Origin of the sequence: Lachnobacterium bovis DSM 14045, from assembly GCF_900107245.1 — a bacterium.
GTDB lineage: Bacteria > Bacillota > Clostridia > Lachnospirales > Lachnospiraceae > Roseburia > Roseburia bovis.
Genome location: NZ_FNPG01000011.1, coordinates 57672 through 103155, shown reverse-complemented (window position 1 = coordinate 103155; position 45484 = coordinate 57672). Strand labels below are relative to the sequence as shown.

General features: G+C 31.7%; 38 protein-coding genes, 1 tRNA gene, 1 other RNA gene and 1 riboswitch (1 of these 41 running past the window's edge). Of the genes, 35 read left to right on the top strand and 5 right to left on the bottom strand.

The window, feature by feature from the left end; all coding sequences use genetic code 11:
- The 4 genes from BLV79_RS12735 to BLV79_RS05590 form a co-directional block, all read left to right on the top strand.
- Positions 1-372 (top strand): hypothetical protein (locus BLV79_RS12735; protein WP_159429331.1); only part of this gene is annotated, 372 nt, incomplete at its 5' end.
- A gap of 116 nt (positions 373-488) precedes the next feature.
- Entirely contained in the window at positions 489-1802 is a 1314-nt protein-coding gene (locus BLV79_RS05600; protein WP_159429330.1) for a transglutaminase domain-containing protein, read from the top strand.
- Between the two features lie 118 nt (positions 1803-1920).
- Complete coding sequence (locus BLV79_RS05595; RefSeq protein WP_074716950.1) at positions 1921-2196, top strand: macro domain-containing protein; 276 nt, start codon at positions 1921-1923, stop codon at positions 2194-2196.
- A gap of 51 nt (positions 2197-2247) precedes the next feature.
- Entirely contained in the window at positions 2248-2991 is a 744-nt protein-coding gene (locus BLV79_RS05590; RefSeq protein ID WP_083354466.1) for a flavodoxin family protein, read from the top strand.
- 118 nt (positions 2992-3109) lie between these two features.
- Here the strand turns inward: BLV79_RS05590 and BLV79_RS05585 are convergent, their stop codons facing one another.
- On the bottom strand, positions 3110-3541 hold the full coding sequence (locus BLV79_RS05585) for a hypothetical protein (RefSeq protein WP_074716949.1): 432 nt from the start codon (positions 3539-3541) through the stop codon (positions 3110-3112).
- 347 nt (positions 3542-3888) lie between these two features.
- Between BLV79_RS05585 and BLV79_RS05580 the strand changes: the two genes are divergently transcribed.
- Both BLV79_RS05580 and BLV79_RS05575 read left to right on the top strand, forming a co-directional pair.
- Complete coding sequence (locus tag BLV79_RS05580; RefSeq protein WP_074716947.1) at positions 3889-4353, top strand: hypothetical protein; 465 nt, start codon at positions 3889-3891, stop codon at positions 4351-4353.
- Positions 4354-4429: 76 nt separating this feature from the next.
- Positions 4430-5434: a helix-turn-helix transcriptional regulator gene (locus BLV79_RS05575; RefSeq protein ID WP_074716945.1), complete on the top strand. Its 1005-nt coding sequence runs from the start codon at positions 4430-4432 to the stop codon at positions 5432-5434.
- Between the two features lie 197 nt (positions 5435-5631).
- Here the strand turns inward: BLV79_RS05575 and BLV79_RS05570 are convergent, their stop codons facing one another.
- Together BLV79_RS05570 and typA are read right to left on the bottom strand one after the other, a co-directional pair.
- Positions 5632-7050 carry a GGDEF domain-containing protein gene (locus BLV79_RS05570; RefSeq protein ID WP_074716943.1) on the bottom strand — a complete coding sequence of 473 codons (1419 nt, stop codon included), beginning with the start codon at positions 7048-7050 and terminating at the stop codon, positions 5632-5634.
- A gap of 184 nt (positions 7051-7234) precedes the next feature.
- Positions 7235-9061, bottom strand: a complete 1827-nt coding sequence (typA, locus tag BLV79_RS05565; protein ID WP_074716941.1) for a translational GTPase TypA — start codon at positions 9059-9061, stop codon at positions 7235-7237.
- A 343-nt stretch (positions 9062-9404) separates the two neighbouring features.
- Between typA and BLV79_RS05560 the strand changes: the two genes are divergently transcribed.
- The 14 genes from BLV79_RS05560 (at position 9405) to BLV79_RS05490 (ending at position 26150) form a co-directional block, all read left to right on the top strand.
- Positions 9405-9890: a cob(I)yrinic acid a,c-diamide adenosyltransferase gene (locus BLV79_RS05560; protein WP_074716939.1), complete on the top strand. Its 486-nt coding sequence runs from the start codon at positions 9405-9407 to the stop codon at positions 9888-9890.
- A 177-nt stretch (positions 9891-10067) separates the two neighbouring features.
- Positions 10068-11522 (top strand): polysaccharide deacetylase family protein, encoded by a 1455-nt coding sequence (locus tag BLV79_RS05555; RefSeq protein ID WP_083354465.1) that lies wholly within the window; start codon positions 10068-10070, stop codon positions 11520-11522.
- 85 nt (positions 11523-11607) lie between these two features.
- A riboswitch (Lysine riboswitch) is annotated at positions 11608-11776 on the top strand.
- Between the two features lie 120 nt (positions 11777-11896).
- Entirely contained in the window at positions 11897-12790 is an 894-nt protein-coding gene (dapA, locus tag BLV79_RS05545; RefSeq protein ID WP_074716935.1) for a 4-hydroxy-tetrahydrodipicolinate synthase, read from the top strand.
- Between the two features lie 97 nt (positions 12791-12887).
- The gene (dapB, locus tag BLV79_RS05540; protein ID WP_074716933.1) at positions 12888-13649 is read left to right on the top strand and encodes a 4-hydroxy-tetrahydrodipicolinate reductase; all 762 of its coding nucleotides are present in this window, start codon (positions 12888-12890) and stop codon (positions 13647-13649) included.
- 342 nt (positions 13650-13991) lie between these two features.
- On the top strand, positions 13992-15317 hold the full coding sequence (locus BLV79_RS05535) for a dihydroorotase (protein WP_074716931.1): 1326 nt from the start codon (positions 13992-13994) through the stop codon (positions 15315-15317).
- Between the two features lie 309 nt (positions 15318-15626).
- Positions 15627-16553, top strand: coding sequence for an orotidine-5'-phosphate decarboxylase (gene pyrF, locus BLV79_RS05530; protein WP_074716929.1), 927 nt, complete (start codon positions 15627-15629; stop codon positions 16551-16553).
- Between the two features lie 73 nt (positions 16554-16626).
- Complete coding sequence (locus BLV79_RS05525) at positions 16627-17403, top strand: dihydroorotate dehydrogenase electron transfer subunit (RefSeq protein WP_074716927.1); 777 nt, start codon at positions 16627-16629, stop codon at positions 17401-17403.
- On the top strand, positions 17403-18311 hold the full coding sequence (locus BLV79_RS05520) for a dihydroorotate dehydrogenase (protein WP_074716925.1): 909 nt from the start codon (positions 17403-17405) through the stop codon (positions 18309-18311). The genes BLV79_RS05525 and BLV79_RS05520 overlap by 1 nt, the downstream gene beginning before the upstream one ends.
- Positions 18312-18531: 220 nt before the next feature.
- A complete protein-coding gene (locus BLV79_RS05515) occupies positions 18532-19776 on the top strand; it encodes an efflux RND transporter periplasmic adaptor subunit (protein ID WP_074716923.1) in 1245 nt (414 codons plus the stop codon).
- A 12-nt stretch (positions 19777-19788) separates the two neighbouring features.
- Positions 19789-20487: an ABC transporter ATP-binding protein gene (locus tag BLV79_RS05510; RefSeq protein ID WP_074716921.1), complete on the top strand. Its 699-nt coding sequence runs from the start codon at positions 19789-19791 to the stop codon at positions 20485-20487.
- Positions 20477-21859: an HlyD family efflux transporter periplasmic adaptor subunit gene (locus BLV79_RS05505; RefSeq protein ID WP_074716919.1), complete on the top strand. Its 1383-nt coding sequence runs from the start codon at positions 20477-20479 to the stop codon at positions 21857-21859. The genes BLV79_RS05510 and BLV79_RS05505 overlap by 11 nt, the downstream gene beginning before the upstream one ends.
- Before the next feature lie 21 nt (positions 21860-21880).
- Positions 21881-23134 carry an ABC transporter permease gene (locus tag BLV79_RS05500; protein ID WP_074716917.1) on the top strand — a complete coding sequence of 418 codons (1254 nt, stop codon included), beginning with the start codon at positions 21881-21883 and terminating at the stop codon, positions 23132-23134.
- A 164-nt stretch (positions 23135-23298) separates the two neighbouring features.
- On the top strand, positions 23299-24753 hold the full coding sequence (locus BLV79_RS05495; RefSeq protein ID WP_074716915.1) for a 4Fe-4S dicluster domain-containing protein: 1455 nt from the start codon (positions 23299-23301) through the stop codon (positions 24751-24753).
- 269 nt (positions 24754-25022) lie between these two features.
- Positions 25023-26150 carry a GGDEF domain-containing protein gene (locus BLV79_RS05490; protein WP_074716912.1) on the top strand — a complete coding sequence of 376 codons (1128 nt, stop codon included), beginning with the start codon at positions 25023-25025 and terminating at the stop codon, positions 26148-26150.
- 269 nt (positions 26151-26419) lie between these two features.
- On the opposite strand, the gene BLV79_RS05485 is transcribed toward BLV79_RS05490, so the two are convergent.
- Both BLV79_RS05485 and BLV79_RS05480 read right to left on the bottom strand, forming a co-directional pair.
- A complete protein-coding gene (locus BLV79_RS05485) occupies positions 26420-26623 on the bottom strand; it encodes a cold-shock protein (protein WP_074716910.1) in 204 nt (67 codons plus the stop codon).
- A gap of 208 nt (positions 26624-26831) precedes the next feature.
- Positions 26832-27335, bottom strand: a complete 504-nt coding sequence (locus BLV79_RS05480; RefSeq protein ID WP_074716907.1) for a DUF5721 family protein — start codon at positions 27333-27335, stop codon at positions 26832-26834.
- Positions 27336-27577: 242 nt separating this feature from the next.
- Between BLV79_RS05480 and BLV79_RS05475 the strand changes: the two genes are divergently transcribed.
- The 15 genes from BLV79_RS05475 to BLV79_RS05405 all read left to right on the top strand — a co-directional run.
- Positions 27578-28879, top strand: coding sequence for a M18 family aminopeptidase (locus BLV79_RS05475; RefSeq protein WP_074716905.1), 1302 nt, complete (start codon positions 27578-27580; stop codon positions 28877-28879).
- Between the two features lie 155 nt (positions 28880-29034).
- The gene (locus BLV79_RS05470) at positions 29035-29874 is read left to right on the top strand and encodes a DegV family protein (protein ID WP_074716903.1); all 840 of its coding nucleotides are present in this window, start codon (positions 29035-29037) and stop codon (positions 29872-29874) included.
- Positions 29875-29898: 24 nt separating this feature from the next.
- Positions 29899-30426, top strand: a complete 528-nt coding sequence (locus tag BLV79_RS05465) for a nitroreductase (protein ID WP_074716901.1) — start codon at positions 29899-29901, stop codon at positions 30424-30426.
- A gap of 118 nt (positions 30427-30544) precedes the next feature.
- Positions 30545-30629, top strand: a tRNA-Leu gene (locus BLV79_RS05460).
- A 109-nt stretch (positions 30630-30738) separates the two neighbouring features.
- Positions 30739-31356, top strand: a complete 618-nt coding sequence (locus BLV79_RS05455) for an ATP-binding cassette domain-containing protein (protein ID WP_074716899.1) — start codon at positions 30739-30741, stop codon at positions 31354-31356.
- 34 nt (positions 31357-31390) lie between these two features.
- Positions 31391-33025 carry a hypothetical protein gene (locus tag BLV79_RS05450; protein WP_074716897.1) on the top strand — a complete coding sequence of 545 codons (1635 nt, stop codon included), beginning with the start codon at positions 31391-31393 and terminating at the stop codon, positions 33023-33025.
- A 63-nt stretch (positions 33026-33088) separates the two neighbouring features.
- A complete protein-coding gene (locus tag BLV79_RS05445; protein ID WP_074716895.1) occupies positions 33089-34108 on the top strand; it encodes a deoxyguanosinetriphosphate triphosphohydrolase in 1020 nt (339 codons plus the stop codon).
- Between the two features lie 105 nt (positions 34109-34213).
- Entirely contained in the window at positions 34214-35992 is a 1779-nt protein-coding gene (dnaG, locus tag BLV79_RS05440; protein ID WP_074716893.1) for a DNA primase, read from the top strand.
- Between the two features lie 47 nt (positions 35993-36039).
- Positions 36040-37320 carry an RNA polymerase sigma factor RpoD gene (gene rpoD, locus BLV79_RS05435; protein WP_074716891.1) on the top strand — a complete coding sequence of 427 codons (1281 nt, stop codon included), beginning with the start codon at positions 36040-36042 and terminating at the stop codon, positions 37318-37320.
- Position 37321: 1 nt separating this feature from the next.
- Positions 37322-38065, top strand: a complete 744-nt coding sequence (locus BLV79_RS05430; RefSeq protein ID WP_242871434.1) for a tRNA (adenine(22)-N(1))-methyltransferase — start codon at positions 37322-37324, stop codon at positions 38063-38065.
- On the top strand, positions 38052-39719 hold the full coding sequence (locus BLV79_RS05425; protein ID WP_074716889.1) for a nucleoside kinase: 1668 nt from the start codon (positions 38052-38054) through the stop codon (positions 39717-39719). The genes BLV79_RS05430 and BLV79_RS05425 overlap by 14 nt, the downstream gene beginning before the upstream one ends.
- A 123-nt stretch (positions 39720-39842) precedes the next feature.
- Positions 39843-40187: RNase P RNA component class A (gene rnpB, locus BLV79_RS05420), an RNA gene on the top strand.
- A gap of 267 nt (positions 40188-40454) precedes the next feature.
- Positions 40455-42365 carry an ATP-dependent Clp protease ATP-binding subunit ClpX gene (clpX, locus tag BLV79_RS05415; protein ID WP_242871433.1) on the top strand — a complete coding sequence of 637 codons (1911 nt, stop codon included), beginning with the start codon at positions 40455-40457 and terminating at the stop codon, positions 42363-42365.
- Positions 42366-42521: 156 nt separating this feature from the next.
- Positions 42522-43622: a metallophosphoesterase family protein gene (locus BLV79_RS05410; protein ID WP_074716887.1), complete on the top strand. Its 1101-nt coding sequence runs from the start codon at positions 42522-42524 to the stop codon at positions 43620-43622.
- On the top strand, positions 43622-45484 hold the 5' portion of the coding sequence (locus BLV79_RS05405) for an ATP-binding protein (RefSeq protein WP_074716885.1). Its footprint extends 570 nt past the window's final position; only the first 1863 of its 2433 coding nucleotides appear in the window; it begins with the start codon at positions 43622-43624; its stop codon lies beyond the right edge, outside the window. Before BLV79_RS05410 ends, BLV79_RS05405 begins: the two co-directional genes overlap by 1 nt.

Below are 45484 nucleotides of genomic sequence, written 5' to 3'. Positions count from 1 at the left end.
GCCAAATATAAAATAAATAGTGCAATAAGTGTACGAGAGAATGCTGAATCGATTTTAGTATTTATAGTTGTTGATTTGGTGTTTGCTGTCACAGCAATAGTTCTAAATATTTTGACTAAAAAATATACAATTTCGTTAATCATACAACTTGTTTTTTTTACAGGAAATTTAGGCTTACTAATTTCAAAAATAGGTTCACAGATTTCAAATCCTTTTATTAATAAAATAGTTAAAAACAATATTTTCTCAGCAGTAGATATTTGTTTTTCACAACAAAAATTTGTGTCGGATTTATGGAAATACATTTTATGCTATATAATTATGGCTGTATTTTTGGGCAATATTTTATTAAATAAAAAAGACGTTAATTAAAGAAAACTGATAGTATTATTTTTTATTTAAATTATCTTAATAATGTGTTATAGTATTGACTGACTAAATAAAAATTGACTCAAGAAAGGACTAGAAAGATGAGAAAACTTAAAAAAATGAAAAAAATTAGTTTGTCAAAATTTGTTACAGGAGGATTTATGCTATTTTGCATGTGCTTGTTATTTAGTGGCAGCAACGTCTATGCAAAAAGAGCAAATCCGGCTAAGTCTAAGACAGGATTAAAGAAAATTGAAGGACACAAATTAAAAGAGAAATTCGTAGAAAAGAGCAATAAGGGAGACTTAATTGGTGGTGAAAAAACTATCAAAAAGAGAACTTATGCAGCAAGCTATAACTGGGGAAAATATAGCGCAAGATATTATTACAATCAGTTAACTTCTGATGAAAAAGATTTATATAACAAATTATATAATAGATGTACAGAATTAATAAACAACTCTAGTATTAACTGCAATGATACAATTCAGGGAGATCACGTAATTGGCCAAATTGTTTATAATAAAAATATCAAACCACAGGATTTAGATGAAGTTTTTAATGTTTTTGAGGCAGAGAATCCACAATTCTTCTTTTTAGATGTTAAATATTGGTATGGAACTACTTCAAATTATGAACCATTTTTCACATTAACAATTTATCCAAGATATGTTTCAGGAAGTAATAGAGTTGCAGTTGCTAATCAATTGAAGAACAAAGTTGAAAACTGGATAAAAACAGTAAACCAGAAAAAAACAACTATGCAAAAAATGAGAAGTTTAGAAAATATTTTAGATAAAAACACAATTTATCAAGAAGGTGAGATTGATCAGAGTGTTGTAAGTGCAGTTTTAGAAGGAAAAACTGTTTGTGCAGGTTATTCAAAAACATATGCAATGATTTGTAATGCTCTAGGATACGAATCTGTTTGTGTTACAGGTTCAGGACATGAATGGACACGAGTTAGAATTGGAAGCAAATGGTATAACGTCGATGCTACATGGGATGATAATGATTCTGCTAATATAATGGGAGTGGATTATTTCCTTGTAAGTGATGCTAAAATAAAAGTAGATAATTCAAATCACGAATTATATGCGGTTTGGAAAGGTAGAGTAAAGGCGCCAACATCAAATGAAAACTATTTAGATCCTATTTTTAATATTAAATACTATAGAAATAATAATAGAGATTTACAAAGAGAATTAGGATATTATGATGGTTCTTATTTAGATCATTTCATGGAAACAGGAATGGAAGAAGGAAGAAGAGCAAGTTCTAATTTTGATGTCTATTTTTACATGAATAGTTATAGCGATATTAGAACAAAATTTGGAAATGATTTACCTCTATATTATCAGCATTATGTAGAGGTTGGAGTAAATGAAAATCGTCAAGGTGCAGACAATTATTATAATCGTTATGCATCATAAAATTTTAATGGATAATGAAATGCAGATATGCTACACTGTAGGCATAGTAAAAATGTAAGAAATAATAGATTATATTTATAGATTAAAATTATACATTATCTTTAAAAGAGGCGATAATATGAGTAACATCATAATAAAAAAAATTGGAATAACTAAACTTGATACAGAGGCTATAGTAAATGCAGCAAATACTGGTCTTTGGGAAGGCGGAGGAGTGTGTGGAGTTATTTCTGCTGGAATTTTTGGCTATCCAATAGATAAAGCATGGAAAATTGCGATAAGTGCATGCAATGATTTTATAAATAATAATATAGATTATGATATTGATATTGTTTTTGCAGTATTAGACAATAAAATTATGAAAATAGGTGAAGGTATATTGAATAAAGTCTAGTTTGTGAAAAGAAAAAAGGGTAGGGAGATAATTACCCCCAAATTTTAAAATATGAAAAGAGGTATAGTTATAGTGAAAATCACAGTGATTAATGGCACTTCGAAGAAGGGGACAACATACAAGATTAAAGAAATGTTATTAAATGAGTTACGAGATTATGCAGATATTACGGAATTTTATCTACCAAAAGATTGTCCTTCATTTTGCACGGGATGTTTGAATTGCGTTTTAAAAAATGAATTCTCATGCAAAGATTCTAAGTATGTTCAAATAATTGATGAATCTATGAGAAAAGCTGATCTATTAATTTTCACATGTCCTACGTATGTATATCATGTGACAGGTGCATTAAAAAACATGTTAGATCATTTTGCTTATCGTTGGATAATTCATAAACCCGCAAAAGAAATGTTCGGGAAAAGAGCTGTGATAATAACACAATGCTTGGGTGGCGGATGCGCGAAAGCAGCTAAAGATATCAAAGATAGTTTATCGTGGTGGGGCGTTAGTTCGATTATGATAAGGAAGTATAAATTGATGACTTCGGCTGGTTTTGATGAAATTTCAGAAAAAAGACACAGTAAAATTGAAAAAGATTTAAAGAAAACTGCAGAGAAAATTAAGTCGATTGATTACTCAAAACCATCGCATACGAATATCAGTGCGAAGATTAAATTTTTTATTGTAAAAAACATTCAAAAAAATATTAGTAAAACTAATCCCCAATATGCAGATTATCTTTATTGGAAAGAAAATGGTTGGATGGATGGCGTCAAACCATGGAAAAAACAATAAAAATTAAGCAATAACAAGAGTTTAAAAATTCAATAATAATTAACTAGATAAATATTAAAAAAGCATCAAAACAGAACTTTTTAAAGTCTGATTTTGATGCTTTTTTGTTGTTGGCTTTTTATGGAAGTTTGCTAATCTGTTTTTCCTCGATTTTCTCGACTTTTTTTTCGTTGACTTTTTCTCTGACCTTTTCAGTTATATTTTTTAATAACAATTTTTTTTTAAGTCTGCCATGTTGTATTTCTATCCACATAATTTCTAAAAAAATAAATAAGCAGTATAAAAATACTTGAAGTTCAATCCTTGCAAAATGTGAGATTCCAAAAAAGAAAATAAGTGAAGTGAAAAAAAATGTAATTGCAAAAATAAACCAAACTCGTCCGTGTGCATGATTCCATTCTTTTACGTCGATTAATTCCTCTTTTTTGGGTGGTGTTTCTCCCGAATTGATTGTAACAGGGTCAATTGAATGATAAGAAGCTAATCCAATCAAAAGAAAAATCAAAGTTACTAAAGTTACTATTGTTGTGTAGATTATAACGCCTGCCATAAATACTCCCTCCCTTTTTATTTGCGATGTTTATTGTAATGTTTTGTCTCTATGTGTACTATTATATCTCATTTTTTTTTATAAATCATTAGAAAATGTAAAAAAATTTACTAGAATTTCTTTATGCTTTTAATATTCTTTATAATTTCGATAAAAATTTTTTTAAAGAATTTATTATATTAACGAGATTTTTCTACAATATTTTTTCCTTTTTCAAAAAAAGTTAAAAAACAATTTAAGAAAAGTTGATTGAAATCCACTTATTTGGACATACAATAAAATATAATTAGCACAAGAAAAAGCATAAACAAGTAATAAATTAATTTTTTTTAAGGAGGTTCTATATTATGAAAACATGGAAATTAGTTAGTGGTATTTTATCAATCATTTTATTCGTAGTTGTTGCATTACAATCATGCGCAGCAGGTGTTGCAAATTCACTAGGAGATGGAAAAGATGCAGGAGGTGGAGCTGGAATTTTGGTAGCAATATTGATGTTAGCAGGAGGAATAGTATCTATTGCAACTAGAAAATCAAAAGGCAAAGGTGGCAATATTTCACTTATTGTTTTATTTGGTATAGCAACTTTTATGGCATTTATTGGAGCAACTGGAATATTCAAAGATCTTCTTATATGGGGAATTTGGTGCTTCATAAATACAATGATGGCTATAGCTTCACTTTTGAGAAACAAACATCAGCTTTCTGATAATCCAGATATGAACGTCGATTTGTTTGATGCAAAAAGAAATGAAAATTATTACAGAACAATTGATCAGAATGTAAGGCAAGATGATGACAATAATTTCTAGTAGGAGTATACTTAAAGTTGTATGAGGGGAATATTTCAAATATAGAGACTTAAGGAACTAGAAGGAGAATTGGGAAATGCCTAGAAGTGAAAACCAGAAACTTAAACTATTTAGATTACTAGAAATCTTTTGGATATATACCGATGAGAATCACGGGTTGACGACTCCAGAGATTATTTCGAAGCTTGAATCCTATGAAATACTTGTTGAGCGTAAAACAGTTTATGCTGATATTAATGAACTTAACAAGCTTGGAGGCTTTAAAATCAAAAAAAAGAAAAAAGGTGTCAATACTTATTATTATTTGACTAACAAAATACTTTCGATTTCACAACTGAAAATTCTAGTTGATGCCAGCCAGGCTTTTAAGTTCATTCCAGAAGATACTTCAGAAAAACTTATTAAGAAATTATCACTTTTTTCAAGCAAGTATGAAAGTGATGGTTTAAAACATCAGGTGCGTCTAAGAGGACGTATCAAGACGAACAATCATGTTGTGTTAGAGGTTATTGATACTTTAAATGAGGCTATTACCAAGAAAAAAATAGTTAGATTTAAGTACTATAAATGGGTGTATGAAGATAATAAAATACAACTTAAAGAAAGACATGAGAATTTTTTATATTCAATATCACCAAGAGCGTTAGTGTATAATGATGAAAATTATTATTTTATTGGTATAGATGAGACTATTAACAAAGAAAAATTTTTCAGAGTTGATAAGATGAAAGATATTGAACTCGTGGAAAATGAGAGAATGTCTAGTCCTGGCAAAACAGATACATATGACATAGTTGGTTGTGTAAATTCTAACTTTGATATGTATGCTGCAAAAAAAGAAAATGTTAAAATTGAATTTAAAAAGGATGTTTTAGGTGTCATAATTGATCGATTTGGAACAGATATTAGAATGATGGACAAAGGTGATGGATGGTATGGCACGACACTGATGAATGTTGGTGTATCTAATACATTTTTTGGTTGGTTTTTCATAATAGGCATGAGCGCAAAAATAATAAGTCCTTTACATGTTAAGGAGAAATATAAAGAATATTTGCTCGAACAATTAAAGAACTATTAGAAGGCTTAGAATAAATAAAAACACCTGAAGTTTGCTAAGTATCATATCAATTATTATTATAGTTTGAGCATTATTGATACTGTTAGTTTCAGGTGTTTTACTTATTGTGTAATTGCACTTTTTACAGATTCATCGTTTAGTGCGTTTGTGGTGTTTTTTTACATTTACATTACACTTTATATTTTACGTTATATATTTTACTCATCCACTTTTATCATAATGGATCCACGTTTTGTTTCCTTTATTTCGTACAATGCATTATCTGCTTTTTTTAAATAATCCCAAACGTTATCATTTTCAGAAGGAATTTTTACAAAGATACCTTGTGAAATAGTTAAATATTGTGAAACTTTTGAGTTATTGTTTGGAAACTTGGCTTTTTCAATTTCTTTATAAAGTGATTCTGAAATATGTTTTATTTCCTCAACTGATAAATTGTAATAAAGGATGCAGAATTCATCGCCACCATATCGAGAAACAAAAACATTGTCTTGCTGTATTTTTTTTAAACAATTCGCCAAAGTAATTAAAGCCTTATCTCCAGTTTGATGTCCATAGGTGTCGTTTAATTGCTTGAAATAATCAATGTCTAACATTTCAATTGCAAAATTTGATTTGTTCGAACAAGCTTGATTGAATATTTTAAGTGCTTCGGCATCAAGAGCACTTCTGTTTGGGAGATTTACAAGAGAATCTGTCATAGCTTCTTTTTGAAGTCTAAGATTCTCCGCAAGCATCTTCTTTTGTTCACGTCTCAGTTTATCGGCTTTTATACGAAATTTTGTGTTTTCGTATGCACTAAAAATTCCATTATTAATTTGAATATTAATTATATAGTGATATTGTATAATGTCCTTATTAAGCTGCTCATTATCATTAATACATTTATCATACATTATTTTGTTTGTTAAGAATATTATCTTACTGCTTTGATTATGACTATCTAAAATAGGCTTTTGCATCATATCCATTAATTCTTTAGCTTTTTCAATGTGCTGAGTTATTAGCAAAAAAGTTATCATTTCATTTATTTTTTGAAATTGTGATGGATCATTATAAAAAGTATTGGAAACCATAGAAAAATATTGATTTAAATATTTGGCTTCTCTGGTTTTATCATGAATACCACCATAGTATTGAATATGTGCAGCAATCACTTGAAGCTGAATGTCTTTAGTTGTTTCGAATTTAGTTATTGTGTCTAATATCTGTTTGGCATGTTCATAATCATCAATTCTAGTAAGGGAATCTAACATTAAGCATAGATTTAATACTCTATTATTGATAAAATCAACTGTACAGTTATCTGCGCAGTTAGCTTGTTGAGAATATATTTCTTCAAGTTGTTTAGTGAGCTCTATGCATTCCTTTGGATGTCCTAATATTTGAAATTGTTTTGCAATTTTATTTCTTGCTAATAGTTGAGTTAATGAATCTGTTTCGCTGCAATTAATAGCTTCGATGAAGGCATCAATTGATAAAGTAAATTCTCCACGATTTAAAGCATCTGTTCCTAAGTTGATATATGCATGTGCTCGTTCTACGTTATCTTCTATTTTAGAAATATCATTAAAATTTATAACTTCTTTTGGAATGTGATAATTTAATTCGTCCATGGATACAACCCCTTAAATCTTTTTAGTTTATATTACCGTTATTAATATTTGTATAAACAATATTAATAAAAAAGACTAGCGAAAGTTAGTTACTTAATTATTTCAATAAAAATGTAAACAACTATTCTACTAGTCTTTTTCGTATTGTTATTAAAAAAAATAATATTATTTAAAGGATAAATAATTATTTGTTATTTGCACGTTTACGAAGTCTTGGATCAAGAATTCTTTTACGGATTCTTAAGTTTTCTGGTGTTACCTCAAGTAATTCATCTGTATCAATGTAATCGATGGCTTGCTCTAAGCTTAATACACGAGGTGGAACAAGAGTTAAAGCTTCATCTGCTGAAGATGAACGAGTATTTGTTAAATGTTTCTTTTTACAAACATTAATTTCGATATCTTCTGCTCTAGAGCTTTGACCAATAATCATACCAGAGTAAACTTTTTGACCTGCTCCAATGAATAATGTACCACGATCTTGTGCAGCAAATAATCCGTAAGTTACAGATTCGCCAGATTCGAAAGCGATAAGTGAACCAGTTGCACGGTACTGGATATCACCTTTGTATTCATCGTATCCGTCGAACATAGTATTAAGGATACCGTTACCTTTAGTATCAGTCATGAAGTCACCTCTATAACCGATAAGACCTCTTGATGGAATTCTGAACTCAAGTCTAGTATATCCACCAGCGATTGAACCCATGTTTCTAAGTTCACCTTTACGTTGTTGTAATTTAGAAATAACAGCACCTGTAAATTCATCAGGAACATCTACATAAGCAATTTCCATAGGCTCAAGTTTTTTGCCGTTTTCGTCTGTTTTGTATAAAACTTCGGCTTTACTTACAGCAAATTCAAAACCTTCACGACGCATATTTTCGATAAGAACTGAAAGATGAAGTTCACCACGACCAGAAACTTTATATGTGTCAGGTGTCTCACCTTGTTCTACTCTAAGAGAAACATCTGTATTTAATTCACTATATAAACGATCTCTAATATGACGAGATGTTACGAATTTACCTTCTTGACCAGCTAATGGGCTGTCGTTAACAATAAAGTTCATAGAAATTGTTGGTTCTGAAATCTTCTGGAATGGAATAGCTTCAGGATTCTCAGGAGAACAAATAGTATCTCCAATGTGTAAATCTGAAATACCAGAAATAGCTACGATTGAGCCAATTTTAGCTTCTTCAACATCAACTTTTTGAAGACCTTCGAACTCGTATAATTTGCTGATACGAACTTTTTGTTTTTTGTCAGGATCATGGTGGTTAACTACAACTGCTTCCTGGTTAACTTTGATAGATCCGTTGTCAACTTTACCAATTCCGATACGACCAACATATTCATTGTAATCGATTGTAGAAATAAGAACCTGAGTATTTGCTTCAGGATCTCCTTCAGGAGCTGGAATGTGGTTGATGATTGTTTCAAATAATGGAATCATGTTTTCTGGTTTGTCGTCTGGGTTATACATTGCATAACCATTACGAGCTGATGCGTATAAGAATGGGCAATCAAGCTGCTCATCTGAAGCATCAAGATCCATGAATAATTCTAATACTTCGTCAACTACCTCAGCAGGTCTTGCTTCAGGACGGTCAATTTTATTTAAGCATACTACAATAGGAAGACCTAGAGCTAATGCTTTCATAACTACGAATTTAGTCTGAGGCATAACACCTTCAAATGCATCTACTACTAAAACAACACCGTTAACCATTTTAAGTACACGTTCTACTTCTCCACCAAAGTCAGCGTGTCCAGGTGTATCGATGATGTTGATTTTAACATCTTTGTATTGAACGGCTGTATTCTTTGAAAGAATTGTGATACCTCTTTCTTTTTCGATATCATTTGAGTCCATAACACGTTCTTGTACTTCTTGATTTTCACGGAATACACCACTTTGTTTTAAAAGTTGGTCAACTAAAGTAGTTTTACCATGATCTACGTGGGCGATGATGGCAATATTACGAATATCGTCTCTTGTTGTTTTCATTTATTTATCCTTCTTTCTTGGACTTTGTTTCTATTGTTACTTCTAAACTGAAAAATACTCAGCTTAACTTTAAAATCTTATCATAAAAAAAGTAAATAAACAAGGTAACGAAAATTAATTTATAAAAGATTAATAAATCTGTATAATTTTCAAAGGAAATCTTCTTTTTTTTGTTGAAAATTCCGAATTTTAATAACGATAGATGATGCTTGTTTACGGTAAAAAGTTGCAAAAAAAGTCTTAATGTGTTATTTTACCTATAATACAATATAGTGATGGCGAGATAATAAGTATTTACGAGATAATGAGTATTTAAAAAGGACGTATGAGCTAAGGAGGAAACATGGCTAACGGTGTAATAAAGATTTATTATGGAGAGGGAAGAGGGAAATCATCTTCAGCGCTAGGTAATGCGGTACTTGCAGCAGCGGAGTCTAAAGAGGCGATTATTATTCAGTTTTTAAAAGAAAAAATCTCTATGCAGGAAGAGTATTTAAAACGATTTGAACCTGAATTAAAATTATTTAGATTTGCTAAACAAGATGAGTGTTTTGAAAAATTACCAGAAGAGTTACAAGCTGAGGAAAGAAAAAATCTTAGAAATGGATTTAATTATGGGAAAAAAGTTATTTCTACGTCGGCATGTGATTTACTGGTTTTGGATGAAATACTAGGTTTGATAGACGAAAAGATAATTGAAATAGATGAAATAAAAGAGATTTTAACACGAAAACCAGAGGATATGGATATAATTTTAACTGGAAGAATTTTACCGGAGGAAATCAGAAAAATAGCAAACGAAGTTTATCATATATCTCAAGAATATTAGTAGTTTACTTAACTATTAAGTTTCTTAGTTTACTTGAAAAAATGGCTAAAATCATAAAAAACAATTTTTTTGTAAAGAATCTTAAGAAATCTTAAGATTCTTTTTTTTAGTTTCTCTTGAAAGCGTTTTTTTAGAATGATATGATAGTATGTGATAAAAGAAAAGAGGAGATTGCTAATGCTAAGAGCATATAAGAACACGAAAAAAAGTTTTACAGTTCTATTGATTGCTATCGTTGCACTTGCTTTGTTGGCTGGTGTGATAATGGCTATTTTAGGAAAAACAAAAAAGTTACGAATTGAATTAAATGGCGAACCAAAACAAGTAGTTGATTATGCCTCGGAATATAAAGATAAGGGCGCGAAAGCTACTTATGGAAACAAATTAATACCAATTGGTAAAAAAGCTATAAAAGTTAAAACAATTGGTAAGGTTGATACCAAGGAGTTTAAGACATATGAGGTGATATATGAAGCCGAGTACAAAGGTGAAAAGGCTACTGCTAAGAGAAAAGTCGAGGTAAAAGATATCTCAGGTCCAAAGATTAAATTAACTAAGGGAAATGTTGTATATGTTTTACCAGGACAGGAATACACAGAAGATGGCTTTAAGGCTGTTGATAATCTAGATGGTGATGTGACTGCCAATGTAAAAAGAACAGTTACTAAAGATAAAATTACATATGAAGTAACTGATAAAAAAGGTAACAAAACAACAGAAGTTAGAAAAATTGTTTATAAAGACAAAGTGCCTCCAGTTATCACTTTAAAAGGGGGAGAAAATGTTACTGCATATCAAAACATTGGTTGGAAAGACGAGTATACAGCAATCGATAACCTAGATGGTGATGTGACTAAAAAGGTTAAAGTAAAAGGAAAAGTTGACATGAAAAAATGTGGAACATATACTTTAACTTATACAGTTTCTGATTCTCATAACAATAAGGCTACAGTTAAACGTGTAGTTAAAGTTGAAAAAGAGGGTACATTGCCACCAACAGTTCCAGACAAAAAGGTTTGTTACTTAACATTTGATGATGGCCCTGGACCATATACTAATAGATTATTAGATATTTTAAAGAAATATAATGTTAAGGCTACTTTCTTTGTTACTAATTTAAGAAAAGATTGCCAGGCTGATATTGCAAGAGAAGTTCAAGAAGGACATTCAGTAGGTGTTCATAGTTTTACACATGATTATAAGAAGATTTATGCAAGTGAGTCAGCATATTGGGCTGATTTTGATGCAATGGAAAATGTAATTCAGCAGGAAACAGGTAAAACTACTAAACTTATGAGATTCCCAGGCGGAAGTTCTAACATGGTAAGTAAGTTTAACCCAGGAGTAATGGGAAGATTAACACAGCAGGCTACTGAAAAAGGTTATGTTTACTTCGATTGGAATGTTTCAAGTGGTGACGCAGGTGGAACAAAAGATACAAATGTTGTTAGACAAAACATTATTCAGGGAATGCAGACACACAATAAATCCGTTGTATTATGTCATGATATCAAAGAATTTACAGTTAATGCAATTGAAAGTGTGATTACCTGGGGATTACAAAATGGTTATACATTTTTACCATTAGATGAGACAAGTTTTGATGCTCATCATCCAGTTTTGAATAAATAATAAGTGTTGACTTGAGTATGTTTTAGTGATATATTTAAGTTAAGTTATTAGTGGTTTAACAAGTTAAAATGAAAAATAAAATTGTTAAAGAGATAGAGGTTGCGCAAGTTAATAGTACTTTGTTGGATGAAGCAAATCAGTTGAAGACAAAGGAAAGGGGCGAGCGCCGAAAGGATTATTTTTGCAAGATAATTCTTGGGCATGAGGTTAAGAGCTTTATGACTGTCATCGTAAGATGGAGTGCTATCATAGTTGAGATGAATTTTAAGCCAACTCTATCAGTTTTTTGATAGGTTGGCTTTTTTAGAGCTAGATGTTATGAAAGTGGTAGCAATTTGATAACTTAATAATTGTGTATGAAAAGAGGATGAAAAATGAGTATTTTTAAAGGCGCCGGAGTGGCTATCGTTACACCAATGAAAGAAAATGGAGAAGTTAATTACTCTAAACTAGAAGAGTTAATTAACATGCAGATTGATGGTGGTACAGATGCAATTATCATTACAGGAACAACAGGTGAGAGTGCAACTCTTACAATGGAAGAACATTCAGATGTAATTAAAAAAGCTGTAGAGTTTACAAAAAATAGAATTCCAGTAGTTGCAGGAACTGGATCTAACTGCACTAAGACAGCAATTCAGCTTTCTTCAGAAGCAAAAGAAGCAGGAGTAGATGGAATTTTAGTTGTATCTCCATACTACAACAAAGCAACACAACAGGGATTAATTAATCATTATGGACAGATTGCAGATGAAGTTGATATTCCGATGATCATGTATAATGTTCCGAGTAGAACAGGGTGTAACATTATGCCGGAAACAGTAGCGACATTGTTTAAAGAACATAAAAATATCGTAGGATTAAAGGATGCAACAGGAAATTTGAGCCAATCAAGCAAAACAATGTATCTTACAGATGGAAAATTAGATTTATATTCTGGTGAAGATGGATTAGTTTTACCATTACTTTCACTTGGAGCAATTGGTGTAATCTCAGTATGGAGCAATGTTGCACCACGCCAGGTTCATGATATGTGCTATAGTTTCTTTGATGGAAACATTGAAAAAGCAAGACAACTTCAACTTGAAGCATTGCCACTTGTTGATGCGTTATTCAGTGAGGTTAATCCTATCCCAGTTAAAAAAGCTCTTAATTTTATGGGACTTGAAGTTGGCGGTTTAAGACCACCACTTAGTGAAATGTCAGATGCTAAAGCACAGGTATTAAAGAAAGCAATGGCTGATTATGGAATTGCGCTTGCACAATAATTGGCTGTGGTGTAGAATTCATAAAAGAAGCAATAATTATGATATGTAGCTGCCCAAACAGCTATAATATTTAGGTATAAGAAAGAGGATAAGATATATGACAAAGGTTATTATGCATGGATGTAATGGTCACATGGGTCAGACTATTACTAAACTTTGTGAAAATGATAAAGAAATTGAAATAGTTGCAGGTGTTGATTGCTTTGATGGAATCAACAATAGCTATCCAGTTTTTAAGTCAGTAAAAGAATGTAATGTTAAAGCGGATGCAATTATTGATTTTTCAAATGCAAAAGCAGTTGATGAGTTATTAGAGTATTGTGTAGAAACACAGACACCTGTTGTTTTATGTACAACAGGCTTAAGTGATGAACAATTAGCAAAAGTAGCTGAAGCAAGTAAAAAAGTTGCAGTTTTAAGATCTGCTAATATGTCACTTGGAATCAATACAATTATGGAATTATTAAAGAAAGCTGCGTCTGTTTTTGCACCAGCAGGATTTGATATGGAAATTGTTGAGAAACATCACAATCAGAAGTTAGATGCTCCTTCAGGAACAGCTATTGCATTAGCTGATTCTCTTAACGAAGCTCTAGATAATGAATATGAATATATTTATGACAGAAGTCAAAGAAGAGAAAAAAGAGATCCAAAAGAAATCGGTATTTCAGCAGTTCGTGGTGGAAATATTGTAGGTGAGCATGAAGTTTTCTTTGCAGGAATTGATGAAGTTATTACAATTAAACATACAGCATATTCAAAAGGTGTATTTGGTAAAGGAGCAATTGAAGCAGCTAAATTTTTAGCAGGTAAAGTTGCTGGAAGCTATGATATGGCGGATGTAATTGCATCTAAATAATAGTGCTAAAATTTGTTTAATATTCAAGAAATTGATGTGTTTTTAATAAAAGTATTTAATAAAATAGTGAGCTTAGATTAAGATTTATTTCAACTATTACAGAAATGTTGGTATAACAGTTTAACTTTTTTGATAGAGTGGAGGTTTTCTTGATTTAAGCTCTTTTTTATATGAAAAAATCATCCGAAATAGACTGTAGCATTTTAAATCAAACCCTATTTAATTGCTATAAAAAAATACTTATGATATACTGAAGAGTAAGTTAATGAGGAAATAATTTATATTACATAAGGTGTATACAGCAATATTGAAATAAAAATAGGAAAATAAGGTGGGAAGTATATGAAAATACTTGTAAAAAATGGAAAGGTAATAAATCCGGCGGATAAGTTTGAACAGGAGGCGGATTTATTAATTGAAGATGGAATTATAAAAAAAATAGGTTCCAAAATAAATGACGATGATGTTGAAAAAGTGATAAATGCTAAAGGATGTTTAGTTATGCCAGGCTTTATTGACTTAGATACCCATTTGACAGATCCAGGACCAGAGGAAAATGGCACAGTTATTTCAGAAATGAAAGCGGGTGCACGAGGTGGATATACAACGATAGTTGCTATGCCAGATACAAATCCGGTTATTGACAATGCTGATGCAGTAAAATATGTAGTTAATAAGGCAAAGTCAGAGGAATGTATTAATGTTTTACAGGCAGGAGCTCTTACTAAAGGTTCAAAGGGGGAAGAACTGACAGATATTAAAGTTCTATATGAAGCAGGTGTCCCAGCACTTAGTGATGCAGGTAAAACAGTTAACGATACATATGTTTTTTTTAATGGACTTAAGATGGCAAGGGATTTGAATCTTCCTGTTTTTGCACATTGTGAAGATGCATATCTTGAACATGGTGGGGTAATAAATGATGACGAAAATGCTAAACGTTTAGATATGCCAGTTTATTCTAATGAAGTAGAAGATGTAGTGATGGCGAGAGATTTGATTTTGGCTTATAAATCGGGTGCTAGAGTTCATATTAGTAGATGCTCTACGCATGGTGCCGTAAAAATGGTTGGTTTGGCAAAAAAACTAGGTGTAAATGTAACTGCGGAAGTAACTCCACATCATTTTACTTTGAGTTCAGACGATATTAAAGAATTTATATCTGTTCCGGAAAATGGAATTATGATTCCACATGATAATGATGCAGATACTAACTATAAAGTGAAACCACCACTTAGAACACTTTCAGATATTGAAACAATTAAAGAAGGTTTGAAAGAAGATGTGATTGATGTTATAGCAACAGATCATACTCCACATACTTTTGAATCAAAAAATACATCTATGAGATATGCACCATTTGGTATAGTTGGGTTAGAGACGGCAGCAGCTATAACATATACAGAGCTTGTTCTTAATGATGTAATTACTCCTATGCAAATGGCTGAAAAGATGAGTTATAATCCTGCAAAGATTCTTGGTATTGACAAAGGAGATATTAGTGAGGGAAAAGTAGCGGATATTGTTATTTTTGACATAAAGGAACATTATAAAATCGATAAATCAACTTTTGTTTCAATGGGAAAAAATACACCATTTGACGGAAAAGAAGTTATAGGGAAAGTTAAAGCTACTATCTGCGGTGGAAATGTTGTGTACGAGGCATAATAAATCCAAATATAATGTAAAACATAACATATAAAGCAAAATATAAAATATAACGCAAAATCAATTACAAAATATAATAAAAAAGCTTCAGGCTACGCTTTTTATAAGGCGTAGCTTGTTTGAAAATTGAGCAGTTTTATGCAAAATATAGGAATAAATAAGAAAAGAAAAGTATTTAAAATTTGTTATTGACTTTTTAATGAAAACAGTGGAAAATATATTGAGGTCAAGTGAAAGACAGGTCAGTTTTGCGACTTGTGGTGTTATTTCAACGACTATTACATATTGTTTAGAGAGAGGAACTTAAAAATGATTAACAAGTTAGTTGACAAAATTAAGCAAAAAGACGCACCGATAGTTGTAGGTTTAGATCCAATGTTGGATTATGTGCCTAATTTTATTAAAGAAGAAGCTTTCAACCAGTTTGGTGAGACATTAGAAGGTGCAGGGGAAGCTATTTGGCAGTATAATAAAGCAATTATTGATGCAACGCATGATTTAATCCCAGCTGTTAAGCCTCAAATTGCTATGTATGAACAATTTGGAATTGAGGGAATTAAGGCTTTTAATAAAACAGTGGAGTATTGTCGCCAAAAAGATCTTGTAATCATTGGTGATATTAAAAGAGGTGATATTGGCTCAACATCTAAAGCTTATGCAGTTGGTCATATCGGTAGAGTTCAGGTAGGTAAAAATAGTTTTTGCCCATTCAAAGAAGATTTCGTAACTGTAAATCCGTATCTAGGTTCAGATGGTGTTAACCCATTTATTGACGTCTGTAAAGAAGAGAAAAAAGGTATTTTTGTTCTAGTTAAAACATCAAATCCATCAAGTGGAGAATTCCAGGATAGACTTATTGACAACAGACCTCTTTATGAGATTGTTGGTGAAAAAGTAAATATGTGGGGCAGCGAGTGCATGGGTGACGAATATAGTTACGTTGGTGCAGTTGTAGGAGCAACATATCCAAAAATGGGTGAGACTTTAAGAAAGATTATGCCAAAAGCAATGATTTTGGTACCAGGTTATGGTGCACAAGGTGGAAAAGCAGAAGACTTAAAATGTTTCTTTAACGAAGATGGATTAGGAGCAATTATAAATTCTTCAAGAGGCATTATCTGTGCTTATAAAAATGATAAATATAAGGATAAGGGTATAACAGAAATGAATTTTGCTGATGCTTCTAGAATGGCTGTAATCGATATGATAGAGGATATTAATTCGGCTATTAAGTAAGATTTTTGTTTAAAGATTTTTAGTGAAATTCGTATAAATAGTATTATTTATCTAAGAAGAATAAGGAGAAAATATGGCGATTTATAAAGAAGAGGCAATTGTCCTATCAAATGAAAAGCTAAGTGAAGGTGTTTATAGTATTGTTTTAAAAACAAAGGATATTGCAAAAGAGGCTATTGCAGGACAGTTTGTTTCTGTATATTGTAATGATTCGAGTAGAATTTTACCTAGACCAATAAGTCTTTGTGAAATTGATAAAAATGAGAATACAATTAGAATTGTTTTTAGAACAGTTGGAAAAGGAACAAGTGAGTTTGCTAAGTATGTTCCTGATACTAAAGTTACAGTTTTAGGACCATTAGGTAATGGTTATGATTTATCTAAACAATATGAAAACGTTCTTGTAATCGGTGGAGGAATTGGAATTCCACCAATGTTACAATTAGCAAGAAATATAAGTGGCAAAAAACAGATTGTTGTAGGTTATAGAAGTAAAAATGATATGTTTTTATATAAAGAACTACAAAAAGAAGCAGAAGTATTTGTTGCAACAGATGATGGAAGCTATCAGACAAATGGAACAGTTCTTGATGCGATTGCAGAGAATGATTTAAAAGCTGATGCAATTATGGCTTGTGGACCAATGCCAATGCTTAAGGCTTTAAAAAAATACAGTGAAGAAAAAGGAATAGATTGTTTTATTTCTTTAGAAGAACGCATGGCATGTGGAATCGGTGCTTGTTTAGGTTGTGTTACTAAAACAAAGAAAAAAGATCACCATTCAAAGGTTCATAATGCAAGAATATGTACAGAAGGACCTGTTTTTGATGCAAGGGAGGTAGATATTTAATGAATACTAGTGTTGATTTTTGTGGAATTAATTTTAAAAATCCTGTAATTACTGCATCAGGAACTTTTGGTTCAGGCCAGGAATATTCACAGTTTGTTGATTTAAATAGACTAGGCGGAGTTGTAACTAAAGGTGTAGCAAATGTTCCTTGGGAAGGAAATCCAACACCTAGAGTAGCTGAAGTTTACGGTGGGATGCTTAATGCTGTTGGACTTCAAAATCCAGGAATCGATACGTTTTGTGAGAGAGATATTCCTTTTTTACAAAAATATGATACAAATATTATTGTAAATGTATGTGGACATACAACGGAGGAATATTTAGAAGTAGTTGAAAGACTCGCTGATGAGAATGTTGATTTATTAGAAATAAATATTTCGTGTCCTAATGTTAAAGAAGGCGGAATCGCTTTTGGACAGGATCCTAAAGCAGTTCTTGATATAACACAACAAATTAAAAAGATCGCAAAACAACCAATTATTATGAAGCTTTCACCTAATGTTACGGATATAAAAGAAATGGCTAAGGCAGCAGAGGCAGGTGGAGCTAATGCCGTATCTTTGATTAATACTATAACTGGAATGAAAATTGACATTAATAAAAGAGATTTCGTTTTGGCAAATAAAACTGGTGGAATGAGTGGTCCAGCAATTCATCCTGTTGCGGTTAGAATGGTTTATGAGACAGCTTCGGCAGTAAATATTCCAATAATAGGAATGGGCGGAATCGTAAACTATGAGGATGCAATAGAAATGATTTTGGCTGGAGCTTCGTTAGTTTCTGTTGGAACAGCAAACTTCATGGATCCACAAGCTACAGTGAAAATTGTAGATGGCATAGAGGAATATATGAAAAAGTATAATGTATCAGATATCAAAGAATTAGTTGGTGCTGTGCATGAAAAATAAAATGAAGAAGTGTTTTTCTTGATATAATGGACACCTCAGATTTCGTACTTAAGTATGAAATCTGGGGTGTTTTTTCGTACTGGTTTTATAATATTTTATTTATTGTTCGTTCATTTAATTAATGCATTGTAATAAAAAACATAAAGAAATCTTAAGGTTAATTATTACTAACAATGTGATAAACTGAAATTAGAAAAAAAATAAAGGTAGGGGGATGATTATGAGAGAAAGAATTGTAAGCTTAACAAAAAAACAAACGGTTATCTTAGTCGTATTGGCAGTTGTACTCTTGATAATTGCTATTTTAGGGTGTTTTCTATTAAAACATTCTTCAGGAAAAAAAGACAAAGTTTATGTACAGAAAGTATCTGATATTCTAAATGAACAAAAATCAGGTTCAAATAAATATATGGGAGTAATCGAATCTGAGGGAAATAAGGAAATATTGCGTGACCCAGAGAGAAAAATTCAGGAAATTTATGTTAAAGAAGGCGATGAAGTTCAAGTTGGAACAAAGTTGTTTTCTTATGATGTTGATGATGCACAAAATGCAATTGATTCAGCAAAAATAGAAATTGAAAGCAGCAATAATTCAATTTCTGATTACAATGATAGTATTAAAAACTTAGAAGAAGAGAAGAAAACGGCAGATGAACAACGTGTTAAAGAGATTGAATATGAAATAAGAGAAAATCAGAATAAGGTTAGGGAAGAACAGTTAAATGTTGATCTAAAGAAGGCAGAAATTGAGAAAAACCAAAAGATAGTTAAAAGCGGCGTTATTGTAAGTACAGTCACAGGCGTTGTAAAAAAAATAAATAAAGATGAAAAAGATGCTCAGGGTAATGAGACTCCTTACATCGTTATTTATCAAAATGATAAACTAAGAGTCAAAGGAATGGTAGAAGAAGAAACTGCCAGAAGTTTAAAAAAAGATCAAGAAGTAGCAGTTAGATCTCGTGTAAACGAGGATGAAGTTTATAAAGGTAAAATTGTACAGATTGATCTTGATAAAAAAGCAGAAAATGAAAATGAGATGCAAGGACAAGGTTCAGAAGAAAAACAAAATGATAAGTCTTCTAAATATCCATTTTATGTTGAAATAGAGGGAGAAAATAAATTTTTATTGGGAGAACATGTTTACGTTGATACGGATTTAAGTTCACTTGATAAAAAGAAAGGAATTTGGCTGGATGCAAGCTATGTTGTAAACGCAGATAAAACGTTTGTCTGGGTAGAAAATAAAGATAAGTCGATTGAAAAACGAAATGTAAAAGTTAAAGAACTCGATGAAAATTCAAATAAGTATCATATTATTTCGGGCTTAAAAACAAGTGATTATATAGCGTGTGATATGCCAGGATTATATGATGGTGTAACTGCTGTAAGAAATCAATCGGATGTTGATTATAAATCACCTTTATATAAAAAGATAAGAAATACTGCAAATCCGATAGGTGAGTAAGGGGGGGACGAGATGTTAGTAGAGTTAAAGAATATATATAAGAACTATTACGGTGATAAACAGCTCGTTGTGCCCGTATTAAATGATGTAAACATCGAAGTAGAAAAAGGCGAATATATTGCAATTATGGGGCCTTCGGGTTCAGGAAAATCAACGCTGATGAATATTATTGGATGTTTGGATCATCCGACAAAAGGTGAATATAAATTAGATAGTAATGATGTTTTAAAATTAAAAGATAAGGAATTATCCAAGATAAGATTGAATAGTATTGGTTTTGTTTTTCAGCAATTCCAATTATTACCAAGACAGAGCGCACTATATAATGTTTCTCTTCCTTTGATATACGCAAAAGTAAATAAAAAAGAGAGAAAAAAGAGGGCTTTAGAGGCATTAAAAAAAGTAGGAATAGAAGATAGAAGTGATTTTAAACCAACTCAATTGTCAGGAGGACAAAAGCAAAGGGTGGCAATTGCCCGTGCTATGGTTAATAATCCTAAGTTGATATTAGCGGATGAACCAACCGGAGCACTTGATTCAAAGTCTGGCAAACAGGTTATGGATCTTTTTGAAAAATTGAATAAAGATGGTGTAACAATAATAATGATTACACATGATGAAAATGTTGCAAAACATGCAAAAAGGATAATCTATATAATTGATGGAAAACTTTATAATTCCAAGGAGGAGGCGATGAGACATGCACAGTAAAGTAAAGACGATAATAGTTGTTTTAGTTGCTATGGTTTGTGTTGTTGGCTTAGTTGTTGGAATAGTTTTTGGTGTGTCATTATATCAGAAAAGTAAGATGCGTGCTGACGTAATATATGTTTCCAATATAAATATGGGAGATATGAATAATGGACTTACAAGTGACGGATTTGTCATTTCAGATAAATCACAAACAGTTTTGTTAAGTAAAGATCAGGTTATAAAAGAAGTTTACGTACAAAAAGGGCAGCAAGTTAAAGAGGGAGATAAGTTGCTGGCTTTTGATGTGGACAGCGTGAAGATTTCGATTGAAAAAGAAAAAGTAGAACAAAATCTGATCGATGTTAGAATTCAAAAAGAACAAAATGAAATGGAGAAGTTAAAACAGGAAGCAGTAGCTAGCAACATTGATGAGTATAAAGAATCAAATTTTACAAAAAAAAATGCAGATAAATCAAAAGATGAACAAGAAAATGATTTAGGGAATGAACCAGGAAATGAACCAGGGAATGAACCAGGAAATGAATCAGAAAATGGATCAGAAACTAATTCGGCAGATAAATCAAAAAATGACTCATATGATGAGTTAGGTGATGATTCGACTAATAATTCGATCGATAATCCAGCAGGCGATTCTTCTAATTATGGGCGTTCAAAAGAAGAAATTGAGAAGGATATAAAGGATCACGAAAAAGAGATAAAAACTTTAGAAGTAGAAAAGAAAAAATCAAGTTTGCATTTAGGACAGCTTGAAAAAGAAATAAAAGATGGCGTGATTTATGCAAAGTTTGATGGAGTAGTAAAAAAAGTTGGTAGTGTAGATAATCCCCTCTCAGATGGAAGTGATTTCCTAGTTATAAATGATAATGAAGGAATTCATGTAGAGGGATATTTAAGTGAAATCCAGATAAGAAAAGTAAAAAAAGGTCAAAAAGTTGTAGTATCTTCATATGAGAATCAGGAAGAAGAATATGAGGCAAAAATAGACAATATTGATCCAACTCCGATTTCAGGAAATGAGGAGATATATCTTCAAGGAAACCAAAATGTTTCAAAATATAAATTCACGGCATTCATAAAAGACTCAAAAAATTTAAAAGAAGGAGACGGATTGAGCCTGACGATAAAATCAGATGAAGATAATAAAGGCGAGAAACTATTTATTGACCAGTCTTACGTGAGAATGGATGAAGGTACACCTTATGTTTATATTTCATATAAGGGACGCCTAAAAAAACAATATGTAAAGACCGGAAAGATAGTTGATGGCGCTAGTATTGAAATAATTTCAGGACTAAAAGCGAGTGACAGAATTGCTTTTCCTTATGGTAAGAACATAAGCGAAGGTGTTAAAACAAGAAATACTAATTAGTTTGTAGAGGAGGGAGAAGTTTTGCTGGAAAATATTAAGTTGTCGTTTTCGGGAATAATGTCACACAAGATGCGTTCGTTTTTAACCATGCTTGGAATAATAATAGGTATAGCGGCAATTATTGCAATTGTTTCAATAATAGAAGGAACGAATAAACAGATAGAAAAAAATTTGATAGGTTCAGGAAATAATAACATTTCTGTTGAAATTGCAAGAGGTGATGATCCTGTTGATTTTTCGGGTGAAGGAATTCCTGATGGTTTAGTGGATTTAAATGAGTATCACATAAATGAGCTAAAGAATATAAAACATGTAAAAAAAGTTGCAACCTACAAAAAAAGGAATGAGTGTGATGGAGTATATTATCAAGATAATTCATTAGGAAATGGTGCTGTTTTAGGTGTTTCAAGAAACTATTTACAAACATGTGATTTGATTTTAAAAAAAGGAAGAACTTTTTCAAAATTTGATTATACTAAATTTCGAAAAGTTGTTCTTATAGATGAATGTGCAGAAAAGACACTTTTTCAAGGAAAAGATCCTATAGGACAAACAATAGAGATTCAAAAAGAACCATATACTGTTGTTGGAATTATAGGTGATAAAAAGGAATTTAAACCTGTAATCAATAATCAGGATGATTATTATACATATTATTCAAATAAATCGGGAAGAATTCTTATGCCAAATACAACCTGGCAGATACCTTATCAATTTGATGAACCGAGTAATGTTGTGATAAAAGTTGATAAAACATCTAATTTAACAACAGTTGGCAAGTTAGCTGCAAAAAAACTAAACAATATTATTCATGCTAATGATCCATCAATTAAGTATAAGGCACAAAATTTATTAGAACAGGCAAAAAAGATTCAGGAGTTAAAAGAATCAACAAACATGATGTTGATATGGATAGCTGGAATTTCTTTGCTTGTAGGTGGAATCGGTGTTATGAATATTATGCTTGTTTCTGTTACAGAAAGAACTAGTGAAATTGGTCTAAAAAAGGCACTTGGTGCAAGAAAAATAACAATCCTAGGTCAATTTTTAACAGAGTCGGTGGTGTTAACAAGTATAGGTGGAATTATTGGAGTTCTAGTAGGAATAGGATTGGCTGAAATAGTCTCAAAAGTTAATAAACTACCAATTCAGATCAATTTCCTTTCTGCTGTTTTTTCGGTAATTTTTTCAATGCTGATAGGTATAATATTTGGAATTTTACCATCTTATAAGGCGGCAAAACTTGAGCCAATAGAAGCATTGCGTAGGGAGTAATAAATAAACAATAATTTCGTTTTAAAACGTATTTTTTTGGTGTATTATACAAAAAAATTGTAAAAATATTGTATTTATATTAGTACATTACTAGAAAAATCTCTTATATTGTTGTAAAATATAGTTGATATGGTTGAATTTTTAACAAACATAAGGGAGAAAATATGTACGCAGACGAAAATGTAATTAAAATTAAACATGCTGTTTTGCTAGAAGTTGCAAAACACGCATTTAAAGGCGATTTAGAGGAATTTAGAGACAGCATTCCATTTGATCTAATACCTGGACCACAGGCACAATTTAGATGCTGTATTTACAAGGAAAGAGAAATTATCAGACAACGTGTAAGACTAGCAGAAGGAAAATCAGCAGGTGTTGAGGATAATCCAAATATTATTCAGGTTATACATGCTGCATGTGAGGATTGCCCTATTTCAAGTTATACTGTTACTGATAATTGTCAGAATTGTTTAGGAAAAGCATGTCTTAATGCTTGTAAATTTGGAGCAATAGAACCTGGTGCAACAAGATCTCACATTGATTCTAATAAATGTAGAGAATGTGGCATGTGTGCTAAGGCTTGTCCTTACAATGCAATTGCACATGTTAAGAGACCATGTAAATTTAGTTGCCCAGTTGATGCTATTACTTATGATGAATATGGAATTTCAGTAATTGATGAAAAAAAATGTATTCGTTGTGGTAAATGTATTCATAGTTGCCCATTTGGAGCAATTGGTTCAAAAACATCAATTGTTCAGGTAATTGAAGCAATTAAAGCCGAAGGAAAAAAAGTATATGCTATGGCTGCTCCTGCAACAGAAGGTCAGTTTGGGGAAAAAATCACAATGAATAGCTGGAAGAAGGCTATGAAAGAAGTTGGATTTGACGATTTTGTTGAGGTTGGATTAGGTGGCGATATGACAGCTGCTTATGAAGCTGAAGAGTGGGCTGAGGCATATAGAGAAGGAAAGAAAAAAGTAACTTCATGTTGTCCGGCTTTTGTAAATATGGTTCGTAAACATTATCCAGAAATTGCAGATGCCATTTCAACTACCGTATCACCTATGGCAGCAGTTTCAAGATTATTAAAAGCAAAAGAGCCAGATTGTGTAACTGTATTTATTGGACCTTGTATTGCTAAAAAATCAGAAGCTGCAGAACAAGGAGTAGAAAACAACGCAGATTATGTTTTAACATATTCTGAGATTCGCGCTATTATGAAAGCAAAAGGTGTTGTCTTAGAAGAAGATGACAATGACGAATATCAGGAATCTTCAATTTACGGAAAACGTTTTGCAAATTCAGGTGGAGTTACAGAAGCAGTACTTCAAAGCTTAAGAGAAGCAGATGATGAAATCGCAGCAACAGTATGTAAAGCAAATGGTGCGGCAGAATGTAAGAAGGCTCTTCTATTAATGAAAGTTGGAAAACTACCAGAAGACTTTATAGAAGGAATGGTATGTGAAGGTGGTTGTGTTGGTGGACCAAGTTCCTTCGCAGATCAGATTAAGACGAGAAAACAAAGAGAGAATTTATTATCTAAAGCAGATGATAGAAATATTCATGATAATTTGAAGAATTATGATATGGATTCTTTTTCAATGCATAGAGAATAGATTTTGTTGTAGTTAAAAAAAATCTATTTGTGTCGATACACAATGTAGGTGTAAAATATTTTGTTATAAAATATTTTAAATAAAATTTATAAAAATTTTGTAAGAAGAAATTATTATTTAAGGTTCAAAAAGGTTTAGGGGGCGAATTTAAAAATTCGGCCCTTAATCTTTTGCGATAAAAGCATTTATTTTTGAACAATGACGATATAATATGTGCGGACTTGTAGTGACTAGTTCAATTCTTAAACATCAAGGGGGGTAACACAAGTATGATGGATATTAGATTAAAGACATTTATTGTTTTGGTTATAATAATATGCGTAATGACACTTATTCTAATATATAGCAAAATAGATAATGAAATAGCTACAAAAAAAGAAGTAGTTACATTTAAAGGCATGATAGTTACATTTATAGTTTATGCTTTAGTGGATTTTAGATTAGTATTTGATGATTTTTATACATTTTTTCCCAAACTAGTAGTTACAATTATTATGGCATTAGGATTTTCATCGATGTCTTTTTCATGCTATTTTTGGTTTTTTTACGTTTCAGCCAGCGCAAAAATAAAAGCAATGTCAAAAAGATGGTGGTACTATGTGACAGGAATTCCACTTATGTTTGATTTACTCTTTTTATACACACCGTTATGTAAGTTCGTTTACATAGTAAAAAGTCCACCTGTTTTTAAACCTATGTTATCAGTTATTATGTTAATGGATTATGTGTACCTTATAATGGCTACTGCAATTTCTCTATATAAGAAACATAAGGCAAAAGCAAGATTAGAAAAGAAAAAATATGGAAGTCAGATAATATTTATTTTGTTTTTTACACTCAGTGGTGTGTTAATAGGATATTTGCTAGGTTATCCAGCAATAGAACTTGTGCAGATGCCAGTAATATTAAAGCTTTATATGGATATTCAGGATTACGCTATATATGCAGATCCAATGACAGGGCTTAGCAATAGAAGACGAATAAATGAATATTTAAATGAAGAATTGTTGGGTTGTAATCAGTTAAATCCTATTATAATAATCATGATAGATATTGATTGGTTTAAAAATATAAATGATGAGTTGGGTCATGATGTTGGGGATCAGACACTGATTGCTTTTTCAGAGGCATTGTTAAAATTGACAGAGTCTTCAGATGCAATTGCTGCCAGATGGGGTGGTGATGAATTTGTTATAGCGGCAAAAGAAAAGGGAATAGATATTGGCTTTAGGAAAAAACTTACAGATTTACTTTATGAAAAAAAGAATGAAATGGTGGTAATACCAAGGTTTAGTGTAGGAAGTTACAAATGTACATCTTCAAATATTACAGTTGAACAACTCTTGAAAAAAGTAGATGGTAATTTGTATTTAGATAAAAAAATTCAGCATTCATAGGGAGGAAATTTTTTCGACTATCTTGAAAAAGTAAAAGAGAGTGGAACTATTAGCAAAAACAATAAAAAGTAAAAGACCCTGCAATCATTGCATGGTCTTTTACCCCCTTCTTAATCATGTCCTTATATCATATTCCCCCAATAAATACTCTCATTTATATAAAAAGAATAGGTACAAAAAACTATTGATTAGTGTTGTTCGTAATTAAATAAATAATTTAAAATTTTATCGTAAAGTAAAATGAAAGAAAAAAATAAATAATAAATTAATTATCTAACTACTGTAACATTGGTAGCTTGTGGTCCTTTTGCACCATCAGCGATTTCAAATTCAACAGAAGCTCCCTCTTCAAGTGATTTGAATCCTTCCATGTTAAGTCCTGAGTAGTGCACGAATACATCATGACCGTCTTCGGCTGTGATAAATCCGTAACCTTTCTGATTGTTAAACCATTTAACTGTACCTTTGTTCATCTTATAATACCTCCAATATATAATGTTGCATCTCCAATACATATAATTTTACATCTGCAACTGATGTTAGAATATCATAAGTGTATAGAAAAGTAAAGCAATTTTATAAAAAAAAACAACTATTTTAAAAAAATATCAAAACTAGTTAAATTGCAAAGAATTTTTTGTATATTTTAACACTTGAAAAAAAATCTCTTTTGTATTTAAATTATAGAATTTCAAAATCTATGTTATTTTTCGTAAGAAAGATTCGAACTAATCTATCCCATTCGTTATCTAGCGATTTATCAATATTAAATGTTTTGTATGAAATTCCTGTAGTTAATGTTAATTGTCCGTTTTGAAATTTAATATTTAAAAACATTCCAGAAATGTCTAAAGGAGTATATGTACTCTCAATTGAAGAAAGTGTGTTTGCTAAATTTGAAGGTGAAAGTAAAAAAACAAATTTAAAATATCCAGGCGTGTTTTTGCCTTTTACAATCATCAGACATTTCTGACGAATCTGGTCATATGGGAAAAAATCAAGGTCAGTAACACCTAGATTTTCTAATTCTTCTGTATTATATAATTCTTTATTTACATGACCATCGATTACGTAACTTGCACCATTAACGATGGTTGCTTCCTGAAGTAAAAAATGATCAAACATGTCATTAAGAAGTAAATTATTCATAAAATTTTTAATGTTTTTTATTTGAACTACAATCATTAAAATATATCCTCGTATCATTTAGTAGTATTGTTTTGAGACCCTCTCCAAGGTCTTTTGCAAATTTTTTACAAATAAATAAAATAGCACTAAAATTGTAAAAACAGGTATCTAGCCTGAGATTTAGAGCTAAATTTAATTATATCATAAATAAAAAAATAGTTGTAGAAGTTTAGGACTACAGAACGTATAATAAATAATGATGGTGCAAGCCATTAAAAAGTGAAAAGAGGTTAATATCTATGGAATTTAACAAGACAGAAATCGATAATTTATTTTCAATGTTAAAAAAAGGAGTATCTCCTTTTGGCGTAATAGAAGAGTCGATAGAACGTTTAGAAAAAGCTGATTTTTGTGAGCTTAAATATGGAGAAAGTTGGAATTTAGAAAAAGGAAAAAAATATTATGTAAATCATCATGGAAGCACAATTTTTGCTTTTTCAATAGGTGATAATTTTGAAAAAAAACAGATGATAAGAATGGCAGCCGCTCATACAGATTATCCATGTTTTAGAATAAAGCCAAATCCTGATTTTTACAAAGAAGGATATGGTCAGATAAATACAGAAAGTTACGGAGGGTTAATCATTAATACATGGTTAGATAGACCACTTTCTGTTGCAGGTAAAATCACATTAAAAAGTGACAATGTTTTTGAACCTAAAGTTATTTATTATAGAGCCAAGAAGGCAATTTTAACAATTCCAAATCTAGCGATTCACATGAATAGGGATGTTAATAAAGGCGTAGAATTAAATAAACAAATTGATACAATGCCTATTGTAGATTTGTTGCCAGATGAACAAAAAGAAACTAAATATTTTATGGAATTTTTAGCAAAAGAGTTAAATGTAGATGTTAAAGATATTCTTGATTTTGATTTATCTGTTTTTGCAACAGAAGAGCCATGTTTTGTGGGAATTGATGATACGATGATTTCATCGCCAAGATTAGATAATTTAACATCGGCTTCAGCATTATTGTCGGCAATTATTAATAACAAAAGAGAAGATGGAATTAATTTGATCGCATTATTTGATCATGAAGAAATCGGTAGTTCAACGAAACAGGGCGCAGGTTCAATAATGTTACATGATATGTTGAGAAGAATTCTTGCAAATCTTGGCTTAAATGAGGAAGAAATTCAATCCAATATTTATAATGCCATGATGCTTTCTGTGGACGTTGCACATGGATTACATCCTAATAAATCTGGAAAAATGGATATTACAAATCATCCGGTTTTAGGAAAAGGTTTCTGTATCAAAGAAGCATGCTCGCAATCATATGCTACGGATTCAAAAGCAATTGCGATAGTTCAACAGATTTGTGATAAAAATGAAATTCCTTATCAAAGATTCGTAAATAGATCCGATGTAAGAGGTGGAGGTACTTTAGGTTCAATAGCGTCAACTTTATTACCAATCAAGGTTGTAGATGTAGGAGTGCCATTACTTGCAATGCATTCAGTAAGAGAACTTATGGGAACGAAAGATCAGGAATCATTATATAAATTTGTTTTAGCTTTTTTTGATGAAAAATAAATTTTTCAAAAAAATTATTGTCTCTTTTCAAAATAATAAAAAAGTGTTATTATATGCTTAGGTACGATGTAGTATTAAAAACTACATATAATAGAAAACAATAACAACTAATTTCGTTGTTAATACTAATCATATAAAATAAGGAGATATCATTAATGTACAAAATTATTATTGATAGTTGCGGAGAACTTACAGAAGAATTAAAGAAGGATGGTCATTTTGTAAATGTTCCACTTGAATTAGAAATAGACGGATATCATATTGTAGATGATGAGACTTTTGATCAGCTTGATTTTATAAAAAGAGTAGAAGAAAGTCCTGTTGGACCTAAATCTGCGTGTCCATCACCAGAAAGATATATGAAAGAATTTGAGGGCGATTATGATGATATTTTTGTGGTGACGTTGTCTTCAAAATTATCTGGTTCATATAATAGTGCTATCCTTGCAAAGAATCTTTACGAGGATGAAAATGGAACAGAAAAGAATATTTATGTTGTAAATTCACGTTCTGCATCAATTGGACAAACTGTAATAGGAATGAAAATTCAAGAATTTGAAGAGCAAGGAATGCCTTTTGATGAAATTGTAAAAAAAATAGAAGAATACACTGATTCGATTAATACATTTTTCGTTCTTGAAACATTAGAGACATTACGTAAAGCTGGAAGATTAAGCAATGTTAAAGCTTTTATTGCCAACACATTAAATATCAAACCTGTTATGGGTTCAACTGATGAAGGTTCAATTCAACAGTTAGGCCAAGGTAGAGGAATGAAGAAAGCTTTGGCTAAAATGGTAGATTGTATTGCTGAAGTAACACCAGATTCAGAAAATAGAAGAATTGCCATTTCGCAATGCAATTGCCCTGAAAGAGCAGAATATGTAAAAAAATTATTAGAAGAAAAGCTTAATTTTAAAGAAATAATTATAGTGCCAACTGCAGGCGTATCAACAATGTATGCCAACAATGGAGGAATTGTTGTAGCTGGCTAATGGTAATTAAAAGAGGGTAAAGTTATGAATGAAACATTAAAAGTTTTAAAAAATAGAAGAAGTTGTAGAGGCTTCAAATCAGATATTGTAGAAAAAGAAAAGATTGATGCGATAATTGAGGCAGGCACATATGCTGCAAATGGAATGGGTAAACAATCACCAATTATAATCGCGGTCACTAATAAAGAACTTAGAGATAGAATATCTGAGGAAAACAGAAAGATTGGTGGCTGGAGTGAAGATTTTGATCCATTTTACAACGCACCAGTTATTTTGATTGTGTTAGCGGATAAGTCGGCTAGAACACATATCTACGACGGAACACTAGTAATGGGTAATTTAATGAATGCTGCAGAAAGTTTAGGTGTTAATAGCATTTGGATTCACCGAGCAAAAGAAGAGTTCGAGTCTGATTGGGGCAAAAACTTATTAAAAGAACTTGGTATAGAAGGTGAATACGAAGGTATTGGTCATCGTGCTCTTGGTTATGCAATAGCGGATATGAAGCCGGCTGCTCCACGTAAAAAAGATTACGTATATTATGTTGATTAAGAGAGTTTGAAATAAAGTTTAAAATAAAAATAAAAAAATATAAAAAAAGTGTTGACATTCCGTAGCAATTTTGTTATTATAATCAAGTCGACAGCGAGCGACGGTAAATAAAAGAGCTGCGGAAGTGTCGGAACTGGCAGACGAGCAAGACTAAGGATCTTGTGATCATTGCGATCGTGAGGGTTCGATTCCCTTCTTCCGCATTAATTAAAATGTATAGGAAACCATAAGGTTTCCTTTTTTTTTATCCTAAAATAATTTATTCAAGAAAACGATTGTTTAAGAAAAAATTGAAAAGAGGAGGGGACTTAGGTGAGTGGTTCACATGTTTTAGAAATTAATAATCTTTATTATCATAAAGGATATTTTTCTCTTAAGGATTTAAATCTTTACTTGAATGAGAATGAAGTGCTTGGTGTTTATTTGGCGCCAGGAATGGGCAAGACCACTCTTGCAATGTTGATAGGTGATGCTATTGAACCAGAGTGTGGTGAAATTTTGTACTTCGGTAATAAGATGAGAGAAGATGAAATCGCAATTAAAAAGAAAGTATCGCTTATTTATGAATCTCCAAATTTCAATCTTAATCTAAAAATAGAGACGTTAGCTAAAGCAATAAAAAGATTAGATGAAAATTTTGAATATGATAGTTTTTTGTTTGATGCGAAAAAAGAAGGATTGGATTTTAAAGTAAGGTTGAAAAATTATTCAAAAAGCGATATAAAGGTAGTATCTCTTTTAATAGCATTAAATAGAGATACTAAAATTCTGGTTTTGGATGATTTGAAAATCGGCATAGAAAATGAAAAACTACGACAAATAGATTCTATTATAAAGGAAACTAAAAAAAGAAAAAAACTGTCTATCATATTTCTGACAAGTGACAAAGAATCTGTGGAGAATTTATCGGATAGACAAATATATTTATGATGGACAGAGTTTTGAATAATAAAGGAAGTATATTATGCTAAGATATTTTCAGTTAAAAGGAAGAGGAGAAGAAACAGAGATACATGCAGTGGCTTCATTGTTACTTGCTACGTATTGCATGATCTTTTCGAATGAATTGATAGGTGGAATGGGCGGATTGCCAATGTGGGTTGGCGTGATGCTTTCATATTACACTATGAGGCTGATAGCAATGTCAAAGAGTAATATCTGCCATACCTTACCAATTGGATGCAAGAAGGAAATAGACTACATTTTTGTAGGATATATATTGTTTTTTGGTATTTCGTGGGGAATTGTCAAAATAATGGTAGTCGTTTCAAGAATGATAGGTTGGTCAAATTTAAATGGAATGTCTCCGGGTGAGTATATCGATTCAATATATGGGAGTTCATTGTTAGAAAGATGGGCATATTTTATTGCATGGATAACGGTGGCAGCATTTGCTATATCATTATTTCCTCTTGTTGTAATTAAAACGAAAAAGTTTTTTGCACTGTATCTGCTAGTAGATAGTGGAATCTTTTTTATAGTATGTAAAATTATAGTTGTAATTTGCGGAAGATTTTTACCACAAAAAAACAGGAGAATGCATATAAAAACATTGCTTGATTATATGTTGGTTTGCCACATGCCAAGGCGGCTTGTTGCAGTCGGGATAATAAGTGGAATGTTGTTGGGATTGTTTTTTATAGCTTTATTTGTTAGAAAAATAAGCCAGATTGTTTATGCTTCGAGAAATAAGATTTATTCTGAAAAAAGGATAAAAAAATTAAAAGAATATATTAGTCTTACTAGCGAAGAAAAAAGGATTCTTAAAATCAGAAAAATTAAAATTACAGTTAGTATAGTTTTTGCTGCTTTTTGTCTATGTATAGGATTATTTAGATTTTGTAAAGTGATTAAAAAAGATAATCAAAAAGGAAAAGAGGATTCGTATGTCAAAGTTGGAGAATGCTTGACGAAGGATGAAGCATTTGGCCCTATGTGTTACAACGGAAAAGTTTATGTACCCGTAGATGATACATTTAATTTTGATAAGAATGGAGGAACGCCATTAGGCTATTTGGCATATAAAAATCAGAATTGTCATACTCAGATTTATAAAATGACAATAGGCAATATTTTGTATAAGCCACAAGATGGTAATGATGAATTTAAAAATTGTTTAGAGATGAGTGGTGCTGACTATAATTCATATAAATTGGTTGATAGTGTGCAAAAAGAGGCGCTCTACAAACAAGATAATGTCTTTGTCTTATGGGATGAAGATTGGATAAACGAAACAAGTTATGGCGCAGATAAAACTGGATATACAATTATTGAAAAAGGTTTTGTTGAACGTTTAATTCAAAAATTTGGTGAAATACAATACAATCCAAAAGATTTTGAAAAATATGATACATATTTTACACTTAGAAGTTACAAAGATATGAAAAGTGTTAATGGAACAGAAATTTTAAACGGAAATTGGGTTGGTTGTATTTTGGTAAAAGATAATAAATTTTATTTTGGAAATTATAAAAACCAAATAAATGGACTGGAATTGAAGGAACTATTAGATATTATAGGTGGCAACATCAAAGAAACAGAAAAAAATTTGAAAAAAAATAATATTTTTTTGGATGAAAAAAAGGAAATCGCACATTGATATAGAATATTAATAGTGTAGGTTGTTCTCTAAAGGATTTTTTATTTAGAAGGAGCTGTAAGAATGACTATTCGAGAACAAATAGAAAAGATGGAAAAAGAAAATCTAAGTCCGCATGCTTGTTTGAGTGTGAATTCAAAAGGGCGTGCTTTTCCTGAGCCTCAATGTGATATCAGACCTGTTTTTCAAAGAGATAGGGACAGGATACTACACAGTAAATCGTTTAGAAGATTAAAGAATAAGACACAAGTTTTTTTAACTCCTAAAGGAGATCATTATAGAACAAGACTATCGCATACTTTAGAAGTTTCGCAAAATGCGAGAACAATAGCTAAAGCATTAAGGCTGAATGAAGATTTAGTTGAAGCAATAGCTTTAGGACATGATTTAGGACATACACCTTTTGGACATGCAGGTGAGTTTGTTTTAAATAAAGTTTATGAGGGCGGATTTGAACATAATGTTCAAAGTTTACGTATCGTAGATAAGCTTGAGAGATCAGGTCAGGGACTTAATTTGACGTGGGAAGTAAGAGATGGTATTTTGAACCATCAGACTCATACTAAACCCCATACGCTAGAGGGTAAAATCGTAAGATTATCAGATAAAATAGCATATGTTAATTCGGATTTTGATGATGCTATACGTGCAAGGATTTTGTGCGAAGATGATATCCCCCTTGAAATCCGAAAGACTTTAGGATATGATACTAAAAGTCGTTTAGATCACCTTATTCATGATATTATTATTAATAGTATGGATAGGGCTGATATTTTGTTGTCTAAAGAGACGAATGAAGCGCTCTTTGACCTTAGAAAATTTATGTTCAAAAATGTATATACTAATCCTGTTGCAAAAAGAGAAGAAGGAAAGGCGATGGCACTTCTTGAACAGCTTTATTATTACTATATGGAAGGTGACCATATAGAACAGCTACCTAAAAAGTATTTAGATATGCTAGATAAAGGTACTAAGAAGGGTAGAGTTGTGTGTGATTATATTGCTGGAATGACTGATCAATTTGCAATTAGTACATTTAGTAGTCATTTTTTGCCAAAAGAATGGCAAGTTGGTGATAGCTAATATGGCGTAAGTATTTGTAAGAGCGTAAAAGAAACTAAGGTTTAAGTATGTGAAAAAGTGAAAAAACGGTGATGACGTGAATTTTTTGCAGGAAGGAGGACTTTGATGCCGTTTTATTCAGACGATTTAATTGAAGAAGTAAGACAGAGTAATGATATAGTTGATGTAATAAGTAATTACGTGCAATTAAAAAGAAAAGGTAGTTCTTATTTTGGACTATGTCCGTTCCATAACGAGAAAACGGGATCGTTTTCAGTTTCTCCAAGTAAGCAAATGTATTATTGCTTCGGTTGTGGAGCAGGTGGTAATGTATTTACGTTTTTAATGCAATATGAGAACTTTTCGTTTAGAGAGGCTATGGAATATCTCGCAGATAGGGCCAATATTGAGTTGCCTAAATATGAAATGACTCAAGAGCAAAAGATGAAAGCAAACGAGAAGGCTGTATTGCTTGAAATAAATAAAGAAGCAGCTAAATATTTTTATACGCTTCTGCGTTCCCCAAGAGGAGAGCTAGCCAGTAAATATTTTGAAAAAAGGCAGCTGACTCCTGAGACTATGCGTAAGTTTGGACTAGGATATTCGGACCAGTATAGTGATGATTTGTATAAGTATCTTAAGCAAAAAGGATATACTGATGAAATCTTAAAGGAATCAGGTTTGATTACAATCAAGGAATCTAAAGGCGTTTACGACAGATTTTGGAATAGAGCGATGTTTCCTATTATGGATGCGCACAATAAAGTTATAGGCTTTGGAGGGCGTGTTATGGGAGATGGCGAGCCAAAGTACCTTAACTCTCCAGAAACAAAGGTATTTGACAAAGGTCGTAATTTATATGGCTTAAATTTTGCAAGAGCAAGTAGAAGAGATTATTTACTGTTGTGTGAAGGCTATATGGATGTAATTTCCTTGCATCAGGCTGGTTTTGATAATGCTGTAGCTTCATTGGGTACAGCGCTTACGAGTGGCCATGCGAGTTTGTTAAAAAGATATACTAAAGAAGTTTATTTGACATACGATAGCGATGGAGCTGGTATAAAGGCTGCACTTAGAGCTATTCCAATTTTAAAAGAGGTTGGAATTTCAACAAAAGTAATAAATATGAAACCATATAAGGATCCAGATGAATTCATTAAGAATTTAGGTGCTGAAGAATATGAGAATCGTATACGAGAAGCTGAGAACAGTTTCATGTTTGAAGTGAGAGTACTTCAACAGGATTACGATTTAAATGATCCTGATGGCAAGACTAGATATTTCCAGGAAGTTGCCAAGAAATTGCTTGGTTTTTCGGAAGAATTAGAACGAAATAATTACATTGAAGCAATAGCTAAAAAGTACCAGGTTTCTTATGATGATTTAAGAAAGATGGTTGTTAATATGGCAATAAAGCTTGGTGGTTATCAAAAGCCAAAAGAGATTAGAAATAGTCAAACTATCAAGAAACAAAAAGAAGATGGCATGAGACAATCCCAGAAGCTTATGCTTACATGGCTTATAGAAGATGATAAATTATACCCAGTTATTAAAGATTATATAAGTTTTAAAGATTTTACAGAAGAGCTTTATTCAACAGTTGCCACGGAAGTTTTTAAACAATATGAAGAAAACGGAAGTGTTAACGCAGCAAGAATTATTAGTACGTTTGAAAGTGAGGAAGAACAAAGAGAAGTGGCATCATTGTTTAATGCTAAAATTCAGAAATTGTCTTCCAAGAGTGATAAAGAAAAGGCATTAAAGGAAACAATTATAAGAATAAAGCAAAATAGTATTTCAGTACGTTCTAACTCGTTAGATCCAACAGATTTACAAGGTTTGATGGATGTTTTAAATGACAAGAAAGAACTTGAAAAAATAGAAAAAATGCAGTTTAGTCTTTAAAGTTTATGTACTTTTTAGATATAAAGAAAGTTGAGAGGAAGTTAATAATGGCAAACAAAAAAGTAGCAAAAAAGAATTCAAAAGCTTTAACCCCTGAAATGATTGAAGATTTCCAAAAGAGACTTCAAGAATTGAAAAGCTTAGCTAAAAAGAAGAATAACATCTTAGAATATAACGAGATTAGTGATTTCTTTGAAGATATGCAACTAGATGCTGATAAATTTGAACTTGTACTTGATTATTTAGAAAAAAATGGTATCGATGTGTTAAGAACTCACGATGGAGATGTCGATGCATATGATGTGGACGATGACGCAATTTTAAATGGCGATGATGAAGATATGGAAATGGAAAACATTGATTTATCCGTTCCAGAGGGCGTAAGTGTTGAAGACCCAGTACGTATGTACTTGAAAGAAATTGGTAAGGTTCCACTTTTAACAGCAGATGAAGAAATTCAATTAGCAAAGAGAATGGAAGATGGACAGGCAGCTATTGAACCATTAAAAGAACTTAAAAAGCAACTTTATGAAGCAGAATTAGATGTTGAGAAAGCAGAAATTAGAGAAAAAATTAAACCTTTACAGTTAGCAGTTGATAGAGGATCAGATGCTAAGAAGAGATTAGCGGAAGCCAATCTTAGATTAGTAGTAAGTATTGCAAAAAGATATGTTGGTAGAGGAATGCTTTTCCTTGATTTGATTCAGGAAGGTAACCTCGGTCTTATCAAAGCTGTAGAAAAATTTGATTATAACAAAGGATATAAGTTCTCAACATATGCAACATGGTGGATTCGTCAGGCTATTACAAGAGCTATTGCTGATCAAGCTAGAACAATCAGAATTCCAGTTCATATGGTTGAGACTATCAATAAACTTATAAGAGTTTCAAGACAACTTCTTCAGGAATTAGGAAGAGAACCATCTCCTGAAGAAATTGCAAAAGAATTAAATATGCCAGTTGAAAGAGTTAGAGAAATCTTAAAGATTTCACAGGAGCCAGTATCTCTTGAAACTCCAATTGGTGAAGAAGAAGATTCACATCTTGGAGACTTCATCCGTGATGAAAATGTACCTGTTCCAGCAGAGGCAGCTGCATTTACATTACTTAAAGAGCAATTAGGTGAAGTTCTAGGAACTTTAACTGAAAGAGAACAAAAAGTATTGACTTTACGTTTTGGCTTAGAAGATGGACGTGCAAGAACTCTAGAAGAAGTAGGAAAAGAGTTCAATGTTACAAGAGAACGTATCAGACAAATCGAAGCGAAAGCATTAAGGAAACTGCGTCATCCTAGCAGAAGTCGTAAATTAAAGGATTATTTAGAGTAAAATGTTGAAATTATCAAAACGTATGAGAGCTGTTGCAGCAATGGTTACTACAGGTAACATTTTAGCTGATGTTGGAACGGATCATGGATATGTTCCGATTGCTCTTATACAAAGAGAAAAAATACCAAAAGCTATTGCGGTTGATATAAATGAAGGACCACTTAAACGTGCGAATGATAATATTGCTTTATACGGAATGCAGGATTCAATAGAAACACGTATTTCTGATGGTGTAGAAGCATTAAAAGTAAATGAAGCTGATAGTATCTTAATTGCTGGAATGGGTGGAGAACTTACGATTCATATTTTGACAGAAGGTGAAGATATATGTCGTAATGCAAAAGAGTTAATTTTACAGCCACAATCAGAGGTGAGAAAAGTTAGACAATACCTTAGAGTAAATCGTTACAAAATTGTTGATGAGGATATGATTTTGGAGGATGGAAAATATTATCCTATCATCAAAGCGATTCCAGTTGATCAAGATGACTTTTGGTTGGATAAAAATGAAAATGTAATCACTACATGTGATATTTATGGACCATTACTTCTTAAGAATGGTAATCCTGTTTTAAGAAAATTTTTGGTTCATCAATATAGAAAATTGACATTTATACTACAATCCCTGGTTTTACAACAAGATTCTGAATCAGTTAGAAAGAGAAAGCAAGAAGTAGCACAAGAAATTTACTATAACGAATCTGCATATTCAATTTTGGGGGCGATAAAAAATGCAGGAAATTAATGTAGTTGTTATGCTTTCTAACGGAGAAGAAGAAAGTATAACAGTAAATGAAAACACAACACTTTTAGAATTAGCACAAAGATTTCAAGATAAATACTCGAGACCGATTATGCTAGCTATTTGTAATGGAAGGTTGAGAGAACTTGCAAAAGAAATAAAAGGAGATTCTAGAATCTCCTTTTTAACAATGGACGACAAAGACGGAAGAAGAACATATGAAAGAGGCGTCGTCTTTTTGATGCAGAAGGCTATTGATAATATTTGGGGGATTAAGAATAATAAAGTTCGAGTATGTTATTCATTAGGACAAGGTCTGTATTGTGTGTTCACACGAGAAGAACCATCAAAGGAAAATTTAGGAAAATTAAAAACAGAAATGAAAAAGGTATGCAAGCAAGGACTCCCAATTAAGAAGGAATCTTTAAAGAGTATTGAAGCTGAAGAACTTTTTAAAAAGTTCAATATGACAGATAAAGAACGCTTGTTACATTATAGACGATCATCAAGGGTCAATATATATGATCTAGGTGGAATAAAAGATTATTCATATGGTTATATGGTACCAAATACAAGTTTTTTGAAGTATTTCGATTTAATTCCATATAAAGAGGGATTTATTTTACAGATGCCAGGTCGGCATAGTACTGAAATAGAAAAATTTGAACCATATGATAAACTTTTTTCAGTTATGAAAGCATCTAAACAGTGGAGTAACATGTTAGGGTTTGGTACAATCGGAGCCTTAAATGATGAAATATCAAATGGACATGGAGAAGATATTATTCTAGTTCAGGAAGCATTAATGGAAGAAAGAATTGGAAAAATAGCATCTGAAATCAGTAAAGATCGTAGAAAAAAATTTATAATGATTGCAGGACCATCATCCTCAGGAAAAACTTCCTTTTCTCATCGTTTATCAATTCAACTATCAGCAAAGGGAATTATTCCACATCCAATAGGTTTAGATGATTATTATGTTGATAGAGAAAAAACGCCAAAAGATGAAAATGGCAATTATGATTTTGAATGTTTAGAAGCTTTAGATATCGTTAAATTTAATGAAGATATGACAGCATTGTTAAATGGTGAAGAAGTTATGATGCCAACTTTTAATTTTAAAACTGGAAAAAGAGAATACAGGGGAAATACCCTTAAACTAGCAGAAAATGATGTGTTGGTTATAGAGGGTATACACGGCTTAGATGACAGATTATCACATACACTACCGATAGAAAGCAAGTTCAAAATCTATATATCAGCATTGACACATCTTGCAATAGATGAGTTGAATCCTTTACCAACAACAGATGGAAGACTAATTCGAAGAATTGTAAGAGATGCCAGAACTCGAAATACATCAGCAAGAGAAACAATTGCTATGTGGAAATCGGTAAGAAGAGGCGAAGAAAAATACATATTCCCATTTCAGGAGAATGCAGATATTATGTTTAACTCAGCACTTGTTTATGAGATAGCGGTTTTAAAGGTTTACGCAGAACCATTATTATTTGGAATTCCAAGAGATTGTCCTGAGTATTTTGAAGCCAAAAGATTATTAAAACTATTAGATTATGTGGTTCCATTACCAGCTGATAGTGTAAATAAAAATTCATTGTTGCGTGAGTTTATCGGCGGAAGTTGTTTTAATGTCTAGCTATTGTTACTTTGTGATTTAGAAGCTTTTATAAATCATTTCATAGTCATTTGATAATAACAAGGTTTTATTTCAAATGGTACTTGAAAAAAAACAAAAATAATAGTATAATTAACGGGTTAATATGCAGGACAGGTGATCGCAGCTGCAAGTACCGAAAGGTCGCAGGTGAGGAAAGTCCGGGCTTCACAGGGCAGGATGCCGGTTAACGGCCGGTAGGGGAAACCCTCAGGACAGTGCAACAGAAATAAACCGCCACGCAAGTGGTAAGGGTGGAAAGGCAGTGCAAGAGACTACCGCCATCTTGGTAACAAGGTGGGCACATGTAAACCCCATTTGAAGCAAAACCGAATATAAGCGTTGACGTGGCCCGCTAGCTTAAGGTAGGTTGCTTGAGGTAATTGGTAACAGTTATCCTAGATAGATGATCATCCACGACATAACCCGGCTTATCGTTCTGCTAAGTTACATAATATCACTTTAAATATATTTTGATTGAACTAATGAAATGGTTGGGTTTTCCTAGCCATTTTTTGTTTTTTTAGTCTATTGTTTTATATAGTATTGTTTTATTTTGCATAACGATTTATAATGTGATAGTATAGGTTTATTGTGAAAAATAAAACTTGAGAAGGTACAATATTTGATGCAAATTATAGTTATTTGAATATGATTATAATTTTATGCGGAAAATTTAATAAGCTATTAATAATATATTGAGGAAAGGTGGTTAATATGAAAGAAGATTATAGAGAAATCAATACAGATGATAATGATCAAATTCATAATGAAGAAGCTACCCATTCAGAATCTAATGAAGAAGTTATCCATTCGAAAAGTGATGGTAAGGATACCGATTCAGAATCTAGTGTCAAAACGCCTATTCATAGTCGTATGCATGAACGCGTGATGAGTCAACCATTTCGAAGCGGCGATATGATGAAATTATCATTTTTAAATGATAAAGATGATGATGATTCCAAAAATAAAGGCAATCAGGATAACGCAGAAAAAAACAATAATAATGAACAAAAAAATGAAAAAGACGACGACGGTAATTACGAAGATTTTTGTTCTGTTTGTAAAAGACCTGAAGGTATGGCAGGACCGCTTGTTCGTATGCATCGATCTTTTAAAGTATGTCCTGATTGTATGCAAAGGTTTTTTGATATGATGCCACCATCTGATATGCTTTTTGAAAATATGTTTGATCCAGATAAAATGATGAAGCCAACGAATTTGGAAGATTCCAAAGATAAAAAGAATCCAAGACGTTCTTTAAATCCAAAGGCGTATAAGTATGAAAATGCGCCAGCTGAGGTAAGAGAAGAAGCTGAGAGAACATTTCAGAAGAATAATCCGTTAGCTTATTTGGGATTAGAGCTGTTTCCAGGCCTAGATAATTCGATATTTGATGATAAAGCTGGTATGCCGGGGTTTCCAGCTATGACAAGTATGCCAGGAATATCTGGAATGCCAAGTAGGAACTTTACAAGGATGTTTAATCCAGATGGTTCGATGCTTGGAACTCATAGAGTAAAAAAACGTAAGAGAGCTAAAAAGAGAAAACCAATTATAGATATTAGAAATCTTCCAGCTCCTCATGAAATCAAAGAGAAACTAGATGCTTACGTTATCGGACAAGAGTATGCTAAAAAAGTTATGTCAGTATCGATATATAATCATTATAAGAGAATAATGAGTCTAGAAAATCATGTAGACGATGATGTAGAAATTGAGAAATCTAACATGTTGATGATAGGACCAACAGGTTCAGGAAAAACATATTTGGTTAAAATATTAGCAGAATTGTTAGATGTGCCACTTGCACTTGCAGATGCAACATCACTTACAGAAGCAGGTTATGTCGGTGATGATATCGAAAGCGTAATAACAAAGTTATTAGCAGCAGCAGATAATGATGTAGAAAGAGCGCAGCATGGTATTGTTTTTATTGATGAAATTGATAAGATTTCAAAAAAGAATAATCCTAGTCAAAGAGATGTTAGTGGGGAGTCAGTTCAACAAGGAATGCTTAAGATTCTCGAGGGAACAGACGTAGAAGTACCGGTTGGAGCATCTTCTAAAGGCGCTTTTGTGCCACTTACAACAATAGATACAACAAATATTTTGTTTATTTGTGCAGGAGCTTTTCCAGGAATTGAAGATATAATCAAAAAAAGAATAAACAAAGAAGCTGCTATTGGTTTTAAATCTGAATTAAAAGATAAGCTTGATAATGATGATGATATTATGCAACAAATTGCGGTAGAAGATGTAAGAGAGTATGGAATGATTCCAGAATTCATAGGTCGTTTACCTATTCTTTTCACACTTGACGAGATGACAGAAGAAATGTTGATTAAGATTTTAACAAAGCCAAAGAATGCGATTATAAAACAATATGTCAAATTACTTGGTATTGATGATGTCGGACTTGAGTTTGAAGAAGATGCGTTGCGTTATATAGCTGAAAAGGCAAGAGAAAAGAAAGAAGGAGCAAGAGCATTACGAGCTATTCTTGAGAAGAGTATGCTTGATATAATGTTTGAAATTCCTAAAGATAAAAGAATTGGTAAAGTGCTAATAACAAGAGATTATCTAGAGGATAAAGGTGGTCCGATTATATCACTTAAAGAAAATTAAATAATTATTATAATTATGTTGTGATTAAATTTATGATTATTCTTATAATTAATCATTATAATTATTTTTTATAAAAATGATTTTGAGTTTGTATATTAGACCCAAAAACAGACAAGCAAGATAAAACACTAAGATTTATATAAAGGAGTTGTAAAATTGAAAATTATACATTGTGCAGACATTCATCTAGACTCAAAGATGACTACAAATCTCACTAATGAGCAGGCAAAAGAGCGCAGAGATGAATTACTAAATACATTTTCCAAAATGGTGGATTATGCTAAACAAAATGAAGTTAAAGCTATTTTGATAGCAGGAGATTTATTTGATACAAGAAATATTTCTGCATCAGCAAGAAATGTTGTAAAAGAAGCAATTTTGGGTTATCCGGATATTGATTTTGTTTATTTAAAAGGAAATCATGATCATGATAATTTCCTTTCTAATTTAGAAGATTTACCAGTTAACTTGAAACTTTTTAATGATAAAGAATGGAAATCTTATGAATACGGAAATATTGTTATTACTGGTTTAGAATTAACAGATGATAATCAATATTCTGTATGCAATGATTTACAATTAGAAGGTGACAAATTCAATATTGTTACTTTGCACGGACAAATTAGAGAGGGAGAAGGAAATCCAAGAGATTTCATAATTAACCTTGATAATTTAAGAGGCAGAAATATTGATTATTTAGCTTTAGGTCATATACATTCATACGAAGAAGACGATTTAGATAGACGAGGAAAATATTGCTATCCTGGTTGTCTTGAAGGTAGAGGATTTGATGAATGCGGTAAAAAAGGATTTGTTTTACTAGATATTGATGAAGAAACAAAAGAATTAAATACACAGTTTGTTCCTTTTGCCAAGAGAAATATTCATAACTTAGAAGTTGATATTTCTGGAGTCAGTACTACAATCGAAGCTTTAGTGAAAGTTGAAGAGTCATTAAGACGCAAAGAATATAAAGAAACATCACTAGTTAAAATTACATTAACAGGTGCTGTTGATGTTGAAAGCGATATCAATACAAGAATTATTGAAGGCAAATTAGAAGGCAAGTTTTACACTGTAAAAGTTGTAGATGAGACTTCCCAAACAGTAAAATATCAAGACTACGAAAGAGATAGATCATTAAAAGGCGAATTTATCAGATTAGTTTTAAACTCTGATGATAATGATTTTGATGATAAAGACAAAAATGCCATTATTAAATGTGGCATAAAAGCATTACTTGGGGAGGACTTATAATGAGATTAATTAAATGCCACATCGATAATTTTGGTAAACTACATGATAAAGATTACGTTTTTAACAAATCATTAAATGTTTTTAATGGTGAAAATGGAAGCGGAAAAAGTACGTTTGCAGCTTTTTTAAAAGCAATGTTATATGGCTTTGATAACAAAAAAGAAAAAGGTGCATTTGAAAAAGAAAGAAACATTTACAAACCTTGGCAAGGTGGAACTTACGGTGGAGAATTAGAATTCGAGTACCAGGATAAAAATTATAAAGTAGTAAGAAAATTTGGAAGCACAGAAAAAGCAGATGAGTTTCACATTTATGATGCAACAACTAATATGGAAGTTGATTGCTTTACAAAACATTTAGGTGATGAGATTTTCGATTTAGATAGAAATTCATTTGCAAGAAGTATTTTTATTGGACAAAATGATTGTGCTTTTTCAACATCAGATCAGATTAATGCAAAATTAGGAAACGTTGTTGAAAGTACAAATGATATTAACAATTACGAAAATGCTCAGAAAAAACTTAAAGATGTTGTAAATAAATTGTCACCATCTAGAAAAACGGGTTCTATTAGAAAACGTAAAGATCAGATAGATACTCTAAGACTTGAATTAAGAGAGTTAGATAATAGAGAAACAGAATATAAAAAAGTTGCTACTCTAATGGAAGACCAACAGAATAAACGTATTCTTTTAGAAAAAGAACGTGCCCAGCTTACAAAAGAGCAGAAGTTTGTAAGTGAAGCAGGAACTAAAATTGCAGAGCAGAATAACTACAAGCAATTGTGTGAAATCGAAAAAGAAAAAACAAAGGCATTTGAAGATGTAGAAAACTTCTTTGGGAAAGAATGCTTGAGTGATGAAGAAATCAGCAATATTACAGTTGATGTTCACAATTTAGTTAAGCAGGGACAAAGTGCAGAAGTTTATAAATTATCTAATGAAGAAGAAAAGACATACGAAGAGTTAGGTGAGCGTTTAAATAACGGTGCAGCTGATGAAGCGATGTTATTCGAAGCAATTGCTGGAAATATTGAATCAATTGAAGAAACAAGAAAGATTAAGGGTGAACTTTCAGATAAGAAAGTTGAACTTACTAATTTAGAGAATTTGTTCCAGACAAATGAAGCAAAACGTAACCAGAACATTCCTAAAGTTGAAAACGCAGGAAAGAGTGTTTTGATGGGTGCATCGGTTTTTGCTGTTGTTGCAGTTGTATTTTTAATTTTGGCAGTTGTAAACGTAGCTAAAAAGTCATTATTTACACCATTTATAGCAATAACAGTTGTTGCAGTAGTTTTAGCAGTAATCTTTATTATCACATCAAAGAAACAAAAACGTGTAGCTGAAGTTGAATTAGCCAGATACATGCAGAACAAACGTGATGAAGATGATAGAGAGATGCGTTCACTTACTGCATTGAGAAATAAGATTCAGGAAATGGAAAATAGAATCGTTGAAATCAATAAAGAAATCAGTGCATTCTTATTTAGCTATGAATTAGGTGTTGATAGTGAAGAAAAATACCAGACAATGTTATATGAATTAAGAGGTTTAAAAGAAACATATGATGATTTACATCAAAAAGATGTAACTTATCACAATGCAAACCGTGATTATGAATTCTTAAACAGAAGAATATATGACTATTTGCGTCAGTTTTTTGAAGAACTTGATAATACACCAGAAGAGTATACAGAAAAAATTGGAATTTTAACTAATAAAATAACAGAATATAAATTAGCTAAAGAGGCTATGGAAGTAGCAAAAGCAGCTAGAAAAGAATTTAAAGATTCTCACGATGATGAAGATCTTGTTGCAGAATACAAGATTAATCATAGCTTAGAAGAGCTAAATAGAAGA

Coding starts and splice junctions, on each gene's coding strand:
- BLV79_RS05480 (WP_074716907.1), bottom strand. CDS start 27,335: ATGATTGTAGTTCAAATAAAAAACATTAAAAATTTTATGAATAATTTA.
- dapA (WP_074716935.1), top strand. CDS start 11,897: ATGAGTATTTTTAAAGGCGCCGGAGTGGCTATCGTTACACCAATGAAA.
- BLV79_RS05450 (WP_074716897.1), top strand. CDS start 31,391: ATGCTAAGATATTTTCAGTTAAAAGGAAGAGGAGAAGAAACAGAGATA.
- BLV79_RS05475 (WP_074716905.1), top strand. CDS start 27,578: ATGGAATTTAACAAGACAGAAATCGATAATTTATTTTCAATGTTAAAA.
- clpX (WP_242871433.1), top strand. CDS start 40,455: ATGAAAGAAGATTATAGAGAAATCAATACAGATGATAATGATCAAATT.
- BLV79_RS05585 (WP_074716949.1), bottom strand. CDS start 3,541: ATGGCAGGCGTTATAATCTACACAACAATAGTAACTTTAGTAACTTTG.
- BLV79_RS05595 (WP_074716950.1), top strand. CDS start 1,921: ATGAGTAACATCATAATAAAAAAAATTGGAATAACTAAACTTGATACA.
- BLV79_RS05470 (WP_074716903.1), top strand. CDS start 29,035: ATGTACAAAATTATTATTGATAGTTGCGGAGAACTTACAGAAGAATTA.
- BLV79_RS05535 (WP_074716931.1), top strand. CDS start 13,992: ATGAAAATACTTGTAAAAAATGGAAAGGTAATAAATCCGGCGGATAAG.
- typA (WP_074716941.1), bottom strand. CDS start 9,061: ATGAAAACAACAAGAGACGATATTCGTAATATTGCCATCATCGCCCAC.
- BLV79_RS05465 (WP_074716901.1), top strand. CDS start 29,899: ATGAATGAAACATTAAAAGTTTTAAAAAATAGAAGAAGTTGTAGAGGC.
- BLV79_RS05525 (WP_074716927.1), top strand. CDS start 16,627: ATGGCGATTTATAAAGAAGAGGCAATTGTCCTATCAAATGAAAAGCTA.
- rpoD (WP_074716891.1), top strand. CDS start 36,040: ATGGCAAACAAAAAAGTAGCAAAAAAGAATTCAAAAGCTTTAACCCCT.
- BLV79_RS05600 (WP_159429330.1), top strand. CDS start 489: ATGAAAAAAATTAGTTTGTCAAAATTTGTTACAGGAGGATTTATGCTA.
- BLV79_RS05490 (WP_074716912.1), top strand. CDS start 25,023: ATGATGGATATTAGATTAAAGACATTTATTGTTTTGGTTATAATAATA.
- BLV79_RS05430 (WP_242871434.1), top strand. CDS start 37,322: ATGTTGAAATTATCAAAACGTATGAGAGCTGTTGCAGCAATGGTTACT.
- BLV79_RS05520 (WP_074716925.1), top strand. CDS start 17,403: ATGAATACTAGTGTTGATTTTTGTGGAATTAATTTTAAAAATCCTGTA.
- BLV79_RS05485 (WP_074716910.1), bottom strand. CDS start 26,623: ATGAACAAAGGTACAGTTAAATGGTTTAACAATCAGAAAGGTTACGGA.
- BLV79_RS05575 (WP_074716945.1), top strand. CDS start 4,430: ATGCCTAGAAGTGAAAACCAGAAACTTAAACTATTTAGATTACTAGAA.
- BLV79_RS05445 (WP_074716895.1), top strand. CDS start 33,089: ATGACTATTCGAGAACAAATAGAAAAGATGGAAAAAGAAAATCTAAGT.
- dnaG (WP_074716893.1), top strand. CDS start 34,214: ATGCCGTTTTATTCAGACGATTTAATTGAAGAAGTAAGACAGAGTAAT.
- pyrF (WP_074716929.1), top strand. CDS start 15,627: ATGATTAACAAGTTAGTTGACAAAATTAAGCAAAAAGACGCACCGATA.
- BLV79_RS05425 (WP_074716889.1), top strand. CDS start 38,052: ATGCAGGAAATTAATGTAGTTGTTATGCTTTCTAACGGAGAAGAAGAA.
- BLV79_RS05495 (WP_074716915.1), top strand. CDS start 23,299: ATGTACGCAGACGAAAATGTAATTAAAATTAAACATGCTGTTTTGCTA.
- BLV79_RS05560 (WP_074716939.1), top strand. CDS start 9,405: ATGGCTAACGGTGTAATAAAGATTTATTATGGAGAGGGAAGAGGGAAA.
- BLV79_RS05555 (WP_083354465.1), top strand. CDS start 10,068: ATGCTAAGAGCATATAAGAACACGAAAAAAAGTTTTACAGTTCTATTG.
- BLV79_RS05505 (WP_074716919.1), top strand. CDS start 20,477: ATGCACAGTAAAGTAAAGACGATAATAGTTGTTTTAGTTGCTATGGTT.
- BLV79_RS05580 (WP_074716947.1), top strand. CDS start 3,889: ATGAAAACATGGAAATTAGTTAGTGGTATTTTATCAATCATTTTATTC.
- BLV79_RS05510 (WP_074716921.1), top strand. CDS start 19,789: ATGTTAGTAGAGTTAAAGAATATATATAAGAACTATTACGGTGATAAA.
- BLV79_RS05515 (WP_074716923.1), top strand. CDS start 18,532: ATGAGAGAAAGAATTGTAAGCTTAACAAAAAAACAAACGGTTATCTTA.
- BLV79_RS05570 (WP_074716943.1), bottom strand. CDS start 7,050: ATGGACGAATTAAATTATCACATTCCAAAAGAAGTTATAAATTTTAAT.
- dapB (WP_074716933.1), top strand. CDS start 12,888: ATGACAAAGGTTATTATGCATGGATGTAATGGTCACATGGGTCAGACT.
- BLV79_RS05590 (WP_083354466.1), top strand. CDS start 2,248: ATGAAAAGAGGTATAGTTATAGTGAAAATCACAGTGATTAATGGCACT.